The sequence below is a fragment of the Alicyclobacillus hesperidum genome, from assembly GCF_900107035.1.
GTDB classification, from domain to species: Bacteria; Bacillota; Bacilli; order Alicyclobacillales; family Alicyclobacillaceae; genus Alicyclobacillus; species Alicyclobacillus hesperidum.
This window is the reverse complement of sequence record NZ_FNOJ01000001.1, coordinates 57,672-115,342: the sequence shown is the minus strand read 5'-3', so window position 1 is coordinate 115,342 and position 57,671 is coordinate 57,672. Positions and strand designations below refer to the sequence as shown.

General features: G+C 55.7%; 56 protein-coding genes and 1 other annotated feature (2 of these 57 cut by a window edge). Of the genes, 44 read left to right on the top strand and 12 right to left on the bottom strand.

Going from position 1 to position 57,671, the window contains the following annotated elements; genetic code table 11:
• The 8 genes from infC to BLU70_RS00495 form a co-directional block, all read left to right on the top strand.
• Positions 1-442: the 3' portion of a translation initiation factor IF-3 gene (infC, locus tag BLU70_RS00530; protein WP_074691198.1), read on the top strand. It extends 80 nt beyond the left edge of the window; only the last 442 of its 522 coding nucleotides appear in the window; the start codon falls outside the window, past its left edge; it ends in the stop codon at positions 440-442.
• A 71-nt stretch (positions 443-513) separates the two neighbouring features.
• The gene (gene rpmI, locus BLU70_RS00525; protein ID WP_040290622.1) at positions 514-717 is read left to right on the top strand and encodes a 50S ribosomal protein L35; all 204 of its coding nucleotides are present in this window, start codon (positions 514-516) and stop codon (positions 715-717) included.
• Between the two features lie 72 nt (positions 718-789).
• Positions 790-1,149: a 50S ribosomal protein L20 gene (gene rplT / locus BLU70_RS00520; protein WP_040290619.1), complete on the top strand. Its 360-nt coding sequence runs from the start codon at positions 790-792 to the stop codon at positions 1,147-1,149.
• 70 nt (positions 1,150-1,219) lie between these two features.
• Entirely contained in the window at positions 1,220-2,008 is a 789-nt protein-coding gene (locus BLU70_RS00515; RefSeq protein WP_040290618.1) for a TrmH family RNA methyltransferase, read from the top strand.
• A 25-nt stretch (positions 2,009-2,033) separates the two neighbouring features.
• Complete coding sequence (locus BLU70_RS00510) at positions 2,034-2,579, top strand: divergent PAP2 family protein (protein ID WP_237716515.1); 546 nt, start codon at positions 2,034-2,036, stop codon at positions 2,577-2,579.
• 86 nt (positions 2,580-2,665) lie between these two features.
• Complete coding sequence (locus tag BLU70_RS00505; RefSeq protein WP_074691318.1) at positions 2,666-2,917, top strand: spore coat associated protein CotJA; 252 nt, start codon at positions 2,666-2,668, stop codon at positions 2,915-2,917.
• Positions 2,914-3,189, top strand: coding sequence for a spore coat protein CotJB (locus tag BLU70_RS00500; RefSeq protein WP_006447974.1), 276 nt, complete (start codon positions 2,914-2,916; stop codon positions 3,187-3,189). The genes BLU70_RS00505 and BLU70_RS00500 overlap by 4 nt, the downstream gene beginning before the upstream one ends.
• Before the next feature lie 45 nt (positions 3,190-3,234).
• Positions 3,235-3,804 (top strand): manganese catalase family protein, encoded by a 570-nt coding sequence (locus tag BLU70_RS00495; RefSeq protein WP_074691316.1) that lies wholly within the window; start codon positions 3,235-3,237, stop codon positions 3,802-3,804.
• 41 nt (positions 3,805-3,845) lie between these two features.
• Here the strand turns inward: BLU70_RS00495 and BLU70_RS00490 are convergent, their stop codons facing one another.
• Both BLU70_RS00490 and BLU70_RS00485 read right to left on the bottom strand, forming a co-directional pair.
• Positions 3,846-4,442, bottom strand: coding sequence for a YdeI/OmpD-associated family protein (locus BLU70_RS00490; RefSeq protein WP_074691196.1), 597 nt, complete (start codon positions 4,440-4,442; stop codon positions 3,846-3,848).
• Between the two features lie 203 nt (positions 4,443-4,645).
• Complete coding sequence (locus BLU70_RS00485; protein WP_006446320.1) at positions 4,646-4,867, bottom strand: hypothetical protein; 222 nt, start codon at positions 4,865-4,867, stop codon at positions 4,646-4,648.
• A gap of 202 nt (positions 4,868-5,069) precedes the next feature.
• On the opposite strand from BLU70_RS00485, the gene BLU70_RS00480 reads away from it, so the two are divergent.
• The 7 genes from BLU70_RS00480 to BLU70_RS00450 all read left to right on the top strand — a co-directional run bounded on the left by BLU70_RS00480 (position 5,070) and on the right by BLU70_RS00450 (position 11,043).
• Complete coding sequence (locus tag BLU70_RS00480) at positions 5,070-5,621, top strand: CBO0543 family protein (protein WP_040289009.1); 552 nt, start codon at positions 5,070-5,072, stop codon at positions 5,619-5,621.
• 136 nt (positions 5,622-5,757) lie between these two features.
• Positions 5,758-6,195 carry a VOC family protein gene (locus BLU70_RS00475; protein ID WP_006446322.1) on the top strand — a complete coding sequence of 146 codons (438 nt, stop codon included), beginning with the start codon at positions 5,758-5,760 and terminating at the stop codon, positions 6,193-6,195.
• Positions 6,192-7,034, top strand: a complete 843-nt coding sequence (locus BLU70_RS00470) for a sugar phosphate isomerase/epimerase family protein (RefSeq protein ID WP_006446323.1) — start codon at positions 6,192-6,194, stop codon at positions 7,032-7,034. The genes BLU70_RS00475 and BLU70_RS00470 overlap by 4 nt, the downstream gene beginning before the upstream one ends.
• Before the next feature lies 1 nt (position 7,035).
• The gene (locus tag BLU70_RS00465) at positions 7,036-7,785 is read left to right on the top strand and encodes a sugar phosphate isomerase/epimerase family protein (RefSeq protein ID WP_006446324.1); all 750 of its coding nucleotides are present in this window, start codon (positions 7,036-7,038) and stop codon (positions 7,783-7,785) included.
• Between the two features lie 37 nt (positions 7,786-7,822).
• Positions 7,823-8,791 carry a sugar phosphate isomerase/epimerase family protein gene (locus BLU70_RS00460; protein WP_006446325.1) on the top strand — a complete coding sequence of 323 codons (969 nt, stop codon included), beginning with the start codon at positions 7,823-7,825 and terminating at the stop codon, positions 8,789-8,791.
• A gap of 13 nt (positions 8,792-8,804) precedes the next feature.
• On the top strand, positions 8,805-9,848 hold the full coding sequence (locus BLU70_RS00455; protein ID WP_006446326.1) for a Gfo/Idh/MocA family protein: 1,044 nt from the start codon (positions 8,805-8,807) through the stop codon (positions 9,846-9,848).
• 31 nt (positions 9,849-9,879) lie between these two features.
• Complete coding sequence (locus tag BLU70_RS00450; RefSeq protein WP_074691194.1) at positions 9,880-11,043, top strand: Gfo/Idh/MocA family protein; 1,164 nt, start codon at positions 9,880-9,882, stop codon at positions 11,041-11,043.
• Positions 11,044-11,171: 128 nt separating this feature from the next.
• Here BLU70_RS00450 and BLU70_RS00445 read toward each other — a convergent pair whose 3' ends face one another.
• Complete coding sequence (locus tag BLU70_RS00445; RefSeq protein WP_237716413.1) at positions 11,172-11,642, bottom strand: anti-sigma factor family protein; 471 nt, start codon at positions 11,640-11,642, stop codon at positions 11,172-11,174.
• Positions 11,643-11,793: 151 nt separating this feature from the next.
• Here BLU70_RS00445 and BLU70_RS00440 point away from each other — a divergent pair, with 151 nt between their 5' ends.
• Complete coding sequence (locus BLU70_RS00440) at positions 11,794-12,798, top strand: 2-hydroxyacid dehydrogenase (protein WP_176780807.1); 1,005 nt, start codon at positions 11,794-11,796, stop codon at positions 12,796-12,798.
• Positions 12,786-13,781, top strand: a complete 996-nt coding sequence (locus tag BLU70_RS00435; protein WP_074691190.1) for a type I phosphomannose isomerase catalytic subunit — start codon at positions 12,786-12,788, stop codon at positions 13,779-13,781. Before BLU70_RS00440 ends, BLU70_RS00435 begins: the two co-directional genes overlap by 13 nt.
• On the opposite strand, the gene BLU70_RS00430 is transcribed toward BLU70_RS00435, so the two are convergent.
• The 4 genes from BLU70_RS00430 to BLU70_RS00415 are packed head-to-tail and all read right to left on the bottom strand — an operon-like array spanning position 13,757 to position 18,238.
• On the bottom strand, positions 13,757-14,962 hold the full coding sequence (locus BLU70_RS00430; protein WP_074691188.1) for a hypothetical protein: 1,206 nt from the start codon (positions 14,960-14,962) through the stop codon (positions 13,757-13,759). The two genes, BLU70_RS00435 and BLU70_RS00430, sit on opposite strands and share 25 nt — an antisense overlap.
• Positions 14,959-16,038 (bottom strand): DUF58 domain-containing protein, encoded by a 1,080-nt coding sequence (locus tag BLU70_RS00425; RefSeq protein WP_074691186.1) that lies wholly within the window; start codon positions 16,036-16,038, stop codon positions 14,959-14,961. The genes BLU70_RS00430 and BLU70_RS00425 overlap by 4 nt, the downstream gene beginning before the upstream one ends.
• Positions 16,039-16,042: 4 nt before the next feature.
• Complete coding sequence (locus BLU70_RS00420; protein WP_074691184.1) at positions 16,043-17,017, bottom strand: AAA family ATPase; 975 nt, start codon at positions 17,015-17,017, stop codon at positions 16,043-16,045.
• A gap of 57 nt (positions 17,018-17,074) precedes the next feature.
• Positions 17,075-18,238 (bottom strand): mannosyltransferase family protein, encoded by a 1,164-nt coding sequence (locus tag BLU70_RS00415; protein WP_074691182.1) that lies wholly within the window; start codon positions 18,236-18,238, stop codon positions 17,075-17,077.
• A gap of 226 nt (positions 18,239-18,464) precedes the next feature.
• On the opposite strand from BLU70_RS00415, the gene BLU70_RS00410 reads away from it, so the two are divergent.
• Together BLU70_RS00410 and odhB are read left to right on the top strand one after the other, a co-directional pair.
• Positions 18,465-21,284: a 2-oxoglutarate dehydrogenase E1 component gene (locus tag BLU70_RS00410; protein ID WP_074691180.1), complete on the top strand. Its 2,820-nt coding sequence runs from the start codon at positions 18,465-18,467 to the stop codon at positions 21,282-21,284.
• A 23-nt stretch (positions 21,285-21,307) separates the two neighbouring features.
• Positions 21,308-22,555 carry a 2-oxoglutarate dehydrogenase complex dihydrolipoyllysine-residue succinyltransferase gene (gene odhB, locus BLU70_RS00405; RefSeq protein WP_006446342.1) on the top strand — a complete coding sequence of 416 codons (1,248 nt, stop codon included), beginning with the start codon at positions 21,308-21,310 and terminating at the stop codon, positions 22,553-22,555.
• 107 nt (positions 22,556-22,662) lie between these two features.
• Here the strand turns inward: odhB and BLU70_RS00400 are convergent, their stop codons facing one another.
• Both BLU70_RS00400 and BLU70_RS00395 read right to left on the bottom strand, forming a co-directional pair.
• Positions 22,663-24,189: a glycosyl hydrolase family 18 protein gene (locus BLU70_RS00400; protein WP_074691178.1), complete on the bottom strand. Its 1,527-nt coding sequence runs from the start codon at positions 24,187-24,189 to the stop codon at positions 22,663-22,665.
• 123 nt (positions 24,190-24,312) lie between these two features.
• Positions 24,313-25,737 (bottom strand): NAD-dependent malic enzyme, encoded by a 1,425-nt coding sequence (locus BLU70_RS00395; protein WP_040289016.1) that lies wholly within the window; start codon positions 25,735-25,737, stop codon positions 24,313-24,315.
• A 120-nt stretch (positions 25,738-25,857) separates the two neighbouring features.
• Here BLU70_RS00395 and BLU70_RS00390 point away from each other — a divergent pair, with 120 nt between their 5' ends.
• The 9 genes from BLU70_RS00390 to purK all read left to right on the top strand — a co-directional run bounded on the left by BLU70_RS00390 (position 25,858) and on the right by purK (position 37,174).
• Positions 25,858-26,961: a PucR family transcriptional regulator gene (locus tag BLU70_RS00390; RefSeq protein WP_074691176.1), complete on the top strand. Its 1,104-nt coding sequence runs from the start codon at positions 25,858-25,860 to the stop codon at positions 26,959-26,961.
• Positions 26,962-27,052: 91 nt separating this feature from the next.
• Positions 27,053-28,198 carry an ABC transporter ATP-binding protein gene (locus tag BLU70_RS00385; protein ID WP_040289018.1) on the top strand — a complete coding sequence of 382 codons (1,146 nt, stop codon included), beginning with the start codon at positions 27,053-27,055 and terminating at the stop codon, positions 28,196-28,198.
• A 15-nt stretch (positions 28,199-28,213) separates the two neighbouring features.
• Complete coding sequence (locus BLU70_RS00380; protein WP_040289019.1) at positions 28,214-28,474, top strand: HPr family phosphocarrier protein; 261 nt, start codon at positions 28,214-28,216, stop codon at positions 28,472-28,474.
• Between the two features lie 221 nt (positions 28,475-28,695).
• A complete protein-coding gene (locus BLU70_RS00375; RefSeq protein WP_100218600.1) occupies positions 28,696-30,456 on the top strand; it encodes a methyl-accepting chemotaxis protein in 1,761 nt (586 codons plus the stop codon).
• 135 nt (positions 30,457-30,591) lie between these two features.
• Positions 30,592-33,306 (top strand): phosphoenolpyruvate carboxylase, encoded by a 2,715-nt coding sequence (gene ppc / locus BLU70_RS00370; protein ID WP_040289020.1) that lies wholly within the window; start codon positions 30,592-30,594, stop codon positions 33,304-33,306.
• 78 nt (positions 33,307-33,384) lie between these two features.
• Positions 33,385-34,344 carry a 6-phosphofructokinase gene (gene pfkA, locus BLU70_RS00365; protein WP_040289059.1) on the top strand — a complete coding sequence of 320 codons (960 nt, stop codon included), beginning with the start codon at positions 33,385-33,387 and terminating at the stop codon, positions 34,342-34,344.
• Positions 34,345-34,375: 31 nt separating this feature from the next.
• Positions 34,376-35,452, top strand: coding sequence for a class I fructose-bisphosphate aldolase (locus tag BLU70_RS00360; protein WP_006446356.1), 1,077 nt, complete (start codon positions 34,376-34,378; stop codon positions 35,450-35,452).
• A 35-nt stretch (positions 35,453-35,487) separates the two neighbouring features.
• Positions 35,488-35,985: a 5-(carboxyamino)imidazole ribonucleotide mutase gene (purE, locus tag BLU70_RS00355; RefSeq protein ID WP_074691172.1), complete on the top strand. Its 498-nt coding sequence runs from the start codon at positions 35,488-35,490 to the stop codon at positions 35,983-35,985.
• Positions 35,972-37,174 carry a 5-(carboxyamino)imidazole ribonucleotide synthase gene (gene purK, locus BLU70_RS00350; protein ID WP_074691170.1) on the top strand — a complete coding sequence of 401 codons (1,203 nt, stop codon included), beginning with the start codon at positions 35,972-35,974 and terminating at the stop codon, positions 37,172-37,174. Before purE ends, purK begins: the two co-directional genes overlap by 14 nt.
• 74 nt (positions 37,175-37,248) lie before the next feature.
• Here the strand turns inward: purK and BLU70_RS14855 are convergent, their stop codons facing one another.
• The gene (locus BLU70_RS14855) at positions 37,249-37,383 is read right to left on the bottom strand and encodes a hypothetical protein (protein WP_006446359.1); all 135 of its coding nucleotides are present in this window, start codon (positions 37,381-37,383) and stop codon (positions 37,249-37,251) included.
• Positions 37,384-37,579: 196 nt separating this feature from the next.
• Positions 37,580-37,845, top strand: a binding site (T-box leader).
• A gap of 102 nt (positions 37,846-37,947) precedes the next feature.
• On the opposite strand from BLU70_RS14855, the gene pheS reads away from it, so the two are divergent.
• The 4 genes from pheS (at position 37,948) to BLU70_RS00330 (ending at position 42,349) form a co-directional block, all read left to right on the top strand.
• On the top strand, positions 37,948-38,982 hold the full coding sequence (pheS, locus tag BLU70_RS00345) for a phenylalanine--tRNA ligase subunit alpha (protein ID WP_100218605.1): 1,035 nt from the start codon (positions 37,948-37,950) through the stop codon (positions 38,980-38,982).
• Positions 38,983-39,009: 27 nt separating this feature from the next.
• Positions 39,010-41,424 carry a phenylalanine--tRNA ligase subunit beta gene (gene pheT / locus BLU70_RS00340; protein WP_074691167.1) on the top strand — a complete coding sequence of 805 codons (2,415 nt, stop codon included), beginning with the start codon at positions 39,010-39,012 and terminating at the stop codon, positions 41,422-41,424.
• A gap of 101 nt (positions 41,425-41,525) precedes the next feature.
• Positions 41,526-41,801 carry a cell division protein ZapA gene (locus tag BLU70_RS00335; RefSeq protein WP_058093657.1) on the top strand — a complete coding sequence of 92 codons (276 nt, stop codon included), beginning with the start codon at positions 41,526-41,528 and terminating at the stop codon, positions 41,799-41,801.
• Positions 41,798-42,349 carry a CvpA family protein gene (locus tag BLU70_RS00330; RefSeq protein WP_058093656.1) on the top strand — a complete coding sequence of 184 codons (552 nt, stop codon included), beginning with the start codon at positions 41,798-41,800 and terminating at the stop codon, positions 42,347-42,349. The genes BLU70_RS00335 and BLU70_RS00330 overlap by 4 nt, the downstream gene beginning before the upstream one ends.
• 68 nt (positions 42,350-42,417) lie before the next feature.
• Here the strand turns inward: BLU70_RS00330 and BLU70_RS00325 are convergent, their stop codons facing one another.
• Positions 42,418-42,771: a phage holin family protein gene (locus BLU70_RS00325; RefSeq protein WP_040289024.1), complete on the bottom strand. Its 354-nt coding sequence runs from the start codon at positions 42,769-42,771 to the stop codon at positions 42,418-42,420.
• A 110-nt stretch (positions 42,772-42,881) separates the two neighbouring features.
• On the opposite strand from BLU70_RS00325, the gene BLU70_RS00320 reads away from it, so the two are divergent.
• The gene (locus tag BLU70_RS00320) at positions 42,882-45,215 is read left to right on the top strand and encodes an endonuclease MutS2 (protein WP_074691165.1); all 2,334 of its coding nucleotides are present in this window, start codon (positions 42,882-42,884) and stop codon (positions 45,213-45,215) included.
• Between the two features lie 8 nt (positions 45,216-45,223).
• On the opposite strand, the gene BLU70_RS00315 is transcribed toward BLU70_RS00320, so the two are convergent.
• Positions 45,224-48,139: a transglycosylase domain-containing protein gene (locus tag BLU70_RS00315; protein ID WP_244885063.1), complete on the bottom strand. Its 2,916-nt coding sequence runs from the start codon at positions 48,137-48,139 to the stop codon at positions 45,224-45,226.
• A gap of 247 nt (positions 48,140-48,386) precedes the next feature.
• Here BLU70_RS00315 and tyrS point away from each other — a divergent pair, with 247 nt between their 5' ends.
• From tyrS to ruvB, 11 genes are all read left to right on the top strand, one after another.
• On the top strand, positions 48,387-49,619 hold the full coding sequence (gene tyrS / locus BLU70_RS00310) for a tyrosine--tRNA ligase (protein ID WP_100218601.1): 1,233 nt from the start codon (positions 48,387-48,389) through the stop codon (positions 49,617-49,619).
• 65 nt (positions 49,620-49,684) lie between these two features.
• On the top strand, positions 49,685-50,404 hold the full coding sequence (locus tag BLU70_RS00305; RefSeq protein WP_244885062.1) for a sporulation protein YunB: 720 nt from the start codon (positions 49,685-49,687) through the stop codon (positions 50,402-50,404).
• Positions 50,405-50,496: 92 nt separating this feature from the next.
• On the top strand, positions 50,497-51,525 hold the full coding sequence (locus BLU70_RS14310) for a LysM peptidoglycan-binding domain-containing protein (protein WP_074691163.1): 1,029 nt from the start codon (positions 50,497-50,499) through the stop codon (positions 51,523-51,525).
• A gap of 2 nt (positions 51,526-51,527) precedes the next feature.
• Positions 51,528-52,520, top strand: a complete 993-nt coding sequence (locus BLU70_RS00295) for a phosphotransferase (protein ID WP_006446371.1) — start codon at positions 51,528-51,530, stop codon at positions 52,518-52,520.
• A 79-nt stretch (positions 52,521-52,599) separates the two neighbouring features.
• Positions 52,600-53,481 carry a nitrilase-related carbon-nitrogen hydrolase gene (locus BLU70_RS00290; RefSeq protein WP_074691162.1) on the top strand — a complete coding sequence of 294 codons (882 nt, stop codon included), beginning with the start codon at positions 52,600-52,602 and terminating at the stop codon, positions 53,479-53,481.
• Positions 53,465-54,316, top strand: a complete 852-nt coding sequence (locus BLU70_RS00285; RefSeq protein ID WP_052012242.1) for an NAD+ synthase — start codon at positions 53,465-53,467, stop codon at positions 54,314-54,316. Before BLU70_RS00290 ends, BLU70_RS00285 begins: the two co-directional genes overlap by 17 nt.
• A 21-nt stretch (positions 54,317-54,337) precedes the next feature.
• Positions 54,338-55,078 (top strand): YebC/PmpR family DNA-binding transcriptional regulator, encoded by a 741-nt coding sequence (locus tag BLU70_RS00280; protein ID WP_074691161.1) that lies wholly within the window; start codon positions 54,338-54,340, stop codon positions 55,076-55,078.
• Between the two features lie 52 nt (positions 55,079-55,130).
• Positions 55,131-55,538: a hypothetical protein gene (locus BLU70_RS00275; RefSeq protein ID WP_040289028.1), complete on the top strand. Its 408-nt coding sequence runs from the start codon at positions 55,131-55,133 to the stop codon at positions 55,536-55,538.
• 127 nt (positions 55,539-55,665) lie between these two features.
• The gene (ruvC, locus tag BLU70_RS00270; protein ID WP_006446376.1) at positions 55,666-56,223 is read left to right on the top strand and encodes a crossover junction endodeoxyribonuclease RuvC; all 558 of its coding nucleotides are present in this window, start codon (positions 55,666-55,668) and stop codon (positions 56,221-56,223) included.
• Positions 56,220-56,834: a Holliday junction branch migration protein RuvA gene (gene ruvA, locus BLU70_RS00265; RefSeq protein ID WP_074691159.1), complete on the top strand. Its 615-nt coding sequence runs from the start codon at positions 56,220-56,222 to the stop codon at positions 56,832-56,834. Before ruvC ends, ruvA begins: the two co-directional genes overlap by 4 nt.
• A gap of 56 nt (positions 56,835-56,890) precedes the next feature.
• Positions 56,891-57,671 carry the 5' portion of a Holliday junction branch migration DNA helicase RuvB gene (gene ruvB / locus BLU70_RS00260; protein ID WP_006446378.1) on the top strand. 212 nt of this gene lie beyond the right edge of the window, so only the first 781 of its 993 coding nucleotides appear in the window; its start codon is at positions 56,891-56,893; its stop codon lies off the right edge, out of view.

The following is a 57,671-nucleotide window of genomic DNA, read 5'->3' as shown; positions in this document are numbered from 1 at the left end:
TGGCATTATGCCTTTGCGCGATGCACTGCGACTGGCTGAAGAGCGCAATTTGGATCTTGTCAACGTCGCGCCCAACGCGAAACCACCTGTTTGCCGCATTATGGACTACGGCAAGTTCAAGTACGAGCAGAGCAAGAAGGAAAAGGAATCTCGTAAGAATCAAAAAGTTGTTCTGCTCAAAGAAGTCCGGATGACGCCCAATATTGACGAACACGACTTGAACGTCAAGCTCAAGAACGTCATCAAGTTTTTAAAAGAAGGTTCGAAGGTCAAGGTTTCTGTTCGGTTTCGCGGACGGGAAATCACGCACCAAAACCTCGGTCAGGAATTGTTGTTGCGGTTGGCCAAATCAGCTGAGGAACAGGCGATTGTCGAACGCATGCCGAAGCTGGAAGGCCGTCATATGGTCATGATTCTCGCGCCGCGACAGCCGAGTGCTTGATCCTTGCAGAACCATCTACGAGAATGATCCGCCGGGATGCTGGCTAATCAATATTGGAGGACAGAAACGATATGGCGAAGATGAAGATGAAGTCGCACAGCGGTCTCAAAAAGCGCGTCAAGCGGACGGCGTCTGGCAAGCTGAAGCGCCCGCATGCGTTCGCATACCACAAGGCTGAACATAAGTCGCCGAGCCGCAAGCGCCGCCTGCGGGGGACGACTTTGGTCTCGCCGAGCGACGTCAAGCGCATTAAACAGTTGGTCGCTTATAAATAATTGCTGGAGCATTGAACGTACCAGCGCCCGGCTCGTACGAGCGGGCGATCCATCTGAGGAGGATTTGCAACCATGGCACGTGTAAAAAGTGGTAAGGTGACGCGTCGTCGCCATAAGAAGATTTTAAAGCTCGCCCGCGGTTACCGCGGTTCGAAACATACGCTGTTCCGCACGGCGAAACAGCAAGTTATGAAGTCGTTGATGTACGCGTATCGCGACCGTCGGGTTCGCAAGCGCGACTTCCGTCGCCTCTGGATTCAGCGCATCAATGCCGCAGCGAGATCGAATGGATTGTCTTACAACAAGTTCATGTATGGTCTGAAGCTTGCCGGCATCGAGGTGAACCGCAAGATGCTCGCTGATCTCGCTGTGACGGACGGCGCGGCATTTACGCAACTGGTCAACGTAGCACGCGAAAAGCTGAACGCCTGATGGCAGAGTCCCGGTCGCTGGCGACCGGGTCTTTTTCTCATGAGCGACCCGGACGGGAGGCGGTGGCGGCGTGTATATCGAATCGGTACATAACGAGCGAGTCCGGCTGTGGAGTCAGTTGAAAACGAAGAAGGGCCGTGTAAAACACGGGCGGTTTCTCGCCGAAGGAAAGCGTTTGGTTGCCGAACTGCTCGATAGTTCATACGAAGTGGATGCCTTACTGTGGGATACCGGATCGGACGAACTTCCTTTGGCGTTGAGGGAACATCCAAAAGCGCAAAATAAGTGGTTTGAGCTGTCTCCCAATGCGTTTGCTGCGGTTGCCGACACGACGACGCCGCAAGGAGTGATTGCCGTCGCTCACATTCCGCAGCCAACGCCGACCATCGGGGCTCGTTGCGTGCTGTTGGACGGCATCCAGGATCCAGGCAACGTCGGGACGCTGTTGCGGACTGCAGAAGCATTTGGATACACGGCTGTTTGTTGCGGCAGTCAAACGGTAGATCCATTCGCGCCCAAGGTGGTTCGCGCCTCGATGGGGGGCATGTTTCGACTTGATTTGTACATAGAAGACAGCGTCAGCTTCATCAAACGCTGGCGCGGTTTGCACCCGGCAGGTCGCGTGGCCGTCGCGGCGGCTGAGGGATCGGATCCATGCTACGAGGCGAATCTGTGCGGAGACCGACTGGTGGTAATCGGCAGTGAGGCTCAGGGCGTCAGCGCTACGGTTCGCGATCTCGCGGACATGATGATTGCCATCCCGATGGCCGGTGGTGCAGAAAGTTTGAACGCCGCCGTTGCCGGTAGCGTCCTTTTGTACGAGTCGTTTCGGCAAAGTCTCGACGGCAATCGCTTGTAGAAAGGAGCGTTTTGGCTTGCTGCACGTGTGGTCAGACATGTGGGCCGCGCCGCTCGTGGCGATGATTGTCGCCCAGTTGTTGAAGCCTGTGTTTGTGATGATCCAGATGCGGACTTGGGATTGGCGACAGGTGCGAAATTCCGGTGGCATGCCGAGCTCCCATACAGCCGCCGTGATCGCGCTCGCTGCTGAACTTTGGATGCATTCGGGGGGATCTGATCCCGTTTTGGGGATTGGCTTCTTTGTCGCTGCCGTCGTGATGTACGATGCGGCCGGCGTGCGTTGGCAAACAGGGCGGCAAGCAGCCGTGCTCAATCGCCTATTGCGCGATCTTCGCGGTCAACACCTGCTCGAACACAGCGGTGAAGCTGGAGAACAGCGTCCACGCGATGCGGCGCCCAAGCCAAGCCCTGGTGAACCGGTGGCCGGAATCCGACCTTTGTCTGTGGTGAGGATGCCTTGGTGGTTAATCGATTGGCCCGTGCTAAACGAACAGGTAGGTCATAAGCCAATCGAGATCCTAGGCGGCATCGTCGTCGGCGTGATCGTCGCGATCGCGTTACATGGATAAGTGGGGCATTGGCGATGGCGTAACAGGTGTGTCGAAACGGTGGACTTTTTGTCATTCCATCTGCATATAGATTGGCTGAAACCGCCATGACAGGAGGGGATTTGTCCACCGTGGAAAAAACGCCGTCACAATGGCGCGTCTATCGATCTTATCACAGTCCGTTTGACCCATGTTCACCCCGTACAAGATACTTCAATGTTCCTCCTAATGTGTTACAGCCTTTTCAAACTAGTGCTCGCAAACAGTTTGCTCCACACGAGGCGCTTCGCAAGGGAACGTTGTGGCCCGAATACTACAGCCCGTATCCACCAGAGACGCGGGGAGGCGAAGCAGAATGAGCGAGGCACCGCCGCAAATGCCAAAGGCCTATTACCAGTACCTTCACGAATTGCAGTCTATTGATTTTGTCCTCTGTGAGTTGACCTTGTATCTCGATACACACCCAGAAGACGAGCAAGCACTTGCGCAATTCACTCAGTTCCAGAAGCGGAAGCACAATTTGATGACGCAGTTTGAAGCTGCATTCGGACCCTTGTATGAGTTTGGCGTCAGCCCTATCAGTGGCGGCAAATGGGCGTGGTCGCAGACTCCTTGGCCATGGCAGGTTTAATCAAAACTCGGGTTACACCGGCCACAACCATAGGGGGTGAAGGCTATCTGGATTTATGAAAAAAAGCTTCAATATCCCGTTCGCGTGAGTAAGTGCGATCCGAAGCTCGCCAAAATGCTGATTGAGCAATACGGTGGCGCGGACGGTGAATTGTCCGCGGCACTACGGTATCTGAATCAGCGCTACTCGATTCCGGATAAGGTCATCGGGCTGCTAACGGACATCGGGACAGAGGAATTTGCTCATCTCGAAATGATTGCAACAATGGTGTATAAGTTGACCAAAGATGCAACACCAGACCAATTGCGGGCAGCGGGTTTGGCTGATCACTATGTCAACCATGGCCACGCACTATTTTACCATGATGCCGCAGGAAATCCGTGGACGGCGACCTATATCCAAGCCAAGGGCGATCCCATTGCGGATCTGTATGAGGATATCGCTGCCGAAGAAAAGGCGCGCGCCACATATCAATGGATTATCGATAACACGGACGATCCGGATATTGTGGACAGTTTACGGTTTTTACGGGAACGAGAGGTGGTGCATTCACTCAGGTTTCGCGAAGCGGTCGAAATTTTGAAGGAGTACAACAGTACCAAGAAGCTGTTTTGAGCGGATGAGCCGCCCCAGAGTTTGCGCGAAGTAGGGGCGGCTTAGTCATTCATGCCCTTTCCCTCCAGTATCTTATCTACATACTTCTCAATTCTAGAGGTGCGCGTCTTCGACTGTTTGGGTTGTGCAAAATAGAGCAGATACGCACGTTGGCGACCTGGGGTCAAATTGCCAAAGGCATCTTTCAGTGCAGGAAGCTCCTCAAACTTGGCTTGGAGTTCCTCAGGGATCGGGAAGTCTTCGGTTTTTTTGCGTTCGACTTGGAGACCAGCTTGTTCCACTTCGATAGCTCTTTGAATATAATCTTTGAGCACGTCTTCCATGGACCTGATATCTTGAATCGTCGTAAAACGAACTTGTCGTGTCGATTGTACGTTTTCGGTTTGCTGCACGAGAATCTGATTGGGATCAGGCAGTAGCGCTCCTTTAAAAAACAAAAACGCGCAATACTCTTTAAACCCATGCATGAGCACGATGTTTTTTCCTTGTTCGGTATAACAAGGCCAGCCCCATTTGAGTTCTTCTGATAGACCACAATCGAGGGCGATGGCTCTCATTGCGGTAAACTCTTCTTTCCAGGTCGTCAGCCTTTGAAAAAAGGAGTCTACCTTCGGATTGGTTATGCGTTGAACCGTCATGAATTCTCCTTCTCGGTAAAGGACATCTTGAGTGAGTTCATTATACTGAAAGAATACTTATCGGGGAAGCAGATGACATCGCTGCGGGAGAACGAAGGCTGTCTGCTCTGTTTGGTACAGACAGCCCGGGTACAGGTGATAGTGGGCACCGTATTTCAAGAGGTTACAGCATGGTGTTTACATCGTCATTTTGCGTGCGCAGCTTAGAGTGTTCTGAGTAATGCTTTTGCTGTTTGCTGAACCCAGTCGGTTGTAACGACATCATCTGTGTTCAATCTCTCGACCTTAGCACTTGTCATATCGACATATAGATGTTCCCCAATCAAGCGCGCTTGTTCGTCGTACGGCCAGATAAAGGCTTGCTTAGTTGTATAGTGATAAAAGGCATCTGCTGTTGAAATATCTCGCGCAGCCCCACGGTTCATTCCTCCAAATGCGCTGGTTGGCAGAGTTCAATTCCTTGATAGGGGCATATGCAGGGCGTCGATTTGCAATGCTTGGAAGAAAGGAACAGGTCTGACGCTGCTCTTAGCTGGAGGGTGTCGCCAATGACTCCGAGGAAAAGTTTACGATGCAAAATTGGACATACTACAATCCAGATCCAAACGAAAAGGAGTTCATTCACTGGTGCCTTCCTTTGCCGATATCGAAACGACCCGCACAGCCTTATCCCATTTGCTGTACGAGTATTGGGTGAGCCATGAAGTGTTTCGCTGGCAATGGTGGCTGTCCGTTGCATTATTGTTTGTACCATGGCTGGTATGGATCCGTTTTGTGGATCCTCGTCGTTTGTTCGAGATGCTCGTATACGCCTCTTGCATTGGCATTTTGGCCAGCATTATGGACGTGATCGGCACCAACTTGATGCTCTGGGGATATCGACAGCGTCTTTTCTGGTTTATGTATACTCCTCTGCTGCCCATCGATTTGTCCATTATTCCAGTCACGTTTACGCTCGTATATCAGTTGTGCCCGACCTGGCCGAAATTTGTGGCTGTTGTCGCCATCATAGGAATTCTGGTCTCGTTGGTCGAACCTCTGTTTACATGGCTGGACATGTATCAGTCGTACCATTGGAGTCCGCTGTATTCCATTCCCATCTACATCCTATTGGCCAGCGGCGCAAAGTGGGGCGTGCAGAGGTTGCTCTCCATTGAGGCAAAATCGCGGGGTAGGTAGCCAGATCCGCAATGAGACGACCACATAGGTGATGGCGGCTAGCTTGAGTGATATGGTTCAATAGGATCTGGGCAGCAGCATGCGGTGAGCGTATCACAAGGCTGCACGCTCGAAGAGGAGTCCGAGGAGGCAAGCCATGATTCAAGGAATCGGGCATGTGGCGTTAACGGTTGAAGATATGGAGGCATCGTTGCGCTTTTATTGCGATGTTCTCGGTTGCCATCGGGCATTTGACATCCATCGTGAAGATGGAACGCCATGGATTGTTTATTTGCGCTGTCCCGATGGGCGTTTCATCGAGTTATTTTATGGCGGTTCGGTGAAAACGCATTCGGCGCCGGATCGCATCGGGTTTGCACACCTTTGCTTTGAAGTCGACGACATCCAGCAAGTTGCCGAAGCCCTGCGTGACAAAGGTGCGCCCCTAGACGTCGCGCCCAAACAAGGTTTGGACAAGAACTGGCAATGTTGGTCGCACGATCCGGACGGTAACCCAATTGAATTCATGCAACTGGATCCGGCATCCCCGCAGGCGGCTGCTCGAGCAGCTTTGGCAGGTGAGGCCCGCGTATGAAACCTTGTCTACATCCGTCGATCGTCGACACAAACGAGTTGGAGGCCTATTTGGATCTCGCGGTACAGTGCGGTTACGAATGGGTGGACGTTCCACTTCATTGGCTTCACCAGGAGGTCGAGAGGACCAGTTCTTCTCGTGTCGAAGCGATGTTTCAATCGCGTCGCCTAAGGCTTGCAAGCTTTGGCTTGCCGGTCGATCTGTACGCCGATGAGGCCGACTATGTGCGCGATCTCGCTCTGCTGCCGGAACGGGTGGCTTTTGCTGTAGGCCTTGGCGCCGTTCGCTGCACCACATTTCTGTGGCCATCGATCGACGAGCGACCAGTCCCGTATGCTTCACGCTTGGCTCGTCGCCTGCGCCAGTGTGCCGTCGCCTTGATGCCGCATGGGGTGCGTCTTGGCTTGGAATATGTCGGTCCGCATCATTTGCGGAATCGAGCGTATCCCTTTGTCCAGAATCTCGCGGAACTCGCTATATTTTTAGAAGCTGTCGGTGCTCCCAATGTCGGCTTTTTGATCGACAGCTTCCACTGGTACACCGCCGAGGAGTCGACGGACGATCTCGCTCTTCTAAAGCCGGAACAGATTGTACATGTGCATGTAAACGATGCGCTCGAAGAGCCATCACTGGCGCATGATCAGCGGCGGTGCCTGCCGGGAGACGGGAGAATTCCACTCGCTTCGTTCTTGCGTGCGCTGTATGAAGCTGGCTATCGAGGACCGGTATCAACCGAAGTGTTGCATCAGGAGCCACTTGCCGGATCGAATGCAGAACGGGCACAGACTGCGTTTGAACGCCTGACGCAGATGATTGCAAATGTGAAAGGGGATTGTTAAGTTGGCTGAAATCGGACTGCAACTATACACATTGCGCGACTTGCTCGCTTCGGATTTTGCGGGCACGCTAAAAAAGGTTCGCGACATCGGTTATCGCGTAGTTGAACTCCACACCTACGGCGGCTATACGCCTGCCAAGCTGCGTGAGTTGCTCGATGATTTGGGCATTCGTGCTGTGTCTTGCCATGTTCCGCTTGTCCGCTTGGAAAGCGAGTTGGACAAGGTGGTCGAGGAAGCAAAACAGCTAGGGCTCGATTATGTCGTTTGCCCATGGTTGCCTCCGGAGCGCCGACAAACGAAGGCGGATTACGACCAATTGTTTGACATTTTGCGCCGCGCAGCGTCGACGCTACATGAGGCAGGACTTCGTCTGGCTTACCATAATCACGATTTTGAGTTTCAGGTATTCGACGGCGCAACCGCGCTCGATACCCTGTTAAGTAGGCTTACCGAAGATGGGGTACAGATGGAACTGGACGTCTATTGGGCACATCGTGCGGGATATAACCCTGTCGAATATCTGCAGCGTTATCGTGGGCGTGCCGATTTGTTACACATGAAGGACGCGGACGGTGAAACGGGCGCGTTTGCAGAAGTCGGATCGGGCGTGCTCGACTGGTCTGCCATCATCGCGGCGGCCGAAGCGGCAGGTGTTCGCTATTATATCGTCGAACAAGATGTGTGTCCGGGGGATCCGCTTGCAGCAATTCAGTCGTCCCTCGCGTTTTTACAGTCGCGCGTGAAAGCGTAACCACTTGATGTAGATTCCTGCTTGAAGGAGGATGCGTATGAAACTTGGCATTTTTACCGTACTGTTTGGCAATATGCCGTTTTCTGAGATGCTTGATCACGTTGCCAAGGCCGGTGTCGATACGGTCGAGATCGGCACAGGCGGCTATCCGGGCGGTGCACATTGCGATCGCGCAGGGCTGCTCGCAAGCCCGGACAAGCGCAAGGCGTTCCTGGATGAGATTTCGTCGCGCGGACTTTCCATCAGCGCGCTTAGCTGTCACTGCAATCCTCTGCACCCGGACGCGACGAAGCGGGAACTGGCACAGCGCGAGCTGCGGGAGACCATCGAATTGGCTGCACTGCTTGGCGTCGACACGGTGAACACCTTCTCGGGTTGCCCGGGTGAGTCGGAACACTCGCAAAATCCTGTGTGGGTTACCTGTCCGTGGCCGGAGGAGTTTTCCCAGGTACTAGACTGGCAGTGGAACGAAAAGGTCATTCCGTACTGGACCGAGATGAATGCTTTTCTGAAAGAGCGCGGTGTGCGCGTCGCGATCGAAGCGCATCCAGGTTTTGTGGTCTATAACGCGGAGACGATGATTCGGTTGCGGCAGGCTTGCGGTGAGCAAATTGGCGTGAACTTTGACCCGAGCCACATGTTTTGGCAAGGCATTGACCCTGTTGAGGCGATTCATGCCCTTGCTCAACATAATGCCATTTTCCACGTGCACGCCAAGGATACTGGTTTCAATCGTCACAACGTCGCCGTCAACGGGGTACTGGATACCAAGCCGTATGCCAAAGAGAAGGAGCGTTCCTGGATCTTCCGCACTGTGGGCTATGGTCACGACAGCCAGACCTGGGTGGACATTATCAGTGCCTTGCAACTCGCGGGTTATGAAGGCGCTGTCTCCATTGAACATGAGGACAGCTTAATGTCGATTGAAGAGGGGTTCCAAAAGGCGGTCGACTTTTTAAAACCGCTGATCATTCGCGAAAAATTGCAACAGATGTGGTGGGCATAAGGAGGAGCGTCAGATGACGGACACATTGCGCGTAGGTATTGTGGGTGCCGGTGGGATCGCACAACAGGTGCACATCCCGAACTACCTGAAATGTGGAGATAAAGTTGAAATTGTAGCGATTTGCGATGTCGCATTCGAAAAAGCGCAGGAAGCCGCAGAAAAATTTTCGATCCCGAACGTGTACCACACGGTCGATGAGATGCTGGCAGGGACCAAGCTCGATGTCGTGAGCGTTTGCACACCGAACAAGTTCCACAAAGATGCGTCGATCGCAGCCCTGAATGCAGGTTGCCACGTCTTGTGTGAAAAGCCACCGGCGATGACGGTGGAAGAGGCTCAGGAGATGGCAGATGCCGCGAAGCGGGCCGGGAAATTTCTCTCGTATGGATTTCACTACCGCCATTCGAAGGAAGTCGATACTTTAAAGCGCTTTATCGATGCAGGAGAGCTTGGCGACATCTACGCGGCGACAGCCATCGCGATGCGCCGGCGCGGCATTCCGGGGTGGGGTGTGTTTACCAACAAGGCACTGCAAGGTGGCGGTCCACTCATCGACATCGGTTGCCATATGCTCGACGCGGCGCTGTTCTTGATGGGCTATCCAGAACCGACGATGGTCTTTGGCGCGACATATCAGAAGCTGGGTACGCGCAAGGGCGTTGGCTTGCTTGGCGACTGGGACTATGAAAACTTTACGGTCGAGGACATGGCGCGCGGTTTCGTCCAGTTTGCCAACGGCGCGACGCTCGTCCTGGAATCGGCGTTTGCAGCGAATGTCAAAATTCGTGATGAGATGAACGTTAAGCTGATGGGTGACGCAGGGGGAGCCAACGTCTTCCCGCTGGAGATTTATCAGGAAAAGCACGGTGCGCTCATTGATGTCAGCCCAGCATTCCTGCCGGAAATTTCGCCTTATGAGCGCGAGATCAAACGTTTCGTCGACGCATGTCTGGGTGGCGAGCCACCGCTTTCGACGCCGGAACAGGGCGTGAAACTGCAGCGGATTCTCAATGGTCTGTATCGATCCGCTGAACTTGGAGAAGCCGTGCGGCTGTAAGTCGGCCCAGGGGTATTGAAGGAGGATCGGCATGTCGAAACGGGCACTGAGAATCGGCATGATTGGCTATCAGTTTATGGGGAAGGCACACAGCCACGCCTTTCGCGATCTCGATTTTTTCTTCGATTTGCCTGTGACACCTGTATTACAGGCAATCGCGGGCCGCAATGAAGGGGCGGTTCGCCAAGCGGCCGAGCAATATGGCTTTGCCTCTTACGATACGGACTGGCGTCGGCTCATCGAGCGCGACGATATCGACGTGATCGACATCGTGACGCCCAACGTCGCCCATGCCGAGATGGCGATTGCGGCGGCGCAGGCAGGCAAGCATGTGATTTGTGAGAAGCCCTTGGCGATGACCGTCGAGGAAGCGGTGCGTATGCGTGAAGCCGTTGAAAAAAGCGGTGTGCGCGCGTTGCTGTGTCACAATTATCGCTACGCCCCAGCCGTGCAGTTGGCGAAACGGCTCATCGACGATGGACGACTGGGAAGAATTTATCATGTCCGGGCTCAGTATTTGCAGGATTGGATCATGGATCCGAACTTCCCCCTCGTGTGGCGCTTGCGCAAAGAAGTCACAGGGTCTGGGGCGCTTGGCGATATCGGCGCACATATTCTCGATCTTGCAAGGTTTTTGGTCGGGGAAGTACGCGATCTCGCGGCGACCATGGAGACTTTCATCAAAGAACGGCCGCTCGGCGAGATGTCTGGCGGCTTGGAGGCGCGTGCGGATCGCTCGCAGACGGGAAATGTGGATGTCGACGATGCGGTCGCATTTCTGACGCATTTTGAAAGCGGCGCGCTAGGTGTGTTCGAGGCGACGCGTTTTGCGGCAGGTAACCGTAATGGCAATCGCTTTGAAATCAACGGTGAGCGGGGATCTCTGCGTTGGGATTTGGAAAATATGAATCTTTTGCACGTGTATTTGGAGGACGACGAACCTGGATTGCAGGGTTTCCGTACCATCAATTGCACGGAGCCAGTACATCCGTTTGCAGACAAATATTGGCCGGCAGGACACATTATTGGCTACGAACACACCTTTATGAACCTGTTTGCGACCTTCTTTAAGAGTTTGGTGGATGGTTCGCCGTGCAAGCCAGATTTTGAGGACGGTGTTCGTAACCAATGTATTCTGGATACGGTGGAGCGATCCGCCGCAACAAAACAGTGGGAAACGGTCGAGTATCGGTGATGCTCTCGAGGCCACGGTTATCGTTGGGATAGGAAAAGGCATGTCATGATGTGGTGCGTCCTCCAGCATCGCCATCTGAGTCAGGCGTACGCTAGAAAGGGTCAATCGACACACGTCGATTGACCCTTTTAAAGCAGACCATGCTTGATATGAATTTTGTCCGTGAGCTGTTCGCCCTTTGCCATGAGCGTGCGGGAAACGTGCGAAATGCGATGCCACGTGATGGCAAAACCGATGGCTCGGCTGTATTTACCGTGATCTCCCGTGATACTCAAAAAGCTCATCAATAAAAGCGCCGCCGACAGTGTCAACGCCGTGAGATGTTTGCGTCGGGCATACCTGACCGCGCGAGTCCGGATGTCGCCCCTAGAGGGGGTGGGGAACGGTATGACTTCAGCCAATTTCCGCTGCTGTTGAACGTGCGATTCCGCTTCCGACCGAGGCTCGAACATATCAATCAATTCACGGTATTCGAGTACGTCGCGCTGGCAAGTGTGACAGTGGCCGAGATGACGCTCAAACCGCTTCTTCAGAAGTTCATCTGACAATTCCCCCAACGCATAATCGACACACAGCGAACAGATGGATGGGTTGTCCAACCGATTCCCACCTTTTTCAAAATGTGTACAACGTCCCGATACTGCCATTGGTCTCAGTAAACCACGAAATGCGCTTGTTGAGAAGCCCCTTTCTTCGCCTCGAGGGAAGGTGTAGAGTGGCATTGAGAAAAGTCTATATGGGGGGATGTATGTGGTTCGTATACTTTCGACGAAACCGCTCCGCGCTGCCGAACGAGCCAGGCTGGCTACCCTGGGCGAGGTCGTCGCTTGGGAGGGCGAAGGGCCGATTGCTAAATCGTTCTTATTTGATGCCATTGCCGACGCGGACGCTCTGCTTACCAGTGGCACGCGCGTCGATGAGACCTTGCTTTCGGCAGCCCCGCGTCTACGCGTTGTAAGCACGTCTTCGGTCGGATACGATCACTTTGACATCCCAGCCATGCGCAAGCACCGCGTGCTTGGAGCCCATACGCCTGGCGTCCTCGATGAAACGGTGGCCGATCTCGCTTTTGCTCTTATGCTTGCGACCGCCCGTAGAGTGGTTGAGCTGGATACCTATGTGCGGCAGGGCCACTGGCAGCGCGGAGACGACGAAGTGTTGTACGGAGTCGATGTGCACCACAGGACCTTGGGTATTGTGGGAATGGGGAGGATTGGGCATGCCGTAGCGCGCCGGGCGCGCCTCGGATTTGGCATGAATGTGCTCTACAACAGTCGCTCCCGCCATGAAAGCGTGGAGCAGGAATTACAGGCCGTGTACCTCGACTTACCGGATCTGCTCGCGGCATCTGACTTTGTCGTGCTTCTTACGCCGCTTACGAAGGAGACGGTCGGTTTAATGGACCGTCAGATGTTCGCCAAGATGCAGCCTTCGGCCATCTTCATCAACATTTCTCGCGGTAAAACCGTCGATGAGACAGCGTTATACGAGGCGCTCACGAGCGGGGGCATCCGCGCCGCAGGACTCGATGTTTTCGAGCAGGAGCCTGTGCCCCATGATCACCCACTTCTCAAGCTGCCCAACGTCGTCGCATTGCCACATATCGGTTCGGCTACGCATGCGACGCGGGACGCGATGCGTCAACTGGCTATCGACAACTTGATCGCCGTGATCGAAGGGCGCATTCAGGACGCCAAAATTGTGCCTGAGCTTCAGGAACTCGCAAAGGAGTTGTCGCAGTCGTGTGGCCAGTGAAGTTTAAACCTGTGCCAATGCCGCGTATCTGGGGCGGGCACGCGCTGAAATCGACGTTTGGAGTGCAGATGGACGAACCTATTGGGGAGTACTGGGTGCTGTCTGGTCATCCCAATGGCATGAGCGTCGTCGCGGATGGACCGCTTGCAGGGCGGACACTTGCGGAGCTTACCGAGGAGCATCCAGGTGCTTACCTGGGACGCTCTCCGCAAGGGCGCTTTCCACTCCTCATTAAGTATCTGGAGGCCGAGAGCGATTTGTCTGTGCAAATCCATCCCGATGATGCGTATGCCAGGGAGCATGAGGGTGATTTCGGGAAGACCGAGGCTTGGTACGTTCTCGATGCTAAGTCGGATGGAAAGGTGAATTACGGACACACCTTCCCTGATCGCGAAACCTATCTACGAGCGGTTGCAGAAGGCCACGTGCGCGACTACCTGAATTACCTACCGATACAGAAGGGAGATTTAGTGTTTGTACCGGCGCGCACCTTACACGCGCTCTTGGCTGGTACAAAAGTCCTCGAGATTCAGCAGACGTCGGACGTCACGTACCGCGTGTATGATTGGGATCGGGTGGACGCAAGCGGGAAGCCGCGCGAGTTGCACGTCGACAAGGCGGCCGACGTGCTCGTCTATGGCGCACCAGTAGAGCCGATGGACCAACCACGGATCTTGCACGAGGAAGTGGACTTTGTGCTGACTCGATTGGCTGAATGTCCTTACTTCACGATTGATCGCGTCCTGCTGCGCGGACGTTGTGCGGAAGTTACGCACGGCGTGCCTGGGAATCCGGACGTCGTGATCGCGGTCGAGGGGAAGGGCGAACTGCGCTTTGACCCAGGGGATGGTACAAAACGTGCGATATCCCTTGTCCCAGGGGATACAGCGTTGATTCCGTCTGACCTGCAAGGGTATACATTAGCTTGTACAGGAGATTTCCTTGCGATCCGCACGTTTTACGGTTCGCCAGGGCGACCATAACGAACGCGTTCGTATCGTTTCAACAGATCGGCGTCGGTCGTTTGCTGCTCATCCGTGGGCAGGCGCAGTGAAAACGCTCGCGGCGTCTCCGTTCGTCCGATGGTATGTCCATGGGCGTGCCAGGTTCGTAAACGCGCCTGATACGCTTTGCGCGTTGGATCCCCTGTCGCCTGCAAGCGAAATGCCTCGTCTACCGACCGGCGGACAATTGTGATCGCAGCGGCTGTTGGTTCGCTTACATCAATTGCCAACCGACTTTGCTGGCGCAAAAGCCACAGTATGGCTATTGCCACACAAATCGCGACTGCGCTCCAAAGCAACCACGAAGTACCGCCGGCCCATGTGTGTACAGGCTGCAGCGGCTGCGGTGGATGGCTGTGCAACGGGAGCTTGGGCGTGATTTGTGAACTGCGACCAGCGAGGTGCAAACGGCTGACGACAAAGTGCATGAGTAAGGAAGCCAACCCGAGCATGCCGAGCGCGATGGCCAATCCTGTCAGCAGATAGCGGACGATGGGGCGCAGATGCTTAAGCGCGCGCGGGAGTTCGGCCAGCCCCAGTGGCGCGTAGAGGAGCGCACGTTGCGACAGCTTGGTCGCCTCCGCCTGTGCTCGGCGAATGATCATCATCTGGGCGATGACCAGGCCCATGGTGAAGATGAAGGTAAATCCGACCGCGCCGGCATTGCGTGCCGCTGGGTCGCGCGCCTGAACAAGTGCGTAGAAGACCGCGCCAAATGCAGCGATGCCTGTTATCCAACGCAGATTGCGGGCACCTGCGTGCACGGCGTCTCCTTCGAACATATAAGTCATATTGAGGCCACTTGCGAGCAGGGCCGAGATGATAATCGCCGCCATCCATCCCGTGCCCGCACGCGTCGGGACGACAAGTGCGACGCAAAGCGCAGTGGCTGTAGCCAGTCCCACAAGTAAGCTCACCGGCGGCCGCAGTCTATGCATCAAGCCAGCTGTCGTCAGACTTGCGGTCGTACAGGCAAGCCATGCGACGACAAGTGCGAGCGTCGCCGATTTGTGGTCCCAGGCCAGTGTCGCCGCGAGTAGCGTTCCGGCACATCCATGGAGCAGGCCCACAGAGATGCGCAGGCCAAGCGAAACATGCGGCCAGGGCAAGTAGCCTCCTTCGCCTAGGTTTACAACCTGACCCATTTGCGCATTGTTCACTCTCCACTCACCCCTTCTCTTTCTTCAGTGGCTGACGGTTGTTCCCATCGCGCTCGGACGATCTCGACGCGCTTTCCTTGCCTTCGCAACAGCTCGAGAAGATGACCGTGGACGGGCGATTCGTAAGCGCTTAAAACGAGTATGTGATCTGGCATATCCGCTCGTCGCGAAGCCAGGGCGCGCAACAGTTCACCAAAGTCCGCCGCTGCAAGGGGTTGCGCATGTGCCAACAGCGATGCAATGCGAACGGTCGGCATCGTGTCGATGACGAGCCTCGTGCGTGCACCACAAGCTGCGTTTGTGGCAAACAGGATACGTCCCCCCGCGCGATCCGTTTCACGGGCGGCGTGCAGTGCGTAACCGCAGAGCGGCTCAAATGCGTCGCTGTCGGCGCTGATCCAAAACGGATCACCCGTTTGGGCATTTAGCAGGATGGCGATGGTGGGCTCGGTCGAACTAAAGTATTGTTTTGCAACGAGCTGGCCGAGTCGAGCGCTGGCACGCCAGTGGATGACGTGTGCAGGATCGCGATACTCGTATGGGCGGACGCCTTTGATAAGCGTCTCATCGGGAAATATCGGACGTTCAAGCGGGTGTTTGCCGTGAATCGCGATTGGCGGTCGCAGGCCTGGCATTGGCAACGGGTTGGGCCGTACGGCGATGCGTACGGGCTCTGGCATGCTGATATAAACTTTGGAAATCCCCAAACCTTCGTGCACGTGTACGGCGACGTCGGAAACGGTCGCGGGGCCTCGCCGCAACCCGTATACCGTGATGGTCACGTCCACTCGGCTGCGCGAGAGGATATACGTGCCAAAGGTCATACGACTTCGTTCTCCAGTGTCGTCAAAGGACAGTTGTGGTGGCAATGTGACGCGTATCTCCGCAAATGGAATGGGTAAAAACGAACGATTGACCAGTGTGATCCGCAACTGCACAGGTTCGCCGATATCACATTCATGTCGGTCGCACGCAAGCAGAGTGGTCACTTTACCTGCTATACCAGCCGTAAAGGCGCGCGGCCATGCCCATACGAACAGGATCAGCAGTATGGGAATCCACAACAGTGCAAGCATCGGTTCAACCTTCTTCCCGCTCGTGAGGTACGGGGACAGATGTGACGATATCGCTTAGAACGCGATCGATAGCAGCGCTGTCCATCCAGCCAATATCGAGTTGCAGGCGATGCGACATTACGGCTGGGAATGCGCGTTGGACGTCGTCTGGCGTGACGAACGAGCGCCCGGCCAGAAATGCGATAGCCTGTGTCAGTCGGGTCAATAGCACAATGGCGCGCGGGCTCGCACCAAGGATAATTTGATCGTGGCTGCGCGTGGCCCGGCAAAGATGGATGAGATAGCGCAGCACATCTTCGCTGATGTAGACCTGACGGACGGCTTCCTGGGCAGCAACTACCTTTTCGGGCGCAAGCAAATGAGCGACCGGCTCATCGTGACCGAACGCGACCCGCTTGACCATGGCCAGTTCGAGATCGGCGTCAAGATAGCCGAGGCGAATTTGGACGAGGAATCGGTCGAGTTGGGCCTCGGGAAGTGGAAACACGCCCTGTGATTCGACGGGGTTGGCGGTTGCGATCACGAAGAAGGGCCGCGGTAATGGCATGGTTTGGCCATCCGCCGAAACCTGTCCTTCCGCCATCGCCTCCAACAGTGCCGATTGTGTGCGCGGTGTGGCGCGGTTGATTTCATCCATCAGTAAGACGTTGGTGAAGATAGGGCCCGGATGAAAGCGGAACTGTTCATCCGCTGGGTGATAAATGGTGGTTCCAACGACGTCTGCGGGCAAGAGATCAGGTGTCCCCTGGACGCGATGAAACGACAGGCCGAGGGCCGTGGCAAGTGACGACGCTAGCCTTGTCTTGCCGGTACCAGGCACGTCCTGCAGCAGCGCGTGACCACCGGCCAGGCATGCGGCGAGCAGCATTTCAATGGCTTCGCGTTGGCCGATGACCACTTGGTTTAAATCTTCCACCACAGATTTCAATTCCTCTTGCAATGCCTTGGTGGATGCATGTGATTGCATGGTTTCCGCCATATTGAATACCTCATTTCCGCAGTCGACAGCTCTTGTATTGAATTGTACCGCAAATGTTTACTGGAAGAACCAGCCGTGACTAAACAGTGCCGATCCGAGTGTCGCCGTTGCAGCAAAGCTGATGAGTGCCAGCCAAAAGGTCGGTGTGGCGCGGTCTGCTTGTGGCCAGCGCGCCACAGGAAGGCTGGCCGGCCAGAGGATAGCGTAGAAGCGGAGCACGCTTTCCAGCGGATTATGCGGCATGTTGGCGCACAACCCTAAGAACAGAATGGCGCTCATCCAAAGACATGTCTCAAGACTGCAGACGATACCTTGGCCCGGTTTGGCCCACAGGCGGAAGTCGCAACGAAGCGCGACGTACGCCTGGCAGGCTACAAGACAGGCGACGGCGAGCGTGATCGCCGTGATGCTGGTAAACTGACCGCCAACGATGGCTTCGAGCGCGTTGGCGAGCGGGGCGCTCCAGTGGCGATGCCAACTGTCTTCGGCCGTCAAAAGCGCGAACGGCGTGTGGAAATGGCTCCACAAGTACCACTCGTAACAAGCTGGGACGAGGGCTAGGCACGCGAGAAAGAACAAGCCGCGCACAGGCATGCGCAGGCGGAACAGGCGGATGGCAAAGAGAGCAGCAAAGGCGCCGAGATCGTGAAATGCGGTCGCTATGCACGCGCCGGCGCAGGCGATCCAGTATCGCCGCGACGACGTTGGGTTTTGCAAGCCGTACATGATGAGCAATACGGCGAACAACGTGAAGGATTCTGTATATAGAGAACTAAAGATGACGGCGCACGGCCCGACTGCGAACAGCAGGACGGTTGGAAAAGCTCGAGCAGGCCGTTCGTGCTCCACAATTCTGTACATGAGGGCCAAAGCGCATAGAAATAAGAGATTGACCAACACGAGCGCTAAAATAGGGCCGAGGATGCGCACAACCACGGGTAGCCCTGGCAAAAAGGCCGCTCCTTTGAAGGCAGGCGTGAAAGGCACGACGTTGCCTGTAGGAATGAATGTCCTTTGTACGGCAAGGGGCAACAGATACCCGTATCTGGCGATATCGACAAACCATTGGCTGTCCCATTGCATAAAGTTGTCCGCAAAAGTGCCCGTCATGTGAATGCGGCTGGCCGCGTCGCCAACAGGCGCGAAGATACCAGCGAAGATGACGGCGTAATGGGCGGCGGCGGCGGTGGCCAGATGGCGCACGCGAGCGCTGTTGAACATCGTCTGTCTCCGTTCTCTCGGTTGGTTGTCTCAGGTTTTGCGTGTAAATTCCGAGTGTGGTATACATAGAAAACGGAAATGGGAACGCGACTGTCCCGATCTATTCATTCTCTGACATCATGGTCGAATTCCTGCTTGGAAATTTTCCGTGTTGTCCATGCAATATTCCCGAAAAAGGAGTATTGTATCTCTTGGTGCGCCCAGAGATATGGAAGAGGGGTTTACGATGGAGAACGAGCAGCCTGTACCGTTGCAATCATTCTGGCAACAATTCTTCGGGCCGAATTTTGGGTACTTGCTGGAACTGTATGAGGAGTACAAGCGCGATCCGAACGCTGTGAGCGCAGAAACGCGCGAGATGTTTAATCGCTATGGAGATCCGGGGCAAGCTGTCGCCACTTCGCTCGAAACGCGTAAAGTCCACACTACGGGCGTCGGGGTAGGTGTGTCACCGGACGTCGTTGCACGCGTTGCAGAATATGTGCGTAGCATCCGTACATACGGACACCTCGCTGCCGACACAGATCCTATGTTTCCTGCCGAGTCTTCCCCTGAGTTGGAACCGTCCACCTATGGAATTATCGAGTCTGACCTGTCTCAATTGCCAGCGACCATCGTCGGCGGTCCGGTCGCCGGGCAGGCACGCGATGCACGTGCGGCCGTAGAGGCACTGAAGGCTGTATATTGTCGAGACCTCGGTTACGAATTTGCGCACTTGGCGAATCGTCAGGAACGCGAATGGCTGACCGAGCAAGTCGAGACTCGCCGCTTTCACACGCAGTTCAGCGTGGAAGAGCAGAAGCAGTTGTACCGCCAGCTAGCGCAGGCGGATATGTTTGAACGGTTTATGCACAGGCGTTTTGCTGGACAAAAGCGCTTTTCTGTTGAAGGTCTGGATGCGCTCGTGCCAATGGTGGATGCGCTTGCAACGCTGGCTGTCGATGCAGGCTGTCCCAACGTGATCGTCGGCATGGCACACCGCGGCCGTCTCAACATACTTGCGCATGTGTTGAAAAAGCCTTACGAGAGGATTTTTGCAGAATTCCACACGGGCAACGAACTCGCCAGTGACGAAGAGTTGGCCGAGTATGAGCGCGGCTGGGGCGGCGACGTCAAATACCATCAGGGCTGGACGCGCGTCTTCACCGATGCAAGTGGGCGCAAGGCTCGCTATGTGCTGGCCAACAACCCAAGCCACCTGGAAGTGGTCAACCCTGTGATCGAAGGAATGGCGCGCGCCGCGCAGGAGGATCGGACGCGTCCAGGGCAACCGATTCAAGACGTGCACAAGGCGTTTCCGATTCTCGTTCACGGCGACGCGGCATTTCCGGGCGAAGGTGTTGTTGCGGAGACGCTCAACTTCTCGCAAATTCCTGGCTACTACACCGGGGGCACCGTGCATATTATCGCCAACAACCACGTCGGTTTCACGGCGGATCCGGATCAGGGCCGCTCGACCCGCTACGCCAGCGATATCGCCAAAGGCTACGACATGCCTGTCGTGCATGTCTCCGCGGATAATCCGGAGGCCTGCATCCGCGCCATTCGGCTCGCGTTCGCATTCCGCGAGACCTTCCACAAAGATGTCGTGATCGATCTCGTCGGCTATCGCCGCTGGGGGCATAACGAGTCGGACGATCCGAGCATGACACAACCCGTACTCTATACGAAGGTTGCGTCGCATCCGACGGTCAAGGAATTGTATGCGACGGAATTGCAGTCGCGCGGAGCCATTGACGCGGGGGAAATTGCGCGGATCGATCAAGAAATCGATGAACAACTGATGGAAGCCTACAAAAAGTATCCGGAGGTCCACGTGACGGCCAAGGTGGAGGATTTCTCCGAGCAAACAGAGGAGGCCCCGCCGGTCTCGATCGACGACTTGCGCGAGATCAATCGCTCCTTGCTCGATACGCCACCGAACTTTACGGTTTATCCGAAGTTGCGTCGCATTCTGGAGCGGCGCCGCGATGCGGTGGATAACGGGGACATCGACTGGGCACATGCGGAGGCCCTGGCGTTTGGAAGCATTTTGCGTGAGGGCACGCCTATCCGTTTGACCGGGCAGGATTCTGAACGAGGGACCTTCGGGCAGCGCCATCTCGTTTTGCACGATGTGAACAACGGCCATAAGTACATGCCGCTACAGCATTTGCCGGGCGCTCAAGCGAGCTTTGTGGTGTATAACAGCCCGCTCTCGGAAACCTCCGTCATTGGTTTTGAGTACGGGTACAACATCGAGGCGCCAGAGACGCTTGTCTTGTGGGAAGCTCAGTTTGGCGACTTTGCGAATGTCGGCCAGCCAATGTTTGACCAGTTTCTCGCAGCGGCGCGCTCGAAGTGGGGCGAAGCGTCCGGATTGGTACTGCTTTTGCCACACGGGTTCGAAGGTCAGGCGTCGGAGCACTCGAGTGCGCGTGTGGAACGTTTCCTCCAGTTGGCAGCCCGCAACAATATCGTCGTTGCGAATGTCACCACGTCGGCACAGTATTTCCACTTGTTGCGTCGGCAGGCGGCTCGCCTAGGTGCCGATGCGCGGCCACTGGTCGTGATGACGCCGAAGAGCTTGTTGCGCAGTGCTGCCGCGGCGTCCAAGGCGGCGGACTTTTGCGAAGGGCGCTTCCAACCAGTATTGCATAAGGCGATTCCGAAAACGGCCGCAAAAAAGGTGCGTCGACTCGTCTTGTCGAGTGGCAAAGTCGGCGTTGAACTGACGGCCGAGATCGGAAAGCGCGATGCGAGTGAAACGGCTCATATCGCGACGGCTCGTGTTGAGCAGTTGTACCCACTGCCAACTTTGCAGTTGCAGGAAGTTCTAGTGGCGTACGAGAACCTTAAAGAAGTCGTTTGGTTGCAAGAAGAACCCCAGAATCAAGGGCCTTGGGCATATATGCGGCCGCACTTGCAAGATTTGTTGCCGCAAGGTGTGCGTTTGCGGTATATCGGGCGGCCTGAGCAGGGGTTTGTCGCCGAAAGTTCACCAGACGTTCATAACCGAGTGCAGGCGGAAATTTTGCAAGCTGCTTTGGCGAATGACATCAACTGAGTGCGATTGGGGAGGAAACAAACGTGGCAGAGGTAAAAGTACCTTCTCTGGGCGAATCGATTGTGGAAGCGACCATCGGTCAGTGGCTTAAGCGCGAGGGAGACGCCGTCGAGTCGGGAGAAACCATCGCCGAGCTGGAGACGGACAAGGTCAATGTCGAAGTCATCGCGGAACAGGCGGGTGTTCTAAGCTCTATCCTGAAGCAAGCCGGTGAAATGGTCGGGATTGGCGACGTGATCGCGGTCATTAGCGAAGGGGCAGCGGCGGCACCTGGGGCACAACCTCAGGCATCGGCTGCGCAACCGGCACAAGCGGCGCCATCTCCAACTGCACAGGCTCCTGTTCAGACCGCGCCTGTTGCACAGCCTTCTGCACAAGCTGTGCCTTCTGCAGCGCCGTCGACGGTCCGGGCAACGCCTTCGGTGCGCCGCGCCGCACTCGAGCAGGGTGTAGACTTGGGACAGGTGCAGACTGGGCGGATTGAAATCGCGGATTTGGCTCGTGCCGCGGCTGTGCCATCTGCTCCAGCATCTGCGCCACAGCCTACCGCGACGCCGACGTCGGCTGCTCGTCCTGACGAAGAGCGAGTTCGGATGTCGCGTCGGCGCGTTACGATTGCCAAGCGTTTGGTCGAAGCGCAACATACGGCGGCCATGTTGACCACGTTCAACGAGGTCGATATGAGCGCAGTCATGGACGTCCGCAAGCGCCGCAAGGACAACTTCAAGGAAAAGTATGGCGTGGGTCTCGGTTTCATGTCTTTCTTCACCAAAGCGGTTGTTGGCGCGTTAAAGCAGTTCCCGCGTTTGAACGCCGAAATTCAGGGCGAAGACATGATTATCAAGCATCACTACGATATTGGCATCGCGGTTGCCACGGAAGGCGGCTTGGTGGTGCCCGTCGTGCGCAATGCGGATAGGCTGACATTCGCCGATATCGAACGCGAAATTGCGGATTTGGCCGTAAAGGCCCGTTCCAATAAACTCGGGTTGGAAGACCTGCAGGGTGGCACGTTTACCATCACAAACGGTGGTACATTTGGATCGTTGCTTTCGACGCCGATTTTGAACGCGCCGCAGGTCGGCATTCTCGGCATGCACAATATCGTGCAACGACCAGTGGCTGTGAATGGCCAGGTCGAAATCCGGCCGATGATGTACATTGCGCTGTCGTACGATCACCGAATCGTCGACGGTAGTGAAGCGGTGCGCTTCCTCGTCGCCGTCAAGCGAATGATTGAGGATCCTGAATCTCTGCTCATTGAAGGTTGATGGCAAGGTAAGTGGGGCTTACCCGTCATTCGACGATATACAATAAGGCTGTCGATTTCCGGATGGTGCGGAAGTCGGCAGCCTTATTTGTTGTATTGCGACATTCGTCAACTTGTGGTGTTGTTTGTGACCGCAGTGGTTGTCGCGTTGGCTACCGGGGGGGCAGTGGTGCCACCCGTTTCGGCAGGAACGAGACTGTCGAGTACTTGGTCCGTCGCCGGGTCCTCAAGGCCGATCCGCCACTGTGCGATGCCACCTAGCGCAAATGCTCCGACTTCCGCGATGCGGGACGCCAGGCTCGCAGGTGTTTCGTAATACACCGTGTGGGTAATCCCGTTTTGCGAATAGGTGAGCCTGGGTGTTGCGGTCGACGCATTGTACGATACTGTGGTTCCGGGCTGGGAGGCGAGGTTGTCCACCTGCTGCAGGGTTAGCACCGTCGGATTGCCGCTGTTGCCCCAGTCGTATGCGTACGTGTCGATACCGAGCAGGACTTTGGCCGATGGCGTTTGGGATACTGTGTAGCTAATCGTGTTCACGACCCAGGGCAGCGGTGCGATGGGCCCTGGGGGACTGCCGGGATAACTATAGTCGTAGCTCATCAGCACCTCTTTATCAGCGATCTCACCGATTTGCTGCAGGTTGTATGCTCTGTCCCAGGTGTCGGATGCTGGGTCATCGATGGCCGGAACATCGATGGTCAGCCATTTGTCCTGATTGGCGAGTAGGACGTGCAACTGTTGTAGGAATGACAAAAACGAAACTTGGGCAGCGGCCGGGAGAAATTCAAAATCGATGTTTACGCCATCATATCCCCCCGCTACAACGGCCTGTACAATGCGCTGTGCCAGGGCTAAAGCGTTCTGTGGATTGGCGAGGAGGTTGGCAAGTGAAGAACCATCGAAACTGTCGATGCGGGCGATGGCAAGCATGCCATTTTGATGTGCATAGCTACAAGCCACTTGGCCTTCATCCTGTGTTAGAGTTCCGTTAGTGCGCAAATCGAACGCGTTCACAAAGAGAACATTGACATGGTGCCGATACATCTGCAAATCGCTCACGGACGTCGCATCCCCGTTGATAAACGCACTATTCCATAGCCCCGCTTGTGCCGGCTGTGGCAAATTTGGTTGATTGGCCAGGGACCACTGGCTGCCGTTCCACGAGCAGGCAATCCCTGCGCGTTGGAGCATTTGCATGACATACCATACCGGCATGTAGGTGGTCGGTTTACCACTGTTTGGGTCGATCGCGACGATCGGTTCGACCATCGAGACGAGACGCTGGTTGAGGTACAGAGCCACTTTGCCTGTGCCAATAGAAAGGTTGTTCCAGTCTATCGCTTGTGAATTGCTTACCGAGAATAGCCAAGAGGATCCGTTCCATTGGTTGGTGCATCCAAACCCGTTCAGAGCCTGCATGACATAGTACACAGGCATGTATGCCGTCCCGCCCTGGACGATTTTGTATACCTGTGCATGATGGCCGTCATAGTTGATGGTTGCAGGCGAAAAATGCAGTGCAGGCTGCGCCGATGCTGCATGTTCGAAGTGTGGGAAAGCGGCGAGTGCCAGTGCGGAGCAGGCGGCGGCCAGAAAGCCGACGCCTGCATTGCGACGATTGAATTTCTGCATCAGCGGCGCGAGTCCTTTCCGTGCGTAGTCCGATGTTGTCGGCAAGCCGACCTTACATCGATAACACTACGAAACGACGGATTTGGCGACAAGCGGAGAATCTTGACAGGCCGAGATTACAGGTCAAAAATTGTTGGTCGGTGGCACTTCACGTCTTGCGACGCCAGACTTGCGCGCCGCCTCGGCGACCGCGTCCGCAACGCGCTGTACGACGGACTGGTTGAACACCGACGGAATGATGTAATCCTCACGCAGTTCGTGATCGCGAATCGAGGAAGCGATAGCTTCGGCCGCCGCCAACTTCATATCTTCGTTAATGGTGTACGCACGTGCCGCGAGCGCACCCTTGAAAATGCCCGGGAAACAAAGCACGTTGTTGATCTGATTCGGATAATCCGAGCGGCCAGTCGCCAGGACCCGTACGTGTGGAGCGGCGAGTTCGGGCTCGATCTCCGGATTGGGATTGGCCATGGCAAAGACAATGGGATCGGGCGCCATTTTACGAATGTGATCCACCGTGAGGACGCCAGGACCGGAGACCCCGATGAACACGTCTGCGCCGACGATAGCATCGTCCAGTGTGCCCGTGACATTATCCGGATTCGTGTGCTCCTTGTACCAATTCCACATCTCGTTCTCATAGGTCGCACCACGGTGAATAATGCCCTCCAGGGTGACGCCCAGAATGTTGGTTACGCCCGCTTTCAGCAACATTTTCGTGCACGCGACACCGGCGGCACCGATGCCGACGACGACGACTTTCAAGCTCGGCAGCGGTTTACCGACCAACTTTGCGGCGTTTAATAGACCTGCGAGCATGACGACCGCGGTGCCGTGCTGATCGTCGTGAAAGACGGGGATATCCAGCTCCTCGCGCAAGCGTTCTTCAATGTAAAAGCAACGAGGAGACGAGATGTCTTCCAAATTAATTCCACCAAACGCCGGAGCAATTTGCTTCACTGTCTCGACAATTTGGTCCGGATCTTTGGTGTCAAGGCAGATAGGAAATGCGTCAACGCCTGCAAATTGCTTGAACAGCATCGCCTTGCCTTCCATAACGGGCATAGCCGCATAGGGGCCGATATCGCCAAGTCCCAAAACCGCCGTTCCGTCGGACACAACCGCGACTGTGTTGCGCTTGATGGTCAATTGAAACGCTTTCGAGGGATCCTCGTGGATTGCTTCACACACGCGTGCGACGTGAGGCGTATAGACTCGCGAAAGATCCTCGCGGTTTTTGACCTGTAATTTTGGTGCGACTTCCAGTTTTCCGCCGAGGTGTACGAGAAATGTACGATCCGACACGGCGACGACATGAATGCCTGGTTCCCGATCCAGGATATCGGCAATTTGCCGACCGTGTTCCCGGCTGCTGACATTGATGGTGATATCGCGTACCACCATGTCTGGCGTTACGCGGATGACGTCCACAGCTGCGATGTCACCGCCAGCATCGCCGACAAGGCTGGCCACTTTTGCAAAGGTGGTACCCTGATTCGTGAGTTCTAAACGGTAAATTAAGCTGATTCCAGTCCGCTGCAGTTCCATGAAGAGCCTCCTTCGCGTTACCCCATCCTGGATTCAGTGTAACAAACGTGTCGTCGCAGTTACAATGAGGTTAAACTTGCGCTGTAGGCAAAATCGAGATCATCGACAGGGGCGGAATCGATGGACTGGTGGCACGATGCGTTAGAACTCTGGACAAAAGCTTTCGGGATCGAATGGACGCTCGTCGAATGGCCGCACAATGCGCCAGATGTTCCGAGATTTGGCTGGTGCAATCGCGATGAAACTTGGTTGCTACGTCTAGATGACGGCAGGGCCATCCGATTTCCCAACTGGGATGCGTCTGAAGAGGTGAGGTGCGCCCTTGCTTGGACTTTGCGCCAGCTGGCGCACGAGCAACGTTTTGGCGGCGGACGACCAGTGGGACAGGCCTATGCAGGCTGTCGCGACATGACGTTCGCGGAACTGACCGCTGTAGTTGCGGGCGTCGATGGGCGCGGTGAACCACGCGACTGGGGACCGCTTGCTCAAAAGAAGTTCCCTGGCTATCTGATCGCGATCGAATGGACTGCCAAACACGCCAACAGCGAACGGCAAGTGGCGGAGGATGCCGATATTGCAAGACATGTGATCGAGGCGATGTTCGGGCATGGATGGACCGAGTTCGATGCAAACGGCCCCTGTCTGCTAGTGTTTCTTGCAGAGGACGATCTTGCCGGGATCGAATGTGACGGAGATGAACCTGCGTGCGCCGGTGACCAATCGTTTGTCAAATTGCTGGCGATTGCAGAGCAATTGGCGGCAGCGGTGCGGGCGGAAGCCTTCGTCGATGCCAAGGTTTGGGTCTCGATGCCTGTCGTGAGCCCGCACATGGTCTTTTCGGCACTTGCGTCTTTGCAGTTGACGGCACGCATGGGCGATCGGCACAACCGTACGCACGGCGTGTTTGGGGAGGATCCCGCACTCTATCTGCTTAGCGTCGCTGGCGCTGCGCAATGGAAAGTGCTGCAGGCGATGTTGACGGCGCGAGCGGTGCAGCCTTTGCGGGATTGGCCGGACGGTTGGCGAGAACTGACGGAGGCCATGATAAAGGCCAATCTCAACGCCAGTGAAGCTGCTCGATCGCTCTACGTGCATCGGAACACGTTGCTTGCGCGGATCGAAAGGTTGTGCGAGGCGAGTGGATTTGACGTGCGCCGCGGCGAGGACGCCATTGCGCTGTATCTTGCCGCCCGTTTTATGCCACAACAAGTTGCTTCAACTTGACGAGGCGATTCCGTACAACCTGCACATAGGCCTTCTGTGCGCTCTTTGCTAGACTGGCACCATAGCAGTTAGACATGGGAGGTTGACCAACGTGGCACGCGTGTTGCTCGAACATATTTACAAGACATACAGTGGTGCATCGGAACCGACGGTCAAGGACTTTAATCTCGACATCCAGGACAAGGAATTTGTCGTGTTCGTCGGACCGTCCGGTTGTGGTAAAACGACGACATTGCGCATGATTGCAGGGCTCGAAGACATTACAGATGGCAACTTGTACATCGGAGAACGCCGCGTAAATGACGTCGCACCGAAAGATCGCGACATCGCCATGGTGTTTCAAAACTATGCTCTGTATCCGCACATGTCCGTTTATCAGAACATGGCGTTCGGCTTGAAGTTGCGTAAGGTGCCAAAGGCCGAGATCGACAAACGCGTACAGGAAGCGGCGAAGATCCTGGATATTGCACATCTTTTGGACCGCAAGCCGAAAGCGCTGTCAGGTGGTCAGCGCCAACGCGTTGCCTTGGGCCGCGCTATCGTCCGCGAACCGCAGGTGTTCCTGATGGACGAACCGCTCTCCAACTTGGACGCAAAACTGCGTGTGCAGATGCGCGCGGAGATTCGTAAATTGCATCAGCGGTTGCAAACGACGATGATTTACGTTACACATGATCAGACGGAAGCCATGACGATGGGCGATCGCATCTGTGTGATGCGGGATGGCATCATCCAACAGGCGGATACGCCGCAAGTGGTTTACTCGCAACCGAAGAACATGTTTGTCGCAGGTTTTATCGGATCCCCGGCCATGAATTTCATTCGCGGCGAAATCGTCGCCGATGGCGATGCATTCTACTTCCGCGCGCCGGCAATCTCACTGCGTCTGCCCGAAGGGCGTTATGGCGTGTTGAAGAGTTCTGGCGTGATCGGCAAGCCGGTTGTACTTGGTGTGCGCCCAGAGGACCTGCACGACGAAGAAGTGTTTATGACGACGTATCCGGATACGGTTCTGCAGTCACAGGTCGAGGTCGTCGAGCACATGGGTTCTGAGTTGTATTTGCACTGCAGCGTCGGCGAAAACACGTTCATCGCTCGTGTCAATCCGCGTCACATGTACCATGTTGGCAGCTCTGTGAAGCTTGCCGTCGATTTGAACAAGATTCACATCTTCGACGCGGAGACCGAGGTGTCCATCGGTTTTGCGGCGCCTGCAAAACAAGAGGCATTGGTCTAAATCGAGGTGTTGTCCATGGTGGAGAAGGTTTTGACGGTTAACTTGGCCCAGGGGCTGGCCGCCCGTCCTGCGGCGGAGTTCGTCAAACTTGCATCGTCGTTCGCGAGTAGCGTTCGCGTTGGCAAGCATGATCAATTCGTTGACGCCAAGAGCGTACTTGGTGTGATGTCGATGGCCATCGCGCACGGTGAGACAGTGACGCTGCAAGCGGAAGGCAGCGACGAGGCGGAAGCTGTAGCTGCCCTTGCGGATCTGCTGGGGAAAGAAAGTTTATAAGTTGAAAAACTGCTCAGGCTTGCCTGGGCAGTTTTTTTACATAGCCCCTGCATCATCGTGATCGCGAAAAAGGTTTATTCGACTTGCGTCGCCAAGCAGGGAAACGTATCGACAGCGCGAATAAAGCAAGGTATGGGTTGAAACCGATTACCTTGGAGTGCGGCGATGCCTATACGCTGTCATGGCGTGCATCAGTACACCTAGTCATTGGAGTGGATCGCATGAACAGACAAACAGGGGGGCGCATCGTGTCGTTATGGAGCAACATGGGGGCACAGTTGACGCGCTTCATACCACGCTTGCGCATTCGGCAAAAATTCATGGTCAATACGGCACTGCTGACGGTGTTGATTGTCGCAATTGGCGTAGCAAACTGGGTGATTGTACAGAAAATTCATAATGCAATTCAAAAGATGGAGAATGCCGAAAAAGTTCTGAATATGATTCGTCAATTCGATTACGACATTCGCAGTGCCGATAGTGACGCAGCGATTTATCTACTGGCACCGAACGGGCCGGAAGCGCAGTTTCAACTGCAGGCATACAACGCGGATGCAACCCAAGTGCAGGCAGATTTAAATGCGCTGCAAAAAATGCACGTGAGTTCGCAGGATGAAGCAATTTTGAACTTATTCGAGTCGGAATGGCAGCCGATTCTATCTCAAAACAAGACGGCGTTCCAAGAAGCGAGTACAGATTTGTCTCAAGCACAGACTTACTTTACAACCAATACTATCCAACCATTGATTCAGAGTCTGTTACAGTTTACGAATGACGAGCAAGCCATCAGGGATAGTGCGAGCAGTCAGGTCGATGCACTGCTTAAACAGACCGTGTTATGGAACGTGCTCATCGCAGTAATCGCTATCGTTATTGCTTTTGGCGGAAGCTGGATTCTGTCCGTCGTCATCACGAAGCCGATTCTGCGCATGCGCAAATTGGCGTTTGAACTTTCAAAAGGAAACTTGAAGGTCGAAGAGCTGAAGTTGGCGTCGCGCGACGAATTGGCGGACCTGGCCAATGTGCTCAATACGCTTGCGGCGAACTTGCGCACGCTGATTCTAGGAATTGCGGAAGCTTCGGAACACGTCGCCGCCTCGTCCGAGGAATTGTCGGCTAGTTCGGACGAGATGATGCACGCGACGGAAGAAATCGCACAATCCATTGAGCAAGTTGCCGCTGGAGCGGTGAAACAGATGGACGAGATCAATCAGACTTCGAGTTCGGTGCAGACGGTGATTCACGAAATCGACAAGGTGTCGGAACTGGCCGGCGAATTGCACACGACTGCCGAGGCCACGCAGGAGCAGGCGGGCACAGGTGCTGGCATGATGGAGTCGATGGCACATCAGATGGATACCATCCGCTTGCGGGCGGATCGCGCAGCGGAACTCATTGCGCGGCTGGCAGAGAAGTCGGCAGACATCCGCCATATTGTTGAGACCATCGCGAATATTGCTGATCAGACCAACCTGCTCGCGCTAAACGCCGCGATCGAAGCGGCCAGGGCGGGTGAGCACGGCCGCGGCTTCGGTGTCGTTGCCGAGGAGGTGCGCAACCTTGCTCAGGGCAGTGCGGCTGCGGCCCGCGAGATTGACCACATCATCAACAGCCTGATGGAAGCAACTGAGGAAACGGTGCGCTCCATTAACGACGTCACCTCGGAGGTACAGGAGGGCACGGTACTGGCGGGTCACACAAAGGAGACCTTTGCGCGTATCCGGCAATCAATGGACGCGGTCGGAGAGCGCGTGGATGTCGTGACGGAGGCGACGCGTACCATCGCGGATCGAGCTGTCGATATGGCGAAGTACATGGAGGTTGTCGTTCATCTCGCGCAAACTGCGGCTGCAAATTCGCAAAGTGTTGTCGCGGCCTCGCAGACTCAATCGGGATCCATGGAAGAAATTGCGGCGACCGCGGGATCGTTGAGCGAACGCGCGCAAGAACTGCAGGGGCTTATCGGGCGCTTCCAAATGTAAACGCGTATTTCGCAATTCTGTTTGTTCACACTCATTGCACGTTATCGCTTCGCAGTGTACGCTTGAACGAGAGATACGAGAGGCGCGAAGGTGTACCGCCCTCGCGCTGAGTGGGGAGATCAGGAGGAATGCCTAGTGGCAAACGATGCACCGCTACATCGGGATATACGCGTGCTGGGCGATTTGCTTGGCGAGGTCTTGGTGGAGCAGTGTGGCGCCGAGGTCTTTTCGCAGGTCGAACGCATTCGCCTTGCTGCGAAGACATTTCGCGCGGATCCATCGCCGGCTACGCGGCAGGCTTTGACCGACGCGGTCGCCGCGGTGCCAGCGGAACTGCGCAATGACACGATTCACGCGTTTTCAGTATATTTCCAATTGGTGAACTTGGCGGAGCAAAATCATCGCCTGCGCCGCCATCGGGATTATGATCGGTCGCAGCAGGTGTTACGAGGTTCGTTTCGCGATGCGATGGCGACGCTCGCCAACCGCGGTATGAAAGAAGATGACGTCAACCGTCTTCTGGAGGAAGTCGGGATTGAACTCGTGCTCACGGCGCATCCAACCGAAGCGTTGCGCCGAAGCGTCCTCGACAAACACACCAAAATTGCCGCTCTCCTCGAAGAAATGGACGATCCGCGCAAGACGCCACGCGAGTTGACTGCGATTCACGAGCAGATTCGCACCGAAATCGTCGCTTTGTGGCAGACTCGCTCGGTGCGCAAGCAGCGGATCACGGTTTTGGATGAAGTGCGCAACGGATTGTACTTTCTCGACCAAATCCTGTTCGACGTTCTCCCACATGTCCATCAAAAGCTGGAGGCCGCAGTGCGCGACCAATTCGGGGCGCAGTCGATCGATCTGCCGTCGGTTATCCGCTTTGGCTCCTGGATGGGAGGAGATCGCGATGGCAACCCGAATGTAACCGCGCAGATCACGGAGCAGACATTGCTTCTGCACTGCGATCTCGCCCTCAATAAATATGCCTCGCGCCTGCGCGAACTTGGGCGGGATCTCAGTTCGTCGGTCGAACGCGTCGGCGCTGATGACGAGTTATTGCGGTCGCTCGACACGGTTTCGGACGAGCCGTATCGAGCCAAGGTCAATCAAATGATAGAGCGATTGCAAAACACGCGCCGACGGATCCATGGAGAATTGCCACAAGGCGATTTTTACGCAACTCCAGCCGACATGATGGCAGACGTCGAATTGATGGCGCGATCGCTCGCCAATCATCGTGGAGAACGCTTGGTTGACGCATATCTGCGCCCCTTTATGTTGCAATTACAGCTGTTTGGCTTCCACATGGTCACGCTGGACATTCGCCAGCACAGCGGCATTCATGAACAGGCGGTGGCAGAGCTTTTTCAGACGGCCGGGTTGCCTGATTACATGGTGTGCGATGAGACGGAACGCGTGCGGCTTTTGTCTGAATGCTTAGCGTCGCCGCGGCCGATTCGAAACCCATATCACACGTATTCTGATGTGACGACGGAGGCCTTGGCCGTATTCGACTGTGTACGTCGCGGACACGAGATTTATGGGCGCGACTGCGTGCGTGACTATCTGATTTCGATGACCCAAGGTGCCAGTGATCTACTCGAAGTATTGCTTCTGGCCAAGGAGTCCGGACTTTTCGGTTGGCCAGAAGGTCCGAGTGAACCACCTCGCAGTGATATCAACGTTGTACCGCTTTTCGAGACCATTGAAGATTTGGAAGCAGCACCGGCTATCATGAAATCGTTGTTTGCCAATGACGTGTACAGGCGCCATCTGGCTGCCCATGGTCACCGTCAAGAAATCATGTTGGGATACTCGGATAGCAACAAGGATGGGGGGTACTTGACGGCCAACTGGTCGCTTTATACCGCCCAGCGCAGGCTGCTTGCCATCGCCAAGGAACAAGACGTCAAAATTAAGTTTTTCCATGGTCGCGGCGGTGCTTTAGGACGGGGGGGCGGTCCGGTCGAACAGAGTATTTTGGCACAGCCCACTGAAGCGTTGCGCGGTCACGTCAAAATCACTGAGCAGGGTGAAGTGATTTCGCAGCGGTATGGTCATCCAGGGATTGCCGAGCGTTCGCTGGAGTCGGCAACCGCCGCCGTGCTCATTGGCGCTACGCGGCAAAATAGCCCGGAATGGCAAGCCGCGCACGAGCGTTGGTTTGCATTGCTCGATCGCGCTTCAGAACAGAGCTTTCGTGCGTATCGTAAACTGGTGTTCGAGCATCCAGATTTCCTGCAGTATTTTCACCAGGCGACGCCCATCGACGAGATCGGCAAAATGAATATCGGCTCGCGTCCGGCAAAGCGCACGAACTCGGCCCAAATCCAGGATCTCCGAGCTATTCCTTGGGTGTTTTCGTGGACGCAGAGCCGCCATTTGCTGCCGGCGTGGTACGGTTTCGGCACGGCGATGCAGCATGTGTTGCAGGAAGACGCTGAGAGTCTGCATGCGTTCCGGGCGATGTATCGTCACTGGCCGTTCTTCCGAACGCTGATTGACAACTTGCAAATGGCATTGGCGAAGGCCGACATGCTGGTGGCGCGGGAATATGCCCTGCTTGCCGGTGAAGCGGGCGAACGTATTTTCCCGGAAATTGAAGCGGAGTATGACCGGAGTCGGACCGTGGTACTCCTCATCACGGAGTACGATCACCTTCTGGACAATCGCTCCGTGATCCAGGAGTCTATCACCCTGCGCAATCCGTATGTCGATCCGCTCTCGTTCTTCCAAGTTCGCCTGCTACAGCAGCTGCGCGAAACGACGGATGAAGCAGAGCGGGACGCATTGCTCGCCGACGCGCTGCAGACGATCAACGGCATTGCGGCAGGGTTGCGCAACACGGGCTGATCCATTTGGGTCAGCTCTTCGTTGCAAGATTCGCAATCGTCGACTACGATGAAAGAGTCGTGCATGGGGGTGATGGCCATTCGCAAGATTGGCGTTTTGACGAGCGGCGGCGATGCACCGGGAATGAATGCGGGTGTCCGGGCAGTCGTCCGCAAGGCAATCTACCACGGCTTAGAGGTGGTCGGCATCCGGCGCGGCTACGCCGGACTGCTCGACGGCGATTTTCGTCCTATGCCGCTGGAATCGGTGGGGGACATCATTCAGCGCGGCGGCACGTGCTTATATACCGCTCGCTGTCTTGAGTTTATGACGGAAGAAGGCCAACGGCGGGGCTACCAGCGCCTTGTGGACGCTGGCATCGAGGGATTGGTCGTCTTTGGCGGCGATGGATCATTTCACGGTGCACAAAAGTTGCACGAACTGGGCATTCGAACGATTGGCGTGCCAAGTACCATCGACAACGACATCGGGGCGTGCGATGCCAATATTGGCTTTGACACTGCTGTCCAAACCGCGATTCAGGCCATTGACAAGATTCGCGATACGGCTACTTCACACGAGCGCACGTACGTGATCGAAGTCATGGGGCGAAGCGCCGGACACATCGCCCTGGCTGCTGGGCTTGCGGGTGGAGCGGAGTCCGTGCTTATTCCCGAGGTTCCGTACAAGCTGGAAGATGTCGTGGCAAAGCTCCAACGCGGTGTGGCGCGCGGCAAAAAACACTCCATCATCGTGGTGGCAGAGGGCGCGGCACACGGCGTCGAAGTGGGGCGCTATATTGAAGAACACACCGGGTTTGACACGCGCGTGACGGTGCTCGGACACGTGCAACGAGGTGGTGCACCGAGCGCGGTCGATCGCGTGCTGGCGAGCAGGCTAGGCGCCTACGCAGTAGAATTGTGCATGCAGGGCGTGTCCGGGGCGATGGCGGCGACGCAAAACGGCGAGCTTGTGGCTGTTCCCTTCGATGAAGTGTTTCGATCCGAGCGCAAACCGGCACAGGAACTCTGCGAGTTGGCCGAAATCCTGTCGATTTAACCGGGCCAGGAAGCCAGTACACAAAGGAGAGATGACATCCGTGATTGATAAGATTCGTGAATATTTGGGTGCTGAAGCAGACAATCTGCTCGAACACAAGACGACGACAATTCCCGCTGCATCTATAACGGCGCCTTCCCCTACATACTTGGACGATATTTTCACTTTGACCAACCGCAATAATCAAGTGCTGCGGTCCCTGCAGTGGATGTTCAGCACCGGACGACTGGCGAACACGGGTTACCTGTCCATTTTGCCTGTCGACCAAGGCATTGAACACTCAGCCGGGGCATCGTTTGCGAAAAATCCGGCCTACTTCGACGCAGAAAATATCGTCAAACTCGCTATCGAGGGTGGCTGCAATGGCGTTGCCTCGACGCTCGGTGTACTGGCGCTGACCAGTCGCAAATATGCTCACAAAATCCCGTACATCGTGAAAATCAATCACAATGAGATGTTGACCTATCCGAATAAATACGACCAGGTCATGTTTGCATCCGTGAAACAAGCCTGGGACATGGGCGCGGCAGGCATTGGCGCAACCATCTATTTCGGTTCGCCGGAATCTACCCGCCAGTTGCAAGAAGTGAGCGAGGCATTCCAACATGCTCACGAACTGGGCATGTTCACAATTCTTTGGTGCTATTTGCGCAATCCTGCCTTTGTTCAAGGTGGCGTCGATTATCATACGGCGGCAGATTTGACGGGTCAGGCGAATCACCTTGGTGTGACCATTGAGGCGGACATCATCAAGCAAAAACTGCCGACTGTCAACGGCGGATACACGGCGTTGAACATGGGAGAAAGCAGCTATGGCAAGATCGACAAACGGGTCTACACGGAATTGACCACGGATCATCCAATTGACTTGACTCGTTATCAAGTGGCCAACTGCTATATGGGTAAGATTGGCCTTATCAGCTCGGGTGGCGCTTCAGGTGAGAACGATTTTGCCGAAGCTGTGAAGACCGCGGTGATCAACAAGCGTGCTGGTGGTATGGGCTTGATTTCGGGACGCAAGGCGTTCCAACGCCCCATGGCCGAGGGTGTGCAACTTCTCAACGCGATTCAGGACGTCTATTTGTGCAAAGAAGTCACGCTGGCGTAAACCAAAGTGGAATCGCGTAAGGAGGATGACCATTCATGTCGACACCGCGCGTGGGTGTCATAATGGGCAGTCAGAGCGACTGGGAGACGATGCAACACACCTGTACCGTCCTGGATGAGTTGTCCATTCCCTACGAACGGAAGGTGGTTTCCGCACACCGCACGCCCGATTACATGTTCGAATATGCTGCGGGCGCTCGGGACCGGGGCCTCGCAGTGATTGTCGCAGGGGCGGGTGGGGCCGCCCATTTGCCTGGCATGGTCGCCGCCAAGACAACTTTGCCGGTGATTGGCGTGCCTGTACAGACGTCGACCTTGCAAGGGCTCGACTCGCTCCTGTCCATCGTGCAGATGCCAGGCGGGGTCCCCGTTGCCACGATGGCCATTGGACGAGCTGGCGCGGTGAATGCAGGGTTGTTTGCCGCTCGTATTTTGGCGGCTTTCGATCCCGATTTGGCGGACAAGCTTGCTCGCCGAGCCGATGACATTCGCGATCGAGTACTGGAAGGAGGAGACCCGGGTGCCGCGAAATGAGTACTCGCCTGCGGCGTCCATCCTGCCTCCTGCGGTCATCGGCATCCTCGGTGGTGGTCAGCTTGGCCGGATGATGGCATTAGACGGTCGCCGCATGGGCTATCGCTTTCAGGTGCTCGATCCGACACCGGATTGCCCCGCCGCGCAGGTCAGCGATGGCCAAGTGGTTGCGAAGTACGACGATGTCGAGGCGGCAAAACTCCTTTCGCATCGTTGTGACGTAATCACGTATGAGTTTGAAAACGTCGACGCCGATGTCGCGGCCGCACTCGAACATTCTGCGCACGTCCCGCAGGGCAGCCGATTGTTGGCAACGACGCAACACAGGGTGCGCGAAAAGTCGACGTTGGCCAAAGCTGGTTTGCCTGTAACTCCATTTGTGCCCATTGCCAATCTGGAGGACATCCAAAGTGCTTTCGCACAGCTAGGTGAACGCTTGGTCGTCAAGACGTGCCGCGGTGGGTACGATGGGAAGGGGCAGTGGATGGTTCGGGAGCCGTCGGATGTCGATCGCTTCTTGCCGCAATGGCAATCCATCATCGAGGCGCATACACGTTCCGGCGCAGACGACGAATCGCTCATCGCAGAACAGTACATTCCCTTTGTTGGAGAGTGCTCTGTGATTGTGGCACGTAGTCCAAGAGGAGAGACGGCCGCCTTTCCAGTTGCTGAGAATGTGCATATGAATCACATTTTGCACATGTCTATCGTACCTGCGCGTTTTCCTGAAGAGGTGCTCGTCAAGGCTAGGTCGATTGCGTGCGACGTGGCCCGTAAGTTGGATGTGGTCGGGCTGATTGCCGTCGAATTTTTCGTCGCAGAGGGCGGACAACTCTACATCAACGAACTGGCACCGCGTCCGCACAACAGTGGTCATTACACGATGGATGCGTGCTCGACGAGTCAGTTTGAACAACATGTGCGTGCCATTTGCAACTTACCGCTCGGCGACGTTTCGTTGTTGACGCCTGTTGTCATGGTTAACGTTCTTGGGCAAGATGTCGATCCGCTGTTGCGCGCAATGCCGTCGTTGCCGGGGCAGGTCAAGGTCCATTTGTATGGCAAGGCAGAGGTCAAGCGTGATCGCAAAATGGGTCATATCAATATCCTCGCTTCCGACGTGGAGCAGGCTTTGCAAGTGAAGCGAGATCTCGGTATTTGGCAAGTTGACACGCAAGGGGAAGGCTGATGGGCGACGCGAAACCAGGGAAGCCGACCGTTGTGGCGACTTCCCTGGTTTCGCGTCTATGGTTGGCTCGCCGGTTAGTACACGACGCCGGGAGCGGCTGCAGCCGTACCTGAAACTGCACCGTATGCGGGTACTAACAGGAAGAACAGCACGAAGATGATCAAAAAGACGACCGCCCATTGTGTGTAACCACCGAAAACGCCGTACATAGAAACGCCTCCTTCAAATGCTGTTACGGCAGCCGGTTTTGACTGCCGGTCACACTTCTACGTTATTGCCGAAGCCGTTATCGGGACCACGACATTCACCTAGATGTGTGGAACCTGGCGAAATCAGGCTCGTTTTGTGCCAGGCTGGTTGCGGCCTGTTACAGCATTGCGTATACTCGTTGGTGACATCGGAATAGTTGCGGCGATGATGAGGAGAGTAAATCGTCTTGCGTTCTCCAGGGAGGCGCACCAGGACTGGAAGTGTGCTGAATGCGAGCGATTGAAGTTCACCTTGGAGCTGTGAGGCTGAACGTTATGGCGGCTGGGATCGCCATATTTCAGTAGGCCTCACCGGATCGAAACGCCCTTTGGATTGTACACCGGGAAGATCCGTTATGGAAATGAAGGCGGACGGCACTTTGCCGTCAATTAGGGTGGTATCGCGAGCAACTCGTCCCTAGCTGGGGTGAGTTGCTTTTTCATTATGCCAGAAAGTCAACTTGTACGTGCAGGTTCGATGTGCAGAAGAAGTCGAAGGGGCGAGGACTTGTGGATATGGAAGCGTTGATCGTCCAGTTGCGGCGTTTACAGGAAACCGCACTGGCGGAACTGACGAAGATCTCGGCGACCAAGGATTTGACGAATTGGCGTGTGCAATATCTCGGAAAAAAGAGCGAGTTGAATGCACTTTCGAAGCAAATGGGGGGTCTTAGGCAGGAGGAACGCCCGCTATTTGGTGAGCGGGTGAATGAGGTGCGTAACGCGTTGGAAGCCGCGTATCTGGAACGGCAAACGGCCTTGGCAGCTGCCGAGCAGGCCCTTCGTCTTGCGCAAGAGACCATCGACATCACGTTGCCGGGAAGGGCAATCGGCAGGGGGGCCATCCACCCCATTTCGCGCGTGATTCAAGAGATTGAGGATATCTTCCTCGGTATGGGCTTTTCTATTGTCGATGGTCCCGAGATCGAAACCGACCATTACAATTTCGAGTTGTTGAACCTGCCCAAAGATCATCCGGCGCGCGATATGCAGGATACGTTTTATCTAAGTGACGAACTCTTGCTTCGCACGCACACCTCGCCGATGCAGGTGCGCACGATGGAACGTATGCAAGGCGACGTTCCCATCAAGGTGATTGTTCCTGGGAGAGTGTACCGTCGGGATGAGGATGACGCGACACACTCACATCAATTCACTCAGATCGAAGGCCTGGTTGTGGGCGAAGGAATTCGGATGAGTGATTTAAAAGGCACGCTCGAATCGTTTGCCAAAGCTTTGTTCGGACCCGAGCAGCGTGTGCGATTGCGCCCCAGTTACTTTCCGTTCACCGAACCAAGTGCCGAGGTGGATCTCTTGTGCGTCCACTGTCACGGGGAAGGCTGTCGCGTGTGTAAGGGCACGGGTTGGATAGAGATTCTTGGCGCAGGTATGGTTCATCCCCGCGTGCTCGATATGTCTGGCTATGACAGCACACGCTATAGTGGTTTTGCCTTCGGTATGGGTCCAGAACGCATCGCCATGTTGCGCTACGGAATCTCAGATATTCGCTTGTTGTATCAAAATGACTTGCGCTTTCTGGCGCAGTTTGCTCGAGCATAATCAAATACGTGAAAGAGGAGTGGAAGCGTGAAAGTCTCATACCAATGGTTGCGTGAATATGTCGATCTCGCGGATTTGTCGCCGGAGGCACTTGCGGACAAGCTGACCAGCGCAGGGCTCGCCGTCGACGCGGTCGAACCGCGCAATAAAGGAGTTTCTGGCGTGGTGGTTGGCGAGATCGTCGCGGCACGGCAGCATCCGAATGCGGACAGGTTGCGCGTCTGCATGGTGAATGTCGGTACAGGGGAGCCTCTGCAAATCGTCTGTGGTGCGCCCAATGCAAATCCTGGGTTGCGCGTGCCCGTAGCGTTGCCCGGTGCAACATTGCCTGGTGGAGTGCAGATTCGGCGTACAACATTGCGCGGTGTCGAATCGAACGGCATGCTTTGCTCAGCGGCGGAGATTGGCTTGGAAACGCGTTTGTTGCCCAGTGCGCAGGCCACCGGGTTGTTCGTCTTGCCGGAGGAGACACCAATTGGTGAGGATATTGTCAAGGTACTATGTCTGGACGACGTAGTGCTCGACATCGATCTCACGCCCAATCGTAGCGACTGCTTTTCTATTCGCGGCCTTGTTCACGAAGTGGCCGCCATTTTGCGGTCTAGGCATTCCTTTCCAGAGCACATTGAGGCGCCAAAGGGTGCGGGTGAGTCGCCTATCGCTATCGATCTCGCCACAGAGCGCTGCCCGCGCTACGAAGCACAGGTACTTGATGGTATCAACCAGACGTCGTCGCCACTTTGGATGCAGATGCGGTTGATAGCGATGGGGATTCGCACCATCGATCTGGTGGTCGATGTGACAAACTATGTCATGCTCGAATGGGGACAGCCGTTGCACGCTTTCGACGCAGACAGCATTGCTCAATCGCAGATTGTCGTGCGTCAGGCGCATGATGGCGAAGAGCTCGTGACACTCGATGGGCAGAAGCGAACGTTGACCCGTGACATGATTGTCATTTCGGATCCTGAAAAGGCTATTGGCTTGGCCGGTGTCATGGGTGGCGAAAACAGCGAGATCACGGCGTCGACGCGGCGGATTGCCTTAGAGTCGGCGCGTTTTGACGGCAGCTCCGTACGCCGCACAGGGCAGCGTCTGGGGCTGCGCTCGGAAGCACAGCAGCGCTTTGAGAAGGGTGTCGATCCAGCCGCTATCTCCCCAGCACTGGCACGCGCGACGGCTTTGTTGGTCGAGTTGGGTGGTGCAAGGCCCATTGGACCGTCGGTCGCCGTGCATCAGGAGCGCAAAGCAGGCGATTCATGGCAAATTCCCTTTGTGCCAGAACAGTGCCGGGAAGCGCTTGGTTTTGCCATTTCAAATGACGAGATGGAGGCCATCTTTCATGCGCTTGGTTTTGGCGTGCACAGGCAGGAGGATAAGTGGCTGGTCGAGGTGCCGTCTCGTCGCGCTGATGTCACGCTGACGGCTGACTTGTATGAAGAAATCGCCCGCTTACACGGTTACGACAATATTCCGTCGACAGTGACGGTACTTCCTGTCACGCCAGGTATGCGCGATCGTCGGCAAGCGATGTTGGCGAAGGCTCGGGTCTTGCTTGTGAACATGGGATTGTTCGAAGTTCGCACCTATGCGTTGACGTCGCCGGATGCGTTGGCTCCACTTTCGTCACCGTATCGGCCGATTCCGCTGCTGTTGCCGATGTCTGATGAACGTCGTGTATTGCGAACACACCTGTTGCCGAGCCTTGCCGAAGTGGCGGTGCACAATTTGGCGCACCAGGTGCCGGGCGGAGCCGTATTTGAAATCGGCAAGTCGTACTTGACTTCGGAACTACCTCTCCGTTCACAGCCGCAGGAACGGGAAGTGATTGCGATGCTATGGTTTGGAGAGACTGAAGGCACCTTATACGAAAAGGCTCGTCGGTACGATTTCTACGACGCCAAGGGTGTGCTGGAAAATCTCCTTGCCGCACTGGGTGCCGATGCGTCGTATGTTCGATCCGCCATACCGTGGCTACACCCAGGGCGTTCTGCCGACATCGTGGCAGGCGAGGAAACGATTGGCGTTGTCGGTGAACTGCATCCGGAAACGGCAAAGGCATTTGGAATCGACCGGGCTATATATGCGGAAATCGATGTTGCGAGTTTGCTCGCCACTCGCGAGAGCGACATGCAGGCCAAGGCACTCCCCAGGTTTCCTGGAAGCCGCCGCGATATCGCGATCGTCGTCGACCGCGAGACGTTGGTCGGGGATCTATTGCGTACGGTGCGCGAACGTCTCGCTACGTCAGGTTTGCTGCAAGGCCTGAGGGCGTTCGACGTCTATGTCGGCGAAGGTGTGCCAGAAGGCAGGAAGAGTGTTGCGATCACGATGTTTTTCCAACATGCGGAGCACACGTTGACAGACGACGAAATCGAGCAGCTTGTTGCGACGGCCATTGACGCGTTGCGCGTCAATCACAATGCACAGTTACGGTCATGACCGGTTGCAGGAGATTCAGATGGGTATGCTGAATCTTGTAGGAAACAGCGAAAGGATGTCACGGCGAACGAGCGTTCGCCGTGTAGAAAGGCGGGACATGGATGGACAACAAATCGGTGAATCGTGTGAAAGTCGTCATCCATGGTATCGAATATACTTTGCGCGGGACCAGTTCCGAGCAACATATTCAAGAAGTCGCCAGGATGGTCGATAGGTGTATGGCGGAAATTGCTGCTACAGCCTCGTATATGGACGAGCGGCGCGTTGCCGTCTTAGCTGCCCTGAACCTAGCCGAACAGCTGCATCAATTACAGCGGGAATACCAAGAACTGGTCAATTTGTTGGAAGAACAGACGGGGGGCACGTCGCAATCGTGAATGGAGACGTGCTTGACCTGATTTTCGCGGCCATCATCGTGTTAGGGGCCATCAACGGCTATCGCCTTGGCCTCATCCGCCAGGTGACGCGCTTGTTTGGCGCCATTATCGCGTACTTTGTGTCTTACTGGCTTCGGCCGTACGTGGCACCTGTCATTGCCCACTTACATATTGGCACGCAGGTTCAGGAAAAAGGTGGAATCGCTTCCCTGCTATTCAGCAACCTGTCAGGAGCCATTGCTTTCGGTTTGGTGTTTATTGTGACCTTTTTATTGTTGCGATATGCAGCTGGTTTGCTGGACGCTCTATTCAGTTTGCCTGTGTTATCGTTTGTCAACCGTTTGGCTGGACTGATTGCTGGCGTGGCTTTGGCCATCATTTTCGTGTACGTCATCGGCTTGATCTTGCACTATGTCAATACACCCTCCATTCAACATCAGGTCAACCATTCCGCCATTGTTCACTGGTTAAACAGCCCTTCCTTCAATCAAGCCGTTTCACGGCTTGGCAAAGGCAAAGCGCATGCCATGGGTACCCAGTCCCTGTAGTCGATATCGCGCTCCCCTCTTCATTGACAAAAAATCGCCGGGGGTATCCCCGGCGTAGCTTGCCTGCGTCAATGTTCGTCGCCATGTGTACGGCGCAGGTTTGTCGGAATGAACAGGTCGATGATACCAATGACCAACGATGCGAGCAACGCTCCTAAGATGCTCGCGTGTAGGCCAGGAACAAACAGTTGGGCGACGTAAATCACAATTGCACCCGATATGAAGCCAACAATGCCGCGCCCATACGGTGAAATGCGGCGGCCGAACAGCGCCTCCATGGCGAGTCCCAGAAGCGTGATCACGATGGCGGCCAAAATCGCTGACCAAAATCCCATCACGCCAAAACCAGGAACGACGTATCCGACAAACATCAGCACCAGTGCGGATACAACAAAGCGGACAATATGGCCTAGAATGTGCATATGTCTGCCTCCCTCCTGACGTGTCTTGCTGATATGGTTGCCGGACACTTATCGGACGATGTGGTAAAATGAATGGGATTTCTGGAGTTTGATGCAATGGAGTGCGATACATGATCATACGGTCGCTTGAGGCCTTGGAATACGATTGGGTTCGGCAACGCGTGGCTGACGAAGCCATGTCCAGTCTTGGTAAACAATTGGCGCAGACGATGTCGCCATTTTCGTTTCGCGCTGAGGCAGAGAGCGCCTTGGCCAAAGTCGACGAAGCCTATCGCTGTCTGCTACGTGCCGGATCTCCACCCTTTGCAGGCGTTACAGATATTCGTCCGGCACTGTCTCGCGCCAAAGTGGGCGGTGTGCTCGGAGCCGACCAGGTGCTTGCCATAGCGCAGTTTATCGCTGGGGGACGAGCGTTTCGGCAGTTCATCGAACACGCTGCCACTGAAATCGATCTCCCTCTGCTCAGCGAATTGGTCGCGCCAATGGCCGACTTGCGGCGCACCGAGCAAGAGATTCGGCAAGTTGTCAGCGATGACGGGCAAGTGCTCGATCACGCCAGCGATGTACTACTCCAGTTGAGGTCGGAGCGGCGTCGCCGGGAAGGCGAGGTGCGGACGACCCTGGACAGGTTGTTGCGCACCCATCAAAAGTTGCTACAGGAGCCCATTGTCGCGATGCGCGGTCCGTATTACTGCCTGCCTGTGCGCGTCGAACACAAAAATCAGCTTCGCGGCATCGTGCGCGACGTGTCTTCATCTGGCTCAACGGTTTTTATTGAACCGCGTGCAGTATCAGAAATCGGCGAGCGTATTCGAGAGATCGAAGTCTTGGAAGAGCGCGAGATCGAGCGCATTTTGCAGCAGATCAGCGCTGTAATTGCGACGGTGTCTGAAGAGCTGGAAACGAATGTCGCACTGCTCGAGCAGGCGGACCTGATCTTCGCGAAGGCTGGTTACGCGCGGCGGATCGGCGGAAAACGGCCGCAGTTGACAGACGGTGTCTGGCGCCTTCATGGCGCTCGCCATCCCCAGCTCCACCCGGCAGGTGTGCCCATCGACGTCGAACTTGGTGCCGATTTCCGCCTGTTGATCATTACGGGACCCAACACGGGTGGTAAAACGGTCACTTTAAAAACGGTTGGTTTGCTCACTTTAATGGCGATGTCGGGACTGTTTTTGCCGACGCGCAGGGAAAGTGAGATTGGTTTTTGCCGCGACGTGTTCGTCGATATTGGCGATGAGCAGAGTATTGAACAAAGCCTTTCGACATTTTCTTCCCACATGAAAAACATTATTCAAATGCTTCAACAAGTCGACGAAAAGAGTCTCGTATTGTTGGACGAGCTGGGCGCAGGTACAGATCCAGCAGAGGGATCGGCGTTGGCGATCGCGATCTTGGATCGCTTGACGCGGGTGGGGGCTCGCGTTATGGCGACGACGCACTACGCAGAATTGAAAGGTTATGCCTTTCACAATTCGCATGCCATGAACGCGAGCATGGAGTTTGATCTGGCGAGTCTGCGTCCGACATATCGACTCTTGATGGGCGTTCCAGGGCGATCCAATGCGCTGGCCATTGCGCAAAGGCTGGGGTTGCCTGATGATATTCTGGCCGCGGCGCGGGAACATGTCGCCGAAACAGATGTTCATGTCGAGGAGCTCATTGGGAAACTTGAGGCGGCCAACCGCGAGGCAGAGCGGCTGCGCGATGAGGCGGCGCGAGCATGGGAGGACGCACGAGCCCAAATGGAGCAACTCGACGCACGCGAAACGGCGTTGGATAAGGAATTGGCCGATGTGCGCGAGCGAGCGCGAAATGAGGCGGCCTCCATCGTGGAGAAGGCGCAGCAGGAGGCGGAGCGAATCATTCGGGAACTCCGGCAAATGCGCCACACGACGGTCAAAGATCACGAATTGGTCGAGTTGCGCAAAGGGCTGGAAGGGCTTGTGCCAGAGCGCAAGGCGTCACCCAGGCGCTCGGGCAAGGTGAGTCCTAAGCTTTCCGTCGGCCAGCGTGTGCGTGTCATTTCACTAGGACAAAAAGGCGACGTTGTCGAAGTGGCGCCGGATTCCAAGAGTGCGCTGGTGCAACTCGGGGCCATGCGTATGAAAGTGGTAGTAAACGATTTAGAGGTTCTCGCCGAGGCGGTTGAGCCGGTGGCTATCTCGCACTCGAAAAAGAGGGTGGGCAACAAGGATGTCCGCATGCAGCTCGACGTGCGTGGAGAGACGGTGGAGGATGCCTTGATGCGGATCGACAAATACTTGGACGATGCGGTGGTAGCTGGCTTAGCCCGCATCGTCATCATTCATGGCAAAGGTACCGGCGCCTTGAAAACGGCTATTCGGCGCCATCTGCAGGGGCACCCGCAGGTGAAAACGAGCGAGCCGGCTGCACAAAGCGAAGGTGGGGATGGTGCCACCGTCGTCTCCGTACGCATCTAGTGATGGCGTCACTGGCCCCCAAGACCTGGGAGCCAGTGCTGCGTTGCTTTCGGCTGCCGCGTTGTGCCGTTTACACTGCCACTGTTATCTGAGTTGTCTCCCTCACCGTTACTCTTGTTTGCCTCAGGAGTGGTGCTGTTGAGGGTATCGGCAGGTGCACCCGTGATACCGTTTGCCGTGTTGTTGGCGCCGTCATTCGATCCGCCGCTCTTTTCAACCTGAACGGCAATGGTTTGGGACGCCTGTGAAAGCGCGATGCTGGACTCGGCAAACACCTTGTAATACAACGTGGTTTGGCCAGACGACGGTACCGCCGTATCGACATACCACGGCACGTCGTTTGTTCCAATTTGTGTGTATGGGCCATTCGGGTTACTCGCCCGATACACGTCATACTGGTTTGCTCCTGTAACGGGTTTCCAGCTCAATGTGACATCTGTGCCGTCAAAGGTACCGGTTAACCCTGTCGGTGCCGCCATTTGCGACGGACTTGTGATGGCGGGCACGCTTCCCGCATCGAGCACTATACCACCGCGTGGATCCGGCTCGGTCGGCGCCAAATATGGCGTGTCGTCGGTTACGCCGCCTGGAATTTTGTGCTCCCAATCGAGAATTCTGCTTTCCGGAAGCTTCATGAAAACGCCTGTGCGCACTTCGGACAAAGGTGTATGGCTCGTGGCCAAATATTTCTTGCCATGGATCACGACGTATTTGACTTCGACGTCCACGTCGTCATATTGCGTCGGTTCCGTACCCTGCACAAACGGTTCCGTTGTGATCTCACCGTGCGCGGTCGATAGGGGCGTCGGCAACAACCCGCTGGTGCTGCTCACCGCCTTGCTAACCACGTTGGTCGGTTTTGGCCAGGGCTTTTTGGCCGGGGCGGCTGCGAGAATGGGCGTCATGATGTCATTCCACAATGTGAACTTCAAGTTGTACTCTGCGCCTGGCGAAATCAGTTCATGATTGTTATATCCCATCCAGATGCCTGCGGTGTATTGCTGTGTGTAGCCGATGAACCAGCCGTCGCCAAGAGCATCTGTCGTGCCTGTCTTCCCGGAAATATACTGACCAGGGAAATGCGCGCCAATCATCGTTGCCGTGCCCCCGGAGTGATACAAAACGTCGTGCAACATGTCAGTCACAATATAGGCTGTTGCCGGAGAAAACACCTGATGTGTCTGTGGATCTGCTTGATATAAGATCCGCCCGGTATTGTCCTCAATCTGGCTAATCATGTAGCTCTCGTGCCACACGCCTTGATTGGCCAGGGTTGTATACGCACTTGTCATCTGTTCGACTGTCGCGCCATTGTCCAGGCCGCCAATCGCCGCCGCCAAGTGATTTTCGTCGTCCGCGACGATGGTCGGTTCGCCATCGAGTGTTTTGGCGTTCGTACCTAGTCCCATCTTGCTTAAATAGCTAAATCCAACCTGGGGAGTCAACTCAGCGAGAATGTCGATGGCCGGTACGTTGCGCGATTCGTAGAGCGCCTGCCGAGCCGACAATAGACCCGCAAAATCTGGTTCGTCGTCGTGTGGTTCGTACGCTGGTTCCCCGCCGCTACCTGGAAACAAGGTAGGCGCATCATACAGCACAGTACCAGCTGTGATCAGTCCGCGATCAATGGCTGGACCATAGTCAAGCAGCGGTTTAATGGAGGAGCCCGGTTGCCGAGCGATGTCGGCGTGATCGATAGCGTCTTTCAGGTAGTCCCGGCCACCGCCGACCGCAAGAATGCCACCGGTCTGGTTGTCGATGAGCGTAAAGCCTGCTTCGTACAAATCCGTCGCCGTTTTGCCGCTAGCAAGTCTGTATGTTTTGTCGGTGCCCGCGAACAAAGCATCGTTAGACAGTACTTGTTCAACTTGATTCTGCTTGGTCAAATCGATGGTGGTATAAATTTTCAAACCCGCCACCGGCAAAGCCGACTCGGCTTGGACTGCGTTTTCATACACGCCTGCTTGTACAAGCGCCTGAATGACGCGGGGTTTAATCTCGTCGAGCATTAAGTATGGATGGGCCGGCAGACCGCTCTCCGGAGCGGGATGAATATGTTTGAGCACGTCGTAGTGATACGCTTGGTCGTATGCGGCACGACTAATGAGCTTGTCCGCCAGCATTTGATCCAAGATGTAGTGCTGACGTTGCAATGTGTGTTGAGGAAACTCATAGGGTGAAAAATACGACGGGTTATTTGGCAAAGCTGCCAGAAAGGCCGCTTCGGGCAAATTTAGATCCTTAGGATTTTTGCCAAACAAAATTTCGGATGCGCGTCTGACGCCATATACCGTGTCGGTACCCATGCGCCCCATGTAGACCCAATTCATATAGTCGGTCAAGATTTCGTCTTTTGTGAGAACATGATTGACTTGGATGGCTAAGGCAATCTCCTGAATTTTGCGCCGCATTGTCCGTTGTTGCTCTGGAAACACGGCAAGTTTGACGGTCTGCTGCGTGATGGTGCTGGCGCCGCTCTCGATGCTGTGGCCTGCGAGATCCTGTACAAGGGCACGAGCCATGGATAAAGGGTTGATTCCTATATTTGTAAAAAACGTCTTGTCTTCCGCTGCGACAAACGCGTTGACCAAATACGGGGATACCTGTGAGATGGACGTGATAGGTTGTCGGTCGCCATCGCCTGTGAACCGTCCAATGACTTTGCCGTGGCAATCGTACACGACAGACGCAGCGCTGTTGTTGACAAACGTCGCTGCATTCACTTTGGGCAGGCCTTTTAATAACGATGCGACATATCCAGCGCCCGCAGCGCAACCTAAGACGCCGAGGCTACCCAAAGAGAACAGGCTGACCCGCATCGCAACCCAAAACCGCGAGGCCTTTTGTTCACGCTTGCGCGCAGTTGCACGAGGGTCGCGGACGACGATGGTTTCCTGACCGACACGGTTGCGTCGCTTCTTCACGGGCGCCCCTCCCTTCGTTACCGAGATTATATCACACGACAAAATTGGACATCATGGTAAGTTTATCGATATGATTCGTGCACCGATGATTGAAAGTCCTGCGTTGACAGTGCAAATGGCTTATAGTTATATTGAGTAAAATTGCCATACGCATACGCGCCTTCGGCCTTGGCTGGGCTTTTTGTGTATACTGGCTCCTTATTGGCAGAAACGGGACCGATTGAAACGGCTAGAGAGGATGGTTTACATGGAGTGGCAGCTCACGCCGGCGCAAGAGGCGGAAGTCGAGCGCCAGCTCGCGTGGATTCGCCGCGGTGTCGCTGAAATTGTTCCAGAGCAGGAACTGGTCGAGAAGATACGCATGTCGGTGGCCACAGGCAAACCGTTACGGGTGAAACTTGGCATGGATCCGACGGCCGCTGACATCCATCTGGGACACACGGTCGTACTGCACAAGGTTCGTCAATTTCAGGAACTAGGACACCGCGCGCATCTCGTAATTGGAAACTTTACGGGTCGCATTGGCGATCCGACGGATAAGTCGGAGACGCGCAAACAACTGAGCGCGGAAGAAGTGGCCGAAAACGCGAAGACCTATGTGCGTCAGGTCTACAAAGTGCTGGACCCTGCAAAGACCGAAATTGTCTACAACGCCGATTGGCTCGCTCCGCTTGATTTTGCGGATGTCATCCGGCTTGCATCGACGGTCACCGTAGCGAGGATGCTGGAGCGCGAAGACTTTACGAAACGCTTTCGCGACAATCGACCCATTCACATTCATGAGTTTTTCTATCCGCTGATGCAGGCGTACGATTCCGTGCATCTTGAGACCGACGTCGAGTTGGGCGGAACGGATCAAAAGTTCAACCTGCTCATGGGTCGCACTTTGCAGCGCGAATTTGGACAACCGATGCAGATTGCGGTCATGATGCCGCTGCTCGAAGGCTTGGACGGCGTTCACAAGATGTCGAAGAGCCTGGGTAACTATATCGGGATCGACGAGGCACCAAACGACATGTTTGGGAAGTTGATGTCGATTCCAGATTCCTTGTTGTTCAAGTACTATGATCTATTGTCGTTGCGCGAGGCGACAGACATCGAACGGATGCGACAAGCCGTCGATGCCGGGCAAATGAATCCGCGCGATGCCAAGATGGAACTTGCCAAGGAGTTGGTCACTCGCTTTCTCGGCGAAGAAGCGGCTGTCGAGGCCGTTGATCATTGGCACAAAGTCTTTCAGGCAGGGGCATTGCCGGAAGACATGGAGGAAGTACCTGTTCCGGGAGAGCCAATTTGGATTGTCAAATTGCTCACGGATCTCGGTCTGGCCAATAGCAACAGTGAGGCTCGGCGAGCTATTGCCGAAGGTTCTGTGCGACTGAACGGAGAAAAGGTGCTCGACGTCGACCTGCAATACGAACCGCATGATGGCGACGTTTTGCAGCGCGGCAAGCGGCAGTTCCGGCGCCTTCGTGTGTGAGGGTCTTGAAGGCATCGGCATGATCTGAAATTCCCCCGCGTACCATGGGACGAGGGGGAATTTGTGTGCCACGGCGTTTTGTTGCGCGCCCTGTCCGATCCGCCAGTCGGAGTGACGCGATACATGTTTCCAACCGTTCTTCACATCCGCGCTTACCCGCTTGGTTTTGGCCTGTAGCCTGCGCCATCCTCGTCTTTGTCGGGCTCATTTTCTTGATTGATTATCGCTTGCGCCCCATTGTCATAAACACTTCTTCAGCACTTGCGCAGCGCATTGGCAGCGAGGCGTTAAACGAAGCGCTTGTCGATGCCATTTCGGATTATCCGGATGCCAAGTCGCTGGTCAACAGCGAGATCGAACGCGGGGCGGGCGGTACGTCGCTGGCGGTCACAAGTCTGGATATGGCTAAATTAGCAGCACTTCAAGGTGTTGCCACGCGCGATGCGCAAACTCGCTTGCGCGAGTTGTCCCATCAACACTTGCGGTTGCCGGTGCTGCAATTGCTCAGTGGTTCTCTTCTCTCCGGTTATGCCTTGACGGTGCCCGTTCGCTTTTCCTTGATGGGAACCGTCCATTCCAATTTGCAAACGGATATTGAGTCGAAGGGCGTAAACCAGGTGGTTCACGTCGTGTACCTCGAACTGACCGCCAACGTCATGGTGATTACGCCTTTGGTTCATGTTCCGACCACGGTACAGACGAGGGCACCGGTTGTGTACCTTGTTATGACAGGGCCGGTGCCAAACGCGTATTACCAAGGTTCACCGACCGTTCCTCTGCGATGACGCGTCGACCGTGTGGCCGAGTGCCACTTCCTAGGCGAGTGCATATACTGCTGCAGTGATGCGACTGCCCTTTCGCCTAGGAGGTTTTGTAGATGAAGAAGTATGTCGTGAAACCAGGTGAATCTTTATATCAAATCAGCCGCAAGACCGGAGTTCGCTTGCCTTTATTACTGGCAGCTAACCCGCAGATTCAGAACGCTAACGACATCGTACCAGGAATGACCATCGTCATTCCGGAACTCGGAAAACCCGTTAAGTCCGGAAAGGCGAAGAAAGCGTCGTCTGCCAAAACGACCAAGCAGGCTAAAGCCAAACCCTACTTCGGGTTCGTCTGGCCGCACCATGTGCAGGCTGGCGAGACGTGGGCAGAGATCGCAGCCCGCTATGGCGTTTCGGTCGCTCAAGTAGAGCATCTCAATCCGACTGTTGCAGGGCAACCGTTGCAGCCCGGCATGATTGTGTATGTGCCGTTGTCTCATGCCACTTCGTCCACTGGCTATCCGCAAGCACCGGGTTACGCAGCGCCCACGCCAGGCTACGCGCCGGGGTACCCACAAGCACCGGGTTACGCAGCGCCCACGCCAGGCTACGCGCCGGGGTACCCACAAGCACCGGGTTATGCGGCGCCCACGCCAGGCTACGCGCCGGGGTATCCGCAGGCACCGGGTTATGCGGCGCCCACGCCAGGCTACGCGCCAGGCTATGTCCCGGGTCATGCACATGGTCCCGGTTCTGCCGCGCCTGCGCAGGGTGCAGCGCCTGTCGCAGAGACGCCTGCGGCCCCGGGATGGACGACGGACACGACGGCTAGCGTGACGCCTGTGGCTCCTTCCATGCAACAGCCCGCACCGACGCCACAAGCAGAAGTGCCCGGTGAAGCCGGTCCGCATACGCACAATCCGTATCGCTTGTCCGCTGATGCGTGGTTTGCCCCGGCCGATCCGGATGAGCCTCATTTGCGTGCGATCGATTCGGTTCAGGGCGACCAGTGGCGATCGTACGAAACGCCATCTGATCCATCGCAGGAGGAAGCGAAGGCGTGGGCCGACGGCGAAGTGCCACAGACGGACGATGACGGATGGTCAAAGCCTTTTACCGTTCGCCTGCGCGAGGATGAGTAGGTATGGACGCACCGGATGTGGCGTCAGTCGCGAAGAACGCTTACGGCATTTGCGCCGAATGCATTGTGCGTAAGCGTACAGTATATGGCATTGTCGCGGCAGACGGACGGCGATACATCTGGAAACAGGCGGCCTTCGGCGATACGGACGAACGTTTGCAGGCGCTGGCGCGAGCCTTAGAGGCTTACGATCGCGCCGATGTGCGAGCGGCCGCCCCCTTGCCCAAGCGAGACGGGCGAATGCTCGCAGAATGCAAAGATGGCAACCGCGGATACTTGCAGCCTTGGCTACCCGGACGACACGTTCAGACTGCGAGCCGCGATGAACGACTGCGGGCAATTGCCGCCGTCGCAAAGGTACAGCGGGCTGTGCAAGCGGCCGGGTACCCAGAACATCGGACACTGCGACGAGGGTCGCTGTACGGCAAATTGCGCGTCAAGGCAAACGCGATCGCGAAACTATGGCCGCAAGCCGCTCGCGAGTTGTCACAGTTTGCGCCGTTTGCAGTCGAGGCGCAGGCGCGGGCAGAGCGCACCATTGCGCTGTATCGAGCAAATTTGGAACAGACGCGGTCGCAGTGGCGCCAGCGGGCGACCTTGTGCCACCGCGATCTCGCTCCGCACAACGTGCTGATTGATGGCGATGGAAATATCGCCTTGATCGACTTTGACCACGCCGGCTACGACGACATGTATGCCGATCCCGTGCAATTCATCAGCCATACGCTGTTCTTAAACGAACTTCGAGTGCCTGAGTACCAGGAAATGTGGGAAGTCTATGCGGAGCACGCGGCCTTAAGGCGCAATGAATTGGCGATCTTGCTCGGTTTGGCCCAATGGCCAGATATCTGGGTACGCGCCCTTGCCGAATGGGGAAAGGCCGAGGCCGAGGAGCGGCATCATGCGGTTGCCAAGGTGCAATACGCGGTCGCGTGCGAGCGGCGGCGATCCGAGTTGAATAAGGCTGTGCTCGCCAAACTGCGGCTCGAGGCGTGATGGCGCCTCGAGCCTGCGCCTTTCTTCCGTTTGTCAGCCAGCGCATGTATACTGTTTGGGTATCAACGGTACTGGGGGAATGGCCGTGGCTTTCGACATACAACGCGTGGCGATCGCGCAGATGGCGCCCAAATTGGGCGATATTGGCGCGAATTTAGAGCGTCATCACGAATACATACGCGAGGCGTCGGCGCAGGGTGCTCATTTGATTGTGTTTCCGGAGCTCGGACTGACCGGGTACCAGACACAGGATTTGACGTTGGAGGTGGCTCGCTCGGCGGCGAGTCCGGAAATTCAATCCATTGTCGACATGAGTAAGGAGATCGACGTCTTATTTTCTTTTGTGGAAGAAACGGACGATCACCGATTCTACGTGACGGCACTTTACGCTTCAAAAGGCGAAGTTGTACATAAGCATCGTAAAGTGTACCTGCCGACGTATGGTATGTTCGACGAGCGCAGGTATTTTGCACCTGGCGACCGGTTTGACGTATGGAAAAGTTCGCTCGGGACGCTCGGCGTCCTGATCTGCGAAGACGCGTGGCACCTGTCTGCACCATACCTGCTTGCGATGCAGAAGGCGACGCTTCTCTTGGTACCAGCTTCAAGTCCATGGCGAAATACGATGGCGGCAGCGGAATTTGGTTCGCATGCGTTCTGGCGGCATCTGTTGCAGATGTATGCACAGTTGCTTGGCGTGCACATCGTCTTTGCCAACCGCGTCGGCTACGAGGACGGCGTGCACTTTTATGGTGGGAGCGGGATTGTCGCACCCAATGGCAGTTGGTTGGTCGAGGCCGGAACCGGTGAGAGCGAATTGATCGTCGCCGAGATCGACCGCCGCTTGACGCGTCGTACGCGTTATACGACGCCACTGGTCCGCGACGAACGCGTCCATTTGGTGGCTTCGCAGCTCCAAGCCTTGTTGCAGAGGGGGGATTTCGGTGCGCCCGGACATTGAACAGGCATTGCGTTTGCGTGAAGAATTGACCACATCGGTGCTGGAAGGGTTTTTGCGCGACGAGGTGCGCAAAGTGGGCTTTGAGCGCGTCGTATTCGGCTTGTCGGGCGGGATCGACTCAGCCCTTTCCGCGTATCTTGCCACGCGTGCCCTTGGCCGCGAACACGTGCACGCCGTGCTCATGCCGTATCGCAGCAGCAGCCCCTCCAGCCTCGCGGATGCCATGGAAGTTGTGCGCGATCTCGACATTCCGCATACGGTGGTGGAAATCACAGGGCCGGTCGACGCCTATTTTGAACAGATGGACAAGCTGTTGGGTGAACAGGCGTCGCCCTTACGACGGGGTAACCGCATGGCGCGCGAGCGGATGGTGACCTTGTACGACTTGTCTGCAGCGATGAATGCACTCGTTGTCGGTACGAGCAATAAAACGGAGCTGTTGCTTGGCTACGGTACTCAGTTTGGCGATATGGCGAGCGCGCTCAATCCGATTGGTGATCTATACAAGTGTCAGGTTCGCCAGTTATCCGCATATGTCGGTGTCCCGCAAAGCATTCTGAAGAAGGCGCCGAGCGCCGATTTGTGGGCAGATCAAACGGATGAAAAAGAGCTCGGTTTTACCTACGACGATGCAGACGAGATTCTGTATCAGTGGGTCGATCTCCGTTTGACGCCCGATGAAATCATCGAGCGCGGCTACGACGCATCGCTCGTGCGCCATATCGTTCAGCGCGTTGCGCGCAATCAATACAAGCGTAAGCCGCCTATCATCGCGAAGCTTTCGGGGCGCACGATTGGTATCGATTTTCGCTATCTCCGCGATTGGGGACATTGATTTCGCAAAAGGGTGAGTAGCATGTCAGGACATTCGAAGTGGCATAACATACAGCGACGTAAAGGCAAGCAGGACGCAATTCGCGGCCAGCTTTTTACCAAACTCTCTAAGGATATTTACCAAGCGGCGCGCGAGGGCGGCGGCAATCCGGACACCAATTTTCGCTTGAAAGTCGCGATTGAGCGGGCCAAGGCGAATAATCTTCCGGCCGAAAACATCTCGCGTACCATTGCGAAGGCGACTGGGACCTTGGAGGGCGTGACGTACGAGGAACTTCTGTACGAGGGCTATGGACCTCACGGGGTTGCCTTGCTGATCGAGATCGTCACGGATAACCGAAATCGCACGGCGGCCGAGGTTCGCCATATTTTTCGCAAACGGGGCGGCAGTTTGGCGGAATCAGGCGCTGTTGCCTGGATGTTTAAACGCCAGGGCCAAATTGAGGTGCCAAAAGCGGGCGTTGAGGGGGACGAACTGATGATGCTCGCGCTGGAAGCTGGCGCCGAAGACGTGATCGAGCAGGAGAACGCGTTCGTTGTCGTGACCGCACCCGAAGATTTTAAGCAGGTGCGTGTGGCGCTCGAGGAGGCTGGCGTGAAATACGACGATGCCGAGCTTGTGTATGAACCTGCGACGAAAATCGAATTGTCGGACGAGGCGTTGGAAGAGGTCTATGAACTTGTCGAAGCCTTGGAGGACTGTGATGACGTGCAGACCGTGTACACAAACGTCAAGATGGGCGACGAAGAGGAAACGGACTAATCTTGCATAACTTGTTTACTGACGCACACATTAACGGCGAGGAGCAATGGCTGTGCAAACAGCCGGAGAGGTGAGGGCTTTGACCACCAGACGCCAGGCTCACAAGCGCCGCCGGATCGCAAATACGTGTGCTTATACGTTAGCCGTTTTATTCCCGGTGATATGGAGTGTTGCCGCACCGGCTGTGGTACGGGCTGATACCCCGTCGCTGACCGACTTTGGTCAGCGCGATGTGCCGTTGCACGCGCAAAGACACCTGCACAGTGCGCTGTTTGTGACAGAAAGTGACGAAGGCACGGTTGCTTGGGAAGAACATGGCGTGCGCGACGATGCCATTGTTGCGTTTGTTGCGGAACATCCAGCTTGGCGGTTAAATGTACCTTTGTCGTGGTACTTTATGGAACCTGTTTATGAACGCCATGCGGCGCAAGACGGAGAGCAGCGCGAATTGGCGATATAAATGGAAGGTCATCGTCTGGGAGCGTCACACAACGCTCCCTTTTTATTCGTACTAGAACTTTTTTCACTCGCACATGGGGTAGGAGATCTGCGAGAAGCGACGAATGTCTAAACGAACAAGAGGAGGCATGCGGGTGGATGCAGAGCGCATCATGGGGATTGATCCGGGCCTCGCACGGCTTGGTTACGGTGTCATCGAACGTGCGGGCGGCAAACTTCGTCAGATTGTGTACGGGTGCGTGGAAACACCGTCACATGTACCGCTGCCACAGCGCTTACAGCAAATCTATCAAGAGTTGACAGTTCTTATCGACGCATATCGGCCACATGTATTGGCGGTGGAAGAACTGTTTTTTAACCGCAACACAACAACGGCATTTACAGTCGGGCAGGCGCGTGGTGTGGCCTTGTTGGCAGGCGCCAACGCAGATTTGGCTGTCTTTGAGTACACGCCGATGCAAGTGAAGCAAGCCGTCACCGGGTTCGGTCGCGCGGATAAGCAGCAGGTGCAACAAATGGTCAAGATTTTGTTGTCGTTGTCTGCCATTCCAAAGCCAGACGACGCGGCGGATGCGCTCGCTGTCGCCATCGCACATGCGCACACAGGACCCATCGCCCGTTTCGGAGATGCTGTACGCGAGCGGAAGAGCACGGGCTGGCATTGGGAACGGAGGGGAGGACGATGATCGCGTTTTTACGGGGGCTGGTGGTGCATCACGGTCCAGGCTTTCTCGATCTCGACGTCCACGATGTCGGTTATCGCGTTCATGTCGCGGATGGTGCCTTGGCACAGTATCCCATTGGGGCACAGGCTTACCTATATACCTACCAGCACGTGCGGGAAGACGGCATCGTCTTATACGGGTTTGCGACGGCTGAAGAGCGAACGCTCTTTGAGAGGTTGCTCGTCGTCTCCGGAATTGGCCCACGCCTAGCCTTACAGATCATAGGAGCGGCCAGCGTTCCGTCTCTTGTCGCCGCAGTGCAGTCGGAAGACACAAGTTACTTATGCACTCTTCCCGGTATCGGGAAAAAGACGGCACAGCGCATGGTGCTCGATTTAAAAGATAAATTGGCCGACCTGGCGCTTATCCAGCCGATGGCCACAGAATTGTCTAACGTTCCCGAAAACGACAACGTGGACGACGTGATCGCTACACTCGTCGCCTTGGGTTACAGACCGCGCGAGGCGGAACAGGCTATTGCGGCCATTGAACGCCGTCCTGGTGAGACGGTTGAGGATACGGTGAAGACCGCGCTGGCGTGGCTGTATGCGCAACAGAGTAGCCGCGTTTGACGTCGGCTCGTGAATAGAGAACATGGGACGACATTTGCGAGAAGGAGGGGGAGTGCATGGAGGATCGCGTTGTGTCCGCAGAGTGGAGCCGCGAAGACATGACACTTGACTCGATTCGGCCGCGTTTTCTCGACGATTACATCGGTCAAAGGGCAGTCAAGGAAAATTTGCAAATTTTTATTCAAGCTGCACGGGAGCGCGGCGAGTCATTGGATCACGTTCTGTTGTATGGTCCTCCAGGGCTTGGTAAGACGTCGCTCGCGATGATCATCGCCAATGAACTGGGCGTCCACATCCGCGTGACCTCGGGACCCGCCATAGAGCGAGCAGGTGATCTTGCGGCGATTTTGACGAATCTGCAACCGGGTGACGTCCTGTTCATCGACGAAATTCACCGCCTGTCGCGAACTGTCGAAGAAGTGCTGTATCCAGCCATGGAGGACTTTTCTATTGATATCGTGATCGGAAAAGGGCCGTCTGCGCGATCAGTGCGTCTGGATTTGCCTCCGTTTACGTTGGTCGGTGCGACGACGCGAGCTGGGCTTTTATCGGCGCCGCTGCGCGATCGATTTGGTGTGATGCTGCATCTTGATTATTACCCAGTCGAGGAGTTGGCGTACATCGTGGCGCGCAGCGCTGAGATCCTGCAGGTTGCTTTGACGAAAGAGGCGTGTATTGAGGTGGCCCGCAGAGCGCGCGGCACGCCTCGCATTGCCAATCGGTTGCTTAAGCGGGTGCGAGATATCGCGCAGGTTTCCGGCTGGACCACCGTTGATGAGCGTTTGGCAGGCATGGCGTTATCGCGGTTAAAGGTCGACGCTTTGGGGCTCGATGCGA

Excerpts from the sequence above, each read along its gene's own strand:
- rpmI (WP_040290622.1), top strand. The coding sequence starts at position 514 with ATGGCGAAGATGAAGATGAAGTCGCACAGCGGTCTCAAAAAGCGCGTC.
- rplT (WP_040290619.1), top strand. The coding sequence starts at position 790 with ATGGCACGTGTAAAAAGTGGTAAGGTGACGCGTCGTCGCCATAAGAAG.
- BLU70_RS00505 (WP_074691318.1), top strand. The coding sequence starts at position 2,666 with ATGACAGGAGGGGATTTGTCCACCGTGGAAAAAACGCCGTCACAATGG.
- BLU70_RS00500 (WP_006447974.1), top strand. The coding sequence starts at position 2,914 with ATGAGCGAGGCACCGCCGCAAATGCCAAAGGCCTATTACCAGTACCTT.
- BLU70_RS00490 (WP_074691196.1), bottom strand. The coding sequence starts at position 4,442 with ATGACGGTTCAACGCATAACCAATCCGAAGGTAGACTCCTTTTTTCAA.
- BLU70_RS00485 (WP_006446320.1), bottom strand. The coding sequence starts at position 4,867 with ATGAACCGTGGGGCTGCGCGAGATATTTCAACAGCAGATGCCTTTTAT.
- BLU70_RS00475 (WP_006446322.1), top strand. The coding sequence starts at position 5,758 with ATGATTCAAGGAATCGGGCATGTGGCGTTAACGGTTGAAGATATGGAG.
- BLU70_RS00470 (WP_006446323.1), top strand. The coding sequence starts at position 6,192 with ATGAAACCTTGTCTACATCCGTCGATCGTCGACACAAACGAGTTGGAG.
- BLU70_RS00460 (WP_006446325.1), top strand. The coding sequence starts at position 7,823 with ATGAAACTTGGCATTTTTACCGTACTGTTTGGCAATATGCCGTTTTCT.
- BLU70_RS00455 (WP_006446326.1), top strand. The coding sequence starts at position 8,805 with ATGACGGACACATTGCGCGTAGGTATTGTGGGTGCCGGTGGGATCGCA.
- BLU70_RS00450 (WP_074691194.1), top strand. The coding sequence starts at position 9,880 with ATGTCGAAACGGGCACTGAGAATCGGCATGATTGGCTATCAGTTTATG.
- BLU70_RS00425 (WP_074691186.1), bottom strand. The coding sequence starts at position 16,038 with ATGCTTGCACTGTTGTGGATTCCCATACTGCTGATCCTGTTCGTATGG.
- BLU70_RS00420 (WP_074691184.1), bottom strand. The coding sequence starts at position 17,017 with ATGGCGGAAACCATGCAATCACATGCATCCACCAAGGCATTGCAAGAG.
- BLU70_RS00415 (WP_074691182.1), bottom strand. The coding sequence starts at position 18,238 with ATGTTCAACAGCGCTCGCGTGCGCCATCTGGCCACCGCCGCCGCCGCC.
- BLU70_RS00410 (WP_074691180.1), top strand. The coding sequence starts at position 18,465 with ATGGAGAACGAGCAGCCTGTACCGTTGCAATCATTCTGGCAACAATTC.
- BLU70_RS00400 (WP_074691178.1), bottom strand. The coding sequence starts at position 24,189 with ATGCAGAAATTCAATCGTCGCAATGCAGGCGTCGGCTTTCTGGCCGCC.
- BLU70_RS00395 (WP_040289016.1), bottom strand. The coding sequence starts at position 25,737 with ATGGAACTGCAGCGGACTGGAATCAGCTTAATTTACCGTTTAGAACTC.
- BLU70_RS00390 (WP_074691176.1), top strand. The coding sequence starts at position 25,858 with ATGGACTGGTGGCACGATGCGTTAGAACTCTGGACAAAAGCTTTCGGG.
- BLU70_RS00380 (WP_040289019.1), top strand. The coding sequence starts at position 28,214 with ATGGTGGAGAAGGTTTTGACGGTTAACTTGGCCCAGGGGCTGGCCGCC.
- BLU70_RS00375 (WP_100218600.1), top strand. The coding sequence starts at position 28,696 with ATGAACAGACAAACAGGGGGGCGCATCGTGTCGTTATGGAGCAACATG.
- BLU70_RS00360 (WP_006446356.1), top strand. The coding sequence starts at position 34,376 with ATGACATCCGTGATTGATAAGATTCGTGAATATTTGGGTGCTGAAGCA.
- purE (WP_074691172.1), top strand. The coding sequence starts at position 35,488 with ATGTCGACACCGCGCGTGGGTGTCATAATGGGCAGTCAGAGCGACTGG.
- BLU70_RS14855 (WP_006446359.1), bottom strand. The coding sequence starts at position 37,383 with ATGTACGGCGTTTTCGGTGGTTACACACAATGGGCGGTCGTCTTTTTG.
- BLU70_RS00335 (WP_058093657.1), top strand. The coding sequence starts at position 41,526 with ATGGACAACAAATCGGTGAATCGTGTGAAAGTCGTCATCCATGGTATC.
- BLU70_RS00325 (WP_040289024.1), bottom strand. The coding sequence starts at position 42,771 with ATGCACATTCTAGGCCATATTGTCCGCTTTGTTGTATCCGCACTGGTG.
- BLU70_RS00320 (WP_074691165.1), top strand. The coding sequence starts at position 42,882 with ATGATCATACGGTCGCTTGAGGCCTTGGAATACGATTGGGTTCGGCAA.
- tyrS (WP_100218601.1), top strand. The coding sequence starts at position 48,387 with ATGGAGTGGCAGCTCACGCCGGCGCAAGAGGCGGAAGTCGAGCGCCAG.
- BLU70_RS14310 (WP_074691163.1), top strand. The coding sequence starts at position 50,497 with ATGAAGAAGTATGTCGTGAAACCAGGTGAATCTTTATATCAAATCAGC.
- BLU70_RS00295 (WP_006446371.1), top strand. The coding sequence starts at position 51,528 with ATGGACGCACCGGATGTGGCGTCAGTCGCGAAGAACGCTTACGGCATT.
- BLU70_RS00290 (WP_074691162.1), top strand. The coding sequence starts at position 52,600 with ATGGCCGTGGCTTTCGACATACAACGCGTGGCGATCGCGCAGATGGCG.
- BLU70_RS00280 (WP_074691161.1), top strand. The coding sequence starts at position 54,338 with ATGTCAGGACATTCGAAGTGGCATAACATACAGCGACGTAAAGGCAAG.
- ruvC (WP_006446376.1), top strand. The coding sequence starts at position 55,666 with ATGCGGGTGGATGCAGAGCGCATCATGGGGATTGATCCGGGCCTCGCA.
- ruvA (WP_074691159.1), top strand. The coding sequence starts at position 56,220 with ATGATCGCGTTTTTACGGGGGCTGGTGGTGCATCACGGTCCAGGCTTT.